The organism is Mesonia phycicola, assembly GCF_900141885.1.
Taxonomy (GTDB): domain Bacteria; phylum Bacteroidota; class Bacteroidia; order Flavobacteriales; family Flavobacteriaceae; genus Mesonia; species Mesonia phycicola.
Map to the genome: position 1 here is coordinate 173015 of NZ_FQYY01000003.1, position 57671 is coordinate 230685.

53 protein-coding genes (2 of these 53 running past the window's edge) are annotated in these 57671 nt (G+C 31.9%); 20 read left to right on the forward strand and 33 right to left on the reverse strand.

All coding sequences use genetic code 11. The features are described from left to right. On the forward strand, nucleotides 1-873 hold the 3' portion of the coding sequence (locus BUC03_RS05400) for an EamA family transporter (protein WP_073149042.1). Its footprint begins 27 nt before the window's first position; 873 of the gene's 900 nt are visible here — the last part of the coding sequence; the start codon falls outside the window, past its left edge; its stop codon occupies nucleotides 871-873. On the opposite strand, the gene BUC03_RS05405 is transcribed toward BUC03_RS05400, so the two are convergent. Genes BUC03_RS05405 through BUC03_RS05420 form a run of 5 tightly spaced genes read right to left on the reverse strand, consistent with a single transcriptional unit; the run spans nucleotide 870 to nucleotide 3570 of the window. Further along, on the reverse strand, nucleotides 870-1265 hold the full coding sequence (locus tag BUC03_RS05405; protein WP_073149044.1) for a hypothetical protein: 396 nt from the start codon (nucleotides 1263-1265) through the stop codon (nucleotides 870-872). The two genes, BUC03_RS05400 and BUC03_RS05405, sit on opposite strands and share 4 nt — an antisense overlap. Before the next feature lie 2 nt (nucleotides 1266-1267). After that, nucleotides 1268-1438 (reverse strand): hypothetical protein, encoded by a 171-nt coding sequence (locus tag BUC03_RS15290; protein ID WP_200799126.1) that lies wholly within the window; start codon nucleotides 1436-1438, stop codon nucleotides 1268-1270. Between the two features lies 1 nt (nucleotide 1439). Next, nucleotides 1440-2462: a phenylalanine--tRNA ligase subunit alpha gene (gene pheS / locus BUC03_RS05410; RefSeq protein ID WP_073149046.1), complete on the reverse strand. Its 1023-nt coding sequence runs from the start codon at nucleotides 2460-2462 to the stop codon at nucleotides 1440-1442. Between the two features lie 46 nt (nucleotides 2463-2508). Then, a complete protein-coding gene (locus tag BUC03_RS05415) occupies nucleotides 2509-3213 on the reverse strand; it encodes a hypothetical protein (protein ID WP_073149047.1) in 705 nt (234 codons plus the stop codon). Next, complete coding sequence (locus BUC03_RS05420) at nucleotides 3214-3570, reverse strand: hypothetical protein (RefSeq protein ID WP_073149049.1); 357 nt, start codon at nucleotides 3568-3570, stop codon at nucleotides 3214-3216. 50 nt (nucleotides 3571-3620) lie between these two features. On the opposite strand from BUC03_RS05420, the gene BUC03_RS05425 reads away from it, so the two are divergent. Further along, nucleotides 3621-4124, forward strand: coding sequence for a CvpA family protein (locus BUC03_RS05425; protein ID WP_073149051.1), 504 nt, complete (start codon nucleotides 3621-3623; stop codon nucleotides 4122-4124). A 36-nt stretch (nucleotides 4125-4160) separates the two neighbouring features. Here the strand turns inward: BUC03_RS05425 and can are convergent, their stop codons facing one another. The 9 genes from can to BUC03_RS05470 all read right to left on the reverse strand — a co-directional run bounded on the left by can (nucleotide 4161) and on the right by BUC03_RS05470 (nucleotide 13917). Beyond that, nucleotides 4161-4799, reverse strand: a complete 639-nt coding sequence (gene can, locus BUC03_RS05430) for a carbonate dehydratase (RefSeq protein WP_073149053.1) — start codon at nucleotides 4797-4799, stop codon at nucleotides 4161-4163. A gap of 107 nt (nucleotides 4800-4906) precedes the next feature. Then, nucleotides 4907-5659, reverse strand: coding sequence for a tetratricopeptide repeat protein (locus BUC03_RS05435; protein ID WP_073149055.1), 753 nt, complete (start codon nucleotides 5657-5659; stop codon nucleotides 4907-4909). A gap of 1 nt (nucleotide 5660) precedes the next feature. Continuing rightward, complete coding sequence (locus BUC03_RS05440) at nucleotides 5661-7430, reverse strand: BatD family protein (RefSeq protein WP_073149057.1); 1770 nt, start codon at nucleotides 7428-7430, stop codon at nucleotides 5661-5663. Beyond that, nucleotides 7430-8299 (reverse strand): tetratricopeptide repeat protein, encoded by an 870-nt coding sequence (locus BUC03_RS05445; protein WP_234971601.1) that lies wholly within the window; start codon nucleotides 8297-8299, stop codon nucleotides 7430-7432. Before BUC03_RS05445 ends, BUC03_RS05440 begins: the two co-directional genes overlap by 1 nt. Further along, entirely contained in the window at nucleotides 8289-9338 is a 1050-nt protein-coding gene (locus BUC03_RS05450; RefSeq protein WP_073149061.1) for a VWA domain-containing protein, read from the reverse strand. The genes BUC03_RS05445 and BUC03_RS05450 overlap by 11 nt, the downstream gene beginning before the upstream one ends. After that, nucleotides 9339-10349 (reverse strand): vWA domain-containing protein, encoded by a 1011-nt coding sequence (locus BUC03_RS05455; protein ID WP_073149063.1) that lies wholly within the window; start codon nucleotides 10347-10349, stop codon nucleotides 9339-9341. Then, nucleotides 10349-11971, reverse strand: coding sequence for a BatD family protein (locus tag BUC03_RS05460; protein ID WP_073149065.1), 1623 nt, complete (start codon nucleotides 11969-11971; stop codon nucleotides 10349-10351). The genes BUC03_RS05455 and BUC03_RS05460 overlap by 1 nt, the downstream gene beginning before the upstream one ends. Nucleotides 11972-11974: 3 nt before the next feature. Further along, on the reverse strand, nucleotides 11975-12841 hold the full coding sequence (locus tag BUC03_RS05465) for a DUF58 domain-containing protein (protein WP_073149067.1): 867 nt from the start codon (nucleotides 12839-12841) through the stop codon (nucleotides 11975-11977). 74 nt (nucleotides 12842-12915) lie between these two features. Further along, nucleotides 12916-13917, reverse strand: coding sequence for an AAA family ATPase (locus tag BUC03_RS05470; RefSeq protein ID WP_073149069.1), 1002 nt, complete (start codon nucleotides 13915-13917; stop codon nucleotides 12916-12918). 291 nt (nucleotides 13918-14208) lie between these two features. Between BUC03_RS05470 and BUC03_RS05475 the strand changes: the two genes are divergently transcribed. The 5 genes from BUC03_RS05475 to BUC03_RS05495 all read left to right on the forward strand — a co-directional run bounded on the left by BUC03_RS05475 (nucleotide 14209) and on the right by BUC03_RS05495 (nucleotide 18260). Next, nucleotides 14209-14961 carry an SDR family NAD(P)-dependent oxidoreductase gene (locus tag BUC03_RS05475; protein WP_073149071.1) on the forward strand — a complete coding sequence of 251 codons (753 nt, stop codon included), beginning with the start codon at nucleotides 14209-14211 and terminating at the stop codon, nucleotides 14959-14961. 1 nt (nucleotide 14962) lies between these two features. After that, nucleotides 14963-16096, forward strand: coding sequence for an ATP-binding protein (locus tag BUC03_RS05480; RefSeq protein WP_073149073.1), 1134 nt, complete (start codon nucleotides 14963-14965; stop codon nucleotides 16094-16096). A 90-nt stretch (nucleotides 16097-16186) separates the two neighbouring features. Then, nucleotides 16187-16912 (forward strand): metallophosphoesterase family protein, encoded by a 726-nt coding sequence (locus BUC03_RS05485; RefSeq protein WP_073149075.1) that lies wholly within the window; start codon nucleotides 16187-16189, stop codon nucleotides 16910-16912. Between the two features lie 9 nt (nucleotides 16913-16921). Beyond that, nucleotides 16922-17473 carry an autotransporter outer membrane beta-barrel domain-containing protein gene (locus BUC03_RS05490; protein WP_073149077.1) on the forward strand — a complete coding sequence of 184 codons (552 nt, stop codon included), beginning with the start codon at nucleotides 16922-16924 and terminating at the stop codon, nucleotides 17471-17473. 202 nt (nucleotides 17474-17675) lie between these two features. Next, complete coding sequence (locus BUC03_RS05495; RefSeq protein ID WP_073149079.1) at nucleotides 17676-18260, forward strand: PhnA domain-containing protein; 585 nt, start codon at nucleotides 17676-17678, stop codon at nucleotides 18258-18260. A 75-nt stretch (nucleotides 18261-18335) separates the two neighbouring features. Here the strand turns inward: BUC03_RS05495 and BUC03_RS05500 are convergent, their stop codons facing one another. The 4 genes from BUC03_RS05500 to BUC03_RS05515 form a co-directional block, all read right to left on the reverse strand. After that, entirely contained in the window at nucleotides 18336-20000 is a 1665-nt protein-coding gene (locus BUC03_RS05500; RefSeq protein ID WP_073149081.1) for an alpha/beta hydrolase, read from the reverse strand. A gap of 77 nt (nucleotides 20001-20077) precedes the next feature. Further along, nucleotides 20078-20917 (reverse strand): helix-turn-helix domain-containing protein, encoded by an 840-nt coding sequence (locus tag BUC03_RS05505; RefSeq protein ID WP_073149082.1) that lies wholly within the window; start codon nucleotides 20915-20917, stop codon nucleotides 20078-20080. Between the two features lie 100 nt (nucleotides 20918-21017). Then, nucleotides 21018-22571, reverse strand: coding sequence for an L-piperidine-6-carboxylate dehydrogenase (gene amaB, locus BUC03_RS05510; protein ID WP_073149084.1), 1554 nt, complete (start codon nucleotides 22569-22571; stop codon nucleotides 21018-21020). A gap of 60 nt (nucleotides 22572-22631) precedes the next feature. After that, a complete protein-coding gene (locus BUC03_RS05515) occupies nucleotides 22632-23174 on the reverse strand; it encodes a 3-hydroxyanthranilate 3,4-dioxygenase (RefSeq protein WP_073149086.1) in 543 nt (180 codons plus the stop codon). 311 nt (nucleotides 23175-23485) lie between these two features. On the opposite strand from BUC03_RS05515, the gene BUC03_RS05520 reads away from it, so the two are divergent. The 6 genes from BUC03_RS05520 (at nucleotide 23486) to BUC03_RS05545 (ending at nucleotide 37862) form a co-directional block, all read left to right on the forward strand. Continuing rightward, a complete protein-coding gene (locus tag BUC03_RS05520) occupies nucleotides 23486-29056 on the forward strand; it encodes an alpha-2-macroglobulin family protein (protein ID WP_073149088.1) in 5571 nt (1856 codons plus the stop codon). Nucleotides 29057-29181: 125 nt separating this feature from the next. Continuing rightward, nucleotides 29182-31527, forward strand: coding sequence for a penicillin-binding protein 1C (pbpC, locus tag BUC03_RS05525; protein WP_073149098.1), 2346 nt, complete (start codon nucleotides 29182-29184; stop codon nucleotides 31525-31527). 150 nt (nucleotides 31528-31677) lie between these two features. Continuing rightward, entirely contained in the window at nucleotides 31678-32154 is a 477-nt protein-coding gene (locus BUC03_RS05530; RefSeq protein ID WP_073149100.1) for a GbsR/MarR family transcriptional regulator, read from the forward strand. 23 nt (nucleotides 32155-32177) lie between these two features. Continuing rightward, a complete protein-coding gene (locus BUC03_RS05535; RefSeq protein WP_073149102.1) occupies nucleotides 32178-33302 on the forward strand; it encodes an efflux RND transporter periplasmic adaptor subunit in 1125 nt (374 codons plus the stop codon). A gap of 13 nt (nucleotides 33303-33315) precedes the next feature. Further along, complete coding sequence (locus BUC03_RS05540; protein WP_073149104.1) at nucleotides 33316-36456, forward strand: efflux RND transporter permease subunit; 3141 nt, start codon at nucleotides 33316-33318, stop codon at nucleotides 36454-36456. Between the two features lie 8 nt (nucleotides 36457-36464). Continuing rightward, nucleotides 36465-37862 carry an efflux transporter outer membrane subunit gene (locus BUC03_RS05545; protein ID WP_073149106.1) on the forward strand — a complete coding sequence of 466 codons (1398 nt, stop codon included), beginning with the start codon at nucleotides 36465-36467 and terminating at the stop codon, nucleotides 37860-37862. An 80-nt stretch (nucleotides 37863-37942) separates the two neighbouring features. Here BUC03_RS05545 and BUC03_RS05550 read toward each other — a convergent pair whose 3' ends face one another. Beyond that, a complete protein-coding gene (locus BUC03_RS05550) occupies nucleotides 37943-38410 on the reverse strand; it encodes a CYTH domain-containing protein (protein ID WP_073149421.1) in 468 nt (155 codons plus the stop codon). A gap of 152 nt (nucleotides 38411-38562) precedes the next feature. On the opposite strand from BUC03_RS05550, the gene BUC03_RS05555 reads away from it, so the two are divergent. After that, nucleotides 38563-40242: a mechanosensitive ion channel family protein gene (locus BUC03_RS05555; RefSeq protein WP_159432698.1), complete on the forward strand. Its 1680-nt coding sequence runs from the start codon at nucleotides 38563-38565 to the stop codon at nucleotides 40240-40242. Between the two features lies 1 nt (nucleotide 40243). Here BUC03_RS05555 and BUC03_RS05560 read toward each other — a convergent pair whose 3' ends face one another. From BUC03_RS05560 to BUC03_RS05575, 4 genes are all read right to left on the reverse strand, one after another. After that, nucleotides 40244-40678, reverse strand: coding sequence for a MarR family winged helix-turn-helix transcriptional regulator (locus tag BUC03_RS05560; protein ID WP_073149110.1), 435 nt, complete (start codon nucleotides 40676-40678; stop codon nucleotides 40244-40246). Between the two features lie 2 nt (nucleotides 40679-40680). Beyond that, entirely contained in the window at nucleotides 40681-41160 is a 480-nt protein-coding gene (locus BUC03_RS05565; protein WP_073149423.1) for a glutathione peroxidase, read from the reverse strand. A gap of 73 nt (nucleotides 41161-41233) precedes the next feature. Further along, nucleotides 41234-41650 (reverse strand): organic hydroperoxide resistance protein, encoded by a 417-nt coding sequence (locus BUC03_RS05570; protein ID WP_073149112.1) that lies wholly within the window; start codon nucleotides 41648-41650, stop codon nucleotides 41234-41236. 101 nt (nucleotides 41651-41751) lie between these two features. After that, nucleotides 41752-42426 carry an NAD(P)H-binding protein gene (locus tag BUC03_RS05575; protein WP_073149114.1) on the reverse strand — a complete coding sequence of 225 codons (675 nt, stop codon included), beginning with the start codon at nucleotides 42424-42426 and terminating at the stop codon, nucleotides 41752-41754. 52 nt (nucleotides 42427-42478) lie between these two features. On the opposite strand from BUC03_RS05575, the gene dinB reads away from it, so the two are divergent. Next, on the forward strand, nucleotides 42479-43570 hold the full coding sequence (dinB, locus tag BUC03_RS05580) for a DNA polymerase IV (protein ID WP_073149116.1): 1092 nt from the start codon (nucleotides 42479-42481) through the stop codon (nucleotides 43568-43570). On the opposite strand, the gene BUC03_RS05585 is transcribed toward dinB, so the two are convergent. After that, nucleotides 43567-44508, reverse strand: a complete 942-nt coding sequence (locus BUC03_RS05585; protein WP_073149118.1) for a hydrogen peroxide-inducible genes activator — start codon at nucleotides 44506-44508, stop codon at nucleotides 43567-43569. The two genes, dinB and BUC03_RS05585, sit on opposite strands and share 4 nt — an antisense overlap. Before the next feature lie 114 nt (nucleotides 44509-44622). Between BUC03_RS05585 and katG the strand changes: the two genes are divergently transcribed. Then, nucleotides 44623-46905 carry a catalase/peroxidase HPI gene (gene katG / locus BUC03_RS05590; protein ID WP_073149120.1) on the forward strand — a complete coding sequence of 761 codons (2283 nt, stop codon included), beginning with the start codon at nucleotides 44623-44625 and terminating at the stop codon, nucleotides 46903-46905. 65 nt (nucleotides 46906-46970) lie between these two features. On the opposite strand, the gene BUC03_RS05595 is transcribed toward katG, so the two are convergent. The 6 genes from BUC03_RS05595 to BUC03_RS05620 all read right to left on the reverse strand — a co-directional run bounded on the left by BUC03_RS05595 (nucleotide 46971) and on the right by BUC03_RS05620 (nucleotide 51799). Then, a complete protein-coding gene (locus BUC03_RS05595; RefSeq protein ID WP_073149122.1) occupies nucleotides 46971-47459 on the reverse strand; it encodes a hypothetical protein in 489 nt (162 codons plus the stop codon). A gap of 90 nt (nucleotides 47460-47549) precedes the next feature. After that, nucleotides 47550-48980 carry a pyruvate kinase gene (pyk, locus tag BUC03_RS05600; protein WP_073149124.1) on the reverse strand — a complete coding sequence of 477 codons (1431 nt, stop codon included), beginning with the start codon at nucleotides 48978-48980 and terminating at the stop codon, nucleotides 47550-47552. After that, the gene (locus BUC03_RS05605) at nucleotides 48980-49462 is read right to left on the reverse strand and encodes an IPExxxVDY family protein (protein ID WP_073149126.1); all 483 of its coding nucleotides are present in this window, start codon (nucleotides 49460-49462) and stop codon (nucleotides 48980-48982) included. Before BUC03_RS05605 ends, pyk begins: the two co-directional genes overlap by 1 nt. Before the next feature lie 89 nt (nucleotides 49463-49551). After that, the gene (gene rnc, locus BUC03_RS05610; protein ID WP_073149128.1) at nucleotides 49552-50289 is read right to left on the reverse strand and encodes a ribonuclease III; all 738 of its coding nucleotides are present in this window, start codon (nucleotides 50287-50289) and stop codon (nucleotides 49552-49554) included. Between the two features lie 7 nt (nucleotides 50290-50296). Next, nucleotides 50297-51550 (reverse strand): beta-ketoacyl-ACP synthase II, encoded by a 1254-nt coding sequence (gene fabF, locus BUC03_RS05615; RefSeq protein ID WP_073149130.1) that lies wholly within the window; start codon nucleotides 51548-51550, stop codon nucleotides 50297-50299. 12 nt (nucleotides 51551-51562) lie between these two features. Then, nucleotides 51563-51799: an acyl carrier protein gene (locus tag BUC03_RS05620; protein ID WP_073149133.1), complete on the reverse strand. Its 237-nt coding sequence runs from the start codon at nucleotides 51797-51799 to the stop codon at nucleotides 51563-51565. 157 nt (nucleotides 51800-51956) lie between these two features. On the opposite strand from BUC03_RS05620, the gene purN reads away from it, so the two are divergent. Both purN and BUC03_RS05630 read left to right on the forward strand, forming a co-directional pair. After that, entirely contained in the window at nucleotides 51957-52547 is a 591-nt protein-coding gene (gene purN, locus BUC03_RS05625) for a phosphoribosylglycinamide formyltransferase (RefSeq protein ID WP_073149135.1), read from the forward strand. Continuing rightward, the gene (locus BUC03_RS05630) at nucleotides 52547-53182 is read left to right on the forward strand and encodes a ribonuclease H1 domain-containing protein (protein WP_073149137.1); all 636 of its coding nucleotides are present in this window, start codon (nucleotides 52547-52549) and stop codon (nucleotides 53180-53182) included. The genes purN and BUC03_RS05630 overlap by 1 nt, the downstream gene beginning before the upstream one ends. Nucleotides 53183-53528: 346 nt before the next feature. On the opposite strand, the gene BUC03_RS05635 is transcribed toward BUC03_RS05630, so the two are convergent. From BUC03_RS05635 to BUC03_RS05645, 3 genes are all read right to left on the reverse strand, one after another. Further along, nucleotides 53529-54434: a CPBP family intramembrane glutamic endopeptidase gene (locus tag BUC03_RS05635; RefSeq protein ID WP_159432699.1), complete on the reverse strand. Its 906-nt coding sequence runs from the start codon at nucleotides 54432-54434 to the stop codon at nucleotides 53529-53531. 80 nt (nucleotides 54435-54514) lie between these two features. After that, nucleotides 54515-54853: a hypothetical protein gene (locus BUC03_RS05640; RefSeq protein ID WP_073149140.1), complete on the reverse strand. Its 339-nt coding sequence runs from the start codon at nucleotides 54851-54853 to the stop codon at nucleotides 54515-54517. Nucleotides 54854-55335: 482 nt separating this feature from the next. After that, nucleotides 55336-55599, reverse strand: a complete 264-nt coding sequence (locus tag BUC03_RS05645; RefSeq protein WP_073149141.1) for a hypothetical protein — start codon at nucleotides 55597-55599, stop codon at nucleotides 55336-55338. A 407-nt stretch (nucleotides 55600-56006) separates the two neighbouring features. Between BUC03_RS05645 and BUC03_RS05650 the strand changes: the two genes are divergently transcribed. Both BUC03_RS05650 and BUC03_RS05655 read left to right on the forward strand, forming a co-directional pair. Then, nucleotides 56007-56930, forward strand: a complete 924-nt coding sequence (locus BUC03_RS05650) for a PfkB family carbohydrate kinase (protein ID WP_073149142.1) — start codon at nucleotides 56007-56009, stop codon at nucleotides 56928-56930. A 51-nt stretch (nucleotides 56931-56981) separates the two neighbouring features. After that, a protein-coding gene (locus tag BUC03_RS05655; RefSeq protein WP_073149144.1) for an amidophosphoribosyltransferase crosses the window boundary here: on the forward strand, nucleotides 56982-57671 show its 5' end (the start). It continues 1209 nt past the right edge of the window; the window shows 690 of its 1899 coding nt (coding positions 1-690); the start codon lies at nucleotides 56982-56984; the stop codon falls past the right edge of the window.

The following is a 57671-nucleotide window of genomic DNA, read 5'->3' on the forward strand; positions in this document are numbered from 1 at the left end:
TTACTAGTAGCATTAGGTGCTGCTAGTTACGGAGTACTTACAACATTTGTAAAATTAGCTTACGAAGAAGGCTATACTGTACAAGAGGTTACATTCTCACAAATGGCACTCGGGTTTTTGTGTTTACTTCTTATAAATTTCTTTTATAAAGGAAAAAAAAGCTCTTCAACTGTAAAAGTCACCTCTACACATATTTTACAATTAGTTACTGCTGGCACTACACTAGGGCTTACTAGCATTTTTTATTATTTGGCAGTAAAATATGTATCTGTCTCTATTGGTATTGTGTTATTAATGCAAAGTGTCTGGATGGGTGTTGTTTTAGATGTTATCCGCTCTAAAGAAAAACCTAGCTTTTTAAAAATTCTGGCTGTTATTATTATACTGTCTGGTACTGTATTAGCTACCAATATTTTATTTAGCGACATTAAAGTTAGCTCTCTAGGTATTTTATACGGCCTTTTGGCTGCTTTATCTTATACTATAACAATTTACACCTCTAACACTGTTGCTAAAGAGTTGCCTTCTATTACCCGAAGCAAATGGATGATGCTAGGAGGGTTAATTATAGTTAGTTGCATTACAGCTCCTGCATTAACAGAAAACTTTAACGTAGCTATATTTTTAAAATGGGGACCAATACTAGCTTTATTTGGCACTGTATTACCACCATTACTTATGACAACAGGAATGCCTAAAATAAATATAGGCTTAGGGGTAATTATCACTTCTATAGAATTACCTACAGCGGTATTTAGCGCTTATTTATTACTAAACGAAACAGTAAGTATTTATCAGTGGTTAGGTATAGCTCTTATTTTAACTTCTATTGTAGTTATGAATTTAAAAAAAGCAGCTCCTAAGAAATTTTAATCTGCTAAAATACCTTTCTCTTGCATTAAAGGAAGTTCTTTTGCTGTGCTATTACTCACCGTATTTTTCTTGAAAATAAAGTTTTTATGAAGCATTTTTCCTTCTGCAAAAAAACTTACAGAAAACTCATTATTTAACTTTAAAAGATCTGGTTGTAGCAATTCTACTTTAGCAAAAGACTTTGCCGCTAAAACCTTTAAACTGTGCCTCATCACAGAAGTCTTATCTTTTTTATCATACCCTTTAGAAACTACTAAAACAGTTTCTAAAGGATAGTTATTTTCATTTATTAAATATGCATACCAGTCATAAACTCTATAATCTTCATTATAAGCATTTACGGCTGCTAAATAAACTCCTTCTACAACAGGTATTTTAATATCTTCTTTCAAGATTAATCGTTTAATAAGTGTTTAATTTTTTGATAGGCGATAGCAAATAAAATTACTGCTATTGCCAAAAGAATTAAGCCAATAGTAATTTTTATTAAAGCAATTACAAAAGTTAGGTAAAGAATTACCCCTACAACCACAATTGCTACTATGAAAAAGCCTATTTTTTTCAAATTATAAAACTGATTTAAATTGATTTAAAAAGCGAACGTCATTTTCGTAAAACATTCTTATATCACTTATTTGGTAAAGTAGCATTGCAATACGCTCTATCCCCATACCAAATGCAAAGCCAGAATATTCATTAGGATCTATATTACAATTTTTAAGTACATTAGGGTCTACCATACCGCAACCCATAATCTCTAACCAACCTGTACCTTTAGTAATTCTATAATCTGTTTCTGTTTCTAATCCCCAATAAATATCTACTTCTGCACTAGGCTCTGTAAATGGGAAATAAGAAGGTCTTAATCTAATTTTAGACTTACCAAACAATTGTTTTGTAAAGTATAATAGAGTCTGCTTTAAATCTGCAAACGAAACTCCCTTATCAATATACAAACCTTCTACTTGATGAAATATACAATGTGATCTAGCAGATATTGCTTCGTTTCTAAACACACGACCTGGAGAAATAGTTCTTATAGGAGGTTGATTATCTTCCATATAACGAACTTGCACACTTGAGGTATGCGTTCTTAATAAAATCTCTTCTGGATCTGTTTGAATAAAGAAGGTGTCTTGCATATCACGTGCTGGGTGATATTCTGGTAAATTTAAGGCAGTAAAGTTATGCCAATCATCTTCCATCTCTGGACCTTCAGAAACATTAAAACCAATATTAGAAAAAATTTCTATAATTTGATTTTTCACAATAGATATAGGGTGACGAGAACCAATTTCTACTGGTTCACCTGGGCGAGTTAAATCTCCATAAACGCCGTTCTCTTCAAGTTTACTTTCTAAAGCTTCACGTAACTCGTTTACTTTATCTTGTGCTGCTGTTTTTAACTCGTTGATTGTTTGCCCAAATTCTTTTTTAGATTCATTGGGTACGTTTTTAAATTCAGCAAAAAACTCTTTTAAGATCCCTTTTTGTCCTAAAAATTTAATTCTGAAGTTCTCTACTTCTTCTTGTGTAGATGCAGTGAATTTTTCTACTTCAGCAATATAATTTTTAATCTTATCTACCATTTTCTTGAACTATTAAGGAGGCAAAGTTAAGAAAATTGAAAACTATTTAAGCGTTTTCATCTTCTATATTTTCAGAAGATAATCTTAAACAGTCTTTATAAATATACCTCATTAAAAAGAATACCGAAATTGCACCAAAGCTATGCCATAACCAATGTGTACCTATTTCTAAAAAATCTGTTCTTTGGTCTAAAATTCTAAAGGTAATTGCTCCGCTAAAAGATAAGAAAGCAAACAAAATATTTTCACCAAATTTGAAGTTTGTTTTTACTAAGTAAATACCCATTGGTAATAATAACCCCAAGGCTGTGCCTATGTACTCTATAGATGCATCTAATTTAAGTGGCCAGTTTATAAACCTAGCTCCAAAAAGCAGTAAAAATACAATAACGAGAAGCCCGTATTTTTGCAGGTTATTTTTTCCATCTTTAAATGTAAAGTATACAGATGCAGAAAGACATAATATAACAATAGGCACCCAATCCATTAACAACCAAATTTCGTGACTTCTAGTGGCATGATAGACAGTACCGCCAAAAAAGCCAATAAATAAAATTGGTAATGCAAATGCTAAAAACAGTTGTTGTTTTACATTTTTATATACTCTTACAGCAAAATAAATAACTATAGCTAAAAATAATAAGTTACTAAACGTATTAAAAGGCTCTACAGGTAATCTTCCTTCTAGAGTTTCTCTATAAATGGGGCCTGTATCGTTAGGAAAACGGATAGCATTTAATAACAAATTCATTTACCCAATATATTTTTTTTCTAAAAAATATTGAACAATAGCTTCTTTCATCATAATAGATTGTTCTCCTGCTTTTAAATTAGGTAATTGCTCTATTACTTTGTAATGAGGCCAACCGTCTTCATCTATATAATCAAACTCATAATAACCATAAGGCTCTAGTAACCTACAAATGGCTATGTGCATTAAATCTAATTTATGATCTTTTTTAAAACGCCTATGTATTTGCCCTAGTTCTTGTACTCCTATTAGGTAAATAATTGCATCTAATTCTAGCGTTTCTCCGTCTGCAAATTGGTTAGAAAGTTTTGTTTGAACTTGCTCCCAATTTCTTTTTAATTCTTCATCTCTTGCCATAACCGCAAAGATAAACAACTTCTAATTGCAAAATAATTATATTTGTGTTTATGAGCACAATTGATATCGTTATTGGAGTTATTTTAATTCTTGGTTTTATAAGAGGTTTTATGCGAGGGCTTATTATAGAAATAGCTTCACTTATAGCACTTGTAGCAGGCATTTATGGTGCTATTCATTTTTCTCATTTTACATTAGAATTTTTAAAAGATTATGTCTCTTGGGAAGATAAATACATAGAGCTTTGTGCTTACGCTGTAACTTTTATTATTATTGTGGTTTCTATTTTACTAATAGGTAAATTATTAACTAAACTAGCTGGCGCTATAGCCTTAGGTATAGTTAATAGAATATGTGGTGGCTTATTTGGTATTTTAAAATTAGCTTTTGTGATAAGCGTTGTAATGATGTTTTTAGGTAATATGAATAATGATTACCAGCTAATAGATGAAGAACATATAGATAAATCTATTTTATACCAACCTGTAAGTCAAATTGCTCCATTAATATTACCACCTTTAATGCAAGAAATAGACAAACAAAAAGAGAGCTAAAATAAGCTCTCTTTGTAAATTGAATATAAAAATATATTAGAAGTTTAGTTTATAAACCTCATCTAGCTCTTCATTGCTTCTAAGATTTACATTTAAGTCGTTCACAATACCTGTACCTACACCGTAAGCCCAACCGTGAACTGTTAATTTTTGGTTGTTTTTCCAAGCATTTTGTACGATAGAAGTTTCTGCCAAATCAAACACTTGCTCTATTACATTTAATTCTACAAATCTATCCCAACGTTCTTTCTCGTCGTTAATTTTTTCTAATTCTACTTGGTGTATTCTGTATACATCTTTAATATGTCTTATCCAGTTATCTATAAGACCAATAGACTGATTTTCCATAGCTGCTTTTACACCACCACAACCGTAATGACCACATACTATAATATGCTCTATTTTTAAAGCATTTACTGCATAATCTAACACGCTAAGCATATTCATATCTGTATGAATTACCATGTTAGCTATATTACGATGTACAAAAACTTCTCCTGGTTCTGCTCCTATAATTTCATTTGCAGGCACTCTACTATCTGCACAACCAATCCATAATAATGGTGGTTTTTGCCCGTTTTCTAACCTTTTAAAGTACTCTGGATCACTGTCTAATTTATTGGTAACCCAACTTTTATTGTTATCTAAAATCTTTTTGTAAAATACGTGTCCCATTTTATAAAATTTTTCAGCAAGATAGTGAATATTCTATCAGGGTGTGCTAAAGCTATCTTAAATCACTATGATAGAAAAAATAATTAACTGAAAATCTTTTAGTTGAATTAAAGTTCTTTTAAATCATTTTCTTTCATCCAACCTTGTCTTCCATCTGTTAGCTCTATTTTGGCAAAACCATTAAAATCGTCTAAGATTTTAATTTTAGTTCCCTCATGTAAAGTAAAAGCATTAGATGAGCTAGAGTTAGGCTCTGCCAATACATCTGTTTCTTCTGCAAAAACAATAGCAAATTGTTTTTTCTCTTGTATATCAAATTGCAAGTAAGCAAATATTACTGAAGATATCATTACCAATAAACCTACTACAAAGCCTGAAAAGAACACTCTTTTTTTTGTTGCTCTATTAGCAAAGTGATAAAGTAAAAAGAAAGCAACTAATATAAATGAAGCTACAACAGCTATCCAAGCCCAGCCATTAAAACTAAGCTTAGAAATAATACCATTTACTATTTTAGACAAGCTACTTTTAGGCAGATTATCTATAGCATCTAACGTCATATTTTGAGCAAATACTAAGTTGTTTTTTGCGTCTTGATGGTTTGGCTCTAATAATAAAGCTTTCTCATAACTATAAATACTTGGTGCTATATGGTTTAGCTTATAGTGTGCATTTGCTAAATTATAATACAAATTAGCAGACACCTCTCCGTTTGCTAAAATTTGTTCATATTTATTAATAGCATCACTGTAATTACCGTTTGCGTAATCTTGAGAGGCTTGGTTAAAAAGACTGTCGTTATCTTGCGCCAGAATTGAAACGCTTAAAGCTAAAAATAAAATTAATATCCAATTTTTCATTTTACAATTGCTTATCTAATTCTGAAATTATTTTAACTGACTTATCATAATCTTGCTGCATTTCTACTTTAGAACTTGGCGTATAACGTGCCAGCTCACAACTTTCTAAAAGTTTTATAAAACCTGCAGTAGCTTGTGCATCAATACCCTTTTGCTCTAGCAAATCTTTAATTTTATCTTTACTCATCTCTCCCGTTTGGATAGATAGCTTTGCCTTTAAGTAATTATGTAATGCTCGTTCTAAAGCGATATAAAAACTTTTTTGTTCTCCTAAATTCTTTTTTGCTTCAGATAAATATTTTTTAGCAAGTTTATTTGCTTTTTTAGATTTATTACCTTCTACATTACCTGCTAAAGCTTTTCTTTTTTTCCCTGTAAAAATACCAATAGGTATTAACAATAACGGAGAAATTAAAGCTGTCCAGAAACCAATGCTTTTAAAAAACATCTGTTGGTTGGCAGGTTGTAAATTTGCATCTAATTGAATATACCTAAACTGGCTTGGTGCAGATGCTACTGCTTGTTTGTTTACCTCTCCTGAAGCTGAAGTAGTTACAGGATTAGTATTATTTACCGGTCCGTTTTCTACATTAAGTAAAATTTCTTCAGAAGTAAGCATTTTATATGTTTCTGATCTTGGATCGAAATAAGAAAAATTCAACTCATTTATTGGGTATTTACCTTTTAACTGAGGCACTACCGTGTATGTATCTGAAATATTACCATACATACCACTTAAATTAGTATTTACATTTTCTTGATGTTCTGGCTCATAAACTTCTAAAGAAGCTGGAACTTTTAACTTAGGTAATTGAAATAATTTTAAATTTCCTTTACCAGAAACCTGCAGCTTTATTTGTAAAGACTCTGTAGCATCTAGCACATCTTTACTGCTAGTTGCCTTAAAATTAAAGCTACCTACCGCCCCTGTAAAATTAGCAGGCCTTCCTGCTGTTGGTAATGCTTTTACATCTATAGTTTGCGTATTAGAGGCTACTGTTCTCTCTACAGTTTCATACAGTCTTCTACCAAAAATATCTCTACGGTCTGAAGGTACATTTACAGGTATTGTTAATGTTAACGGTTCTATTTTTAATTCTCCTGTTTTTTGCGGATATAATACCGTTTCTCTTATTACTACATATTGGTAGGGGTCTCCTTTATAAAGATCTTCTTTTACACTTAATTGTGGTATATCTATATTTTGACTCCAAAAATCTGCATACTTAGGATTATCTTTTGGGTACCATTGCCTTACGTTTACCTTAGGACTAAAATAAAGCTTGTACCTCACCGAAATCCCTTCATTTAAATAAGGGTTTCTATTAGATATTTCTGCAACTAAATGAATATTATCTGCCGCTATAATTTCTGGATTAGTTCCTTCTGTTGGTGTATTTACTGCCGCAGTAACCTCTATATCTACATAAGGTGTTTTATAAGTTTGCCCTTCAATTTCTATAGTTGCCTGTCCTATTTTAAATTTACCTCTTCCGTTAGGTTGAAGAAAATAGCTGTATTTTTTCTGAAAAGACATTTTACCATTTACATAACTCTGGCTAATAGATTGATTAGGACCACCTATTACTTTAAAGCCTTTAAAATCTGGAGGATTAAAATTATCTCCATCTTGGTTTACGCTAAAGTCTACTCTTAGACGCTCATTAACGCCCATTTTTTCTTTACTCGCTTCGGCTTCAAATTTTACTTGAGCTAAGCCTGTAAAAGACACAAATAATACGATATATAAAATAACCTGTTTCAATTTCATTACCAATCTTTATCTGTCGTTTTTTGTTGACCTTTTGCTCTACGAGCATTAATTTTATCTTGTATTTCTTTCTCTTGATTCTCCATAGCCTCTAACAAATTTTTCATTTGTTGTGGTGACATTTGTCCTTTTACTGGCTGTTGGCTTTGTTCTTTTCCTTTATCTCCCTCGTCTTTTTGTTGCTGCTGATCTGGCTGCTCCTTTTCTTGATCTCCTTCTCCTTCTTTCTTTTCTTGTTTTTGCTGATCGTCCCCTTTTTCTTGATCTTTACCTTGGTCTCCCTCTTGGTCTTTATTTTTTTCTTCGTTCTTTTCTTTATCTTCTTTATTATCTCCTTTTTCGTCTTTATTCTCTTGGTCTTCTTTTTCTTCTTGGTCTTTGTCTTTTTCTTTCTCTTGGTCTTGTTGCTGTTGTTTAGCTTTTTCTTTAGCTACCGCCAAATTGTACCTGGTTTCATCATCTGTAGGATCATTTCTTAAGGCATTTTTATAAGCCTCTACAGCCTCTCCATACTTTTCTTCTTTCATAAAAGCATTCCCTTGGTTATGAAAAGATTTGTGTTTGGTAGATTTACTTTCTGCTATTTTGGCAGATTGATTTAATCTACTAACAGACTCTTGGTTTTTTTCTTTATTGAAATAAACTGTACCTAAATTATACTTTAGTTCTGCATTGTCTGGATCTTTAGAGATAGCTTCTCTATACTTCGCCTCTGCTTTTTCAAACTCATTATTAGCCATTGCATTTTGCGCTTCTACTGCAAATGCTTTTGCTTCTGTTCTTCTTAACTGAGCTTCTTTGTCTTCTTGTGCTTGTAACTTTAGTGTACTTACAAAAACTAGTAATAATATAAATATCTTAAGCTTCATCTTCTTTCTTTTCATTAAATAAATTAAGACTTCTAATCCAAGCTGTTTTTCTCTCTAAAACCAATACATCTAATAATATAAAAAGTATGCCAAACCCTAAAAACCATTGAAATTGATCTTTGTAATCTGCAAATTGAGTGCTTTCAAATTCTGTTTTTTCGATATTTGCTAAAATATCTTTTACTTTATCTACCACCGCTTTTGTATTGCTTCCTGTAATAAACTCTCCATTGGTGGCACTAGATATTTCTTCTAAGGTAGATTGATCTAAACGGGTAATTACGGTTTCTCCTGCTCTATCTTTTTTATAAGATTGAATTACATTGTTTCTTTTAATAGGTATAGGTCCTCCTTTTGGGGTACCCACACCAATTGTATAGATTCTAATTCCTTTTTCTGCAGCTTGTGCTGCAATGTCATTAATATTACCTCCGTGATCTTCTCCGTCACTAATTAAAAACAGAATTCTACTCGTTTCTGTTTCATCATTGTAATAAGTTTGTGCTAACTCTATAGCCTCATTAATTGCAGTACCTTGACTAGATACCATATCTGTATTCATGGCTTGCAAAAAAAGTTTTGCAGAACCATAATCTGTAGTAATAGGTAGCTGTGGAAAAGCAGAACCTGCGTAAGCTACAATACCTACACGATCACTGGTTAGGTTATTAATAATTTGAGTTACTAGTTGCTTTGATTTTTCTAAACGATTAGGTGCAATATCTTCTGCCAACATACTTTTACTAACATCTATAGCAAAAACAATATCTACCCCTTCTCGTTTTATGGTTTCCATTTTTGAACCTATTTTAGGGTTCACTAATGCCATTACCAAACAAGCAATACCTAAACTCCAGAATAAAACTTTTAAAGCAGGTTTGTATTTAGATTTATTAGGGCTTAGTTTTTCTAATGCTTCTATTGAAGCAAATTTTCTTTGCGCTTTTTTCTTCCAATATAGCTGAAGAAAGAACACTAAAACTACTACTAGAATAGCTAGTAAAAACCAAAAATATATTTTCTCTTCTAAAACTACCATTTATACAAAACTTCTAAAGACTGTGTTTCTTAAAATAATTTCTACTAAAAATAATAAGCCAGCTAATATTACTAGCGGTCTGTATTTTTCTTCGTAATTATAATACTTAGATTCTTCTACCTCTGTTTTTTCTAACTTATTAATTTCTTCATAAATAGCTTCTAGCTTTTCATTATTTGTAGCTCTAAAGTATTGACCTTTGGTTTGCTCTGCTATTTGCGTCATTAACTCTTCGTCTATTTCTACTTTAGTTGGCCCGTATCTTAACTGCCCACTAGCATCTATACCTATTGGCCCCATTGCAGTACCATTAGAACCTAAGCCAATAGTGTACACCTTTATATCATACTCTACCGCTAACTCTGTTGCTATTTTAGGATCTATAAATCCTGAGTTGTTAACTCCATCAGAAAGCAAAATAATTACTTTACTTTTGGCTTTACTATCTTTTAATCTATTTACAGAGGTTGCTAACCCCATACCTATGGCGGTACCGTTGTCTAATAAATCACTATAATTAATATCTCTTAAGGCACTTTGCACAATTGCTTTATCACTGGTAATAGGCGTTTTGGTAAAACTTTCTCCTGCGTAAACTACTAGCCCTATTCTATCATTTGGTCTACCATCTATAAATTCTGACGCTACAGATTTTAAGGCCTCTAATCTATTAGGTTTTAAATCTCTTGCGAGCATACTTGGCGAGACATCTATTGCCATAATAATATCTATCCCTTGTGTTTTTTTAGTTTTAGAAGTTACATCTACCGTTCTAGGTCTAGCCATCCCTGTAATTAATAAGGCTAAACAAATAAGACGTAATACAAATAATAAAGGTCTTAGTCTAGGTAGTAAACTTTGTTTTACTTTAAAACCTTTAATACTTGATATTTTAACCTCTGGTGTTTGTAAGTTTCTTTTCCAGATGTACCAAGCAATTAGAATTGGAAAAAATAGAAACAACCAAAACCATTGCGGATTTTCAAAAGTGATGTTATTAAAATCAAACATTAGTTTTCTCTGTTAAATTCTATAGAATTAATAATTCTATTTGTTATTTCTTCAAACCCTTCATCTCCATCTTCTACAGATACTAAAATTTCAATTTTACTACCTTGTTCTGATGCAAAATAAAGATGAACATAGCTTTTCTTTTCTTTTTGTTTTGTTACCTCATTTTCTATCACAAAACTTCCGTAAACTTTGACCCCTGTGCTACCATCTGCAGTGGTGAATTCATCTGTTTTAACAAGAATATTTTTTGCCCCTCTCGTAGCAAGTTCATTTGCTTCTTGTTCTCCTACGTTTTCTTTAGGCTCTTCTCCACTATTGGTTTTTTGAGTGTTTTCTGTAAGAATATTTACATAAAGTTCTCCGTCAATTTTACCGTAAGTAAAACTTTCTGTACTAGGTGTTACACTTGCAACATCACGGATTAGTACTTCTGGAGTAATAATATAAACTGGTGGGTTACCGTACTCACTTGCTACCCAATCTTGTTCTAACAACTCATCTGCAGAGTTATAGATAATTAAATCTTTAAGATAGATAAGTCCTTTATTTTCAAAAAGAGCAAAATTTGCAATAGTAATTATGGTAAGTACACCAACTACAATTGCTATAATTTTTGTGCGTTTTTCTTTTTTCTTTTTAGCTTCTCGGTAAGCTTCATCTTTTAGTAATTCTTCTTCTGTAGGTTCTGGTATAGTATCTTTTATACTGTTAATATCTTCTTCTACTAACTTACGGTCTGATCTAGCTGTAAGCTTGTCCATACCGCCACCTGCAAATTTTACTAAATCTGCACGTTTCAGAATCTCTTGTAGATCTGTAATGACTTTATTGTCTAAATCAAACCCTTTGTTTTCTTTAAGCTCGTTTAGTCTTACAATCAACTCTTCTGTAGTACTTTCTAAAGCACGCTCGTCTACCTTCTCGTCTATATATCTTTTTATAGCAAGGGTTAAAACGGAGTAATATTCTTTTATTTGTCCTTTTTCTAAAGTTTGACTTTCATCTAGCTTTTTAAGTGTATCTATTGCTTTCTCATAAGGAGGTATATTCTGTTCTCTTTCTAATTTTTTCTTTCTCAACATTAAAAAAAGAAAAACTAGACCCGCCACACCAATTATTACTAATAGTAACCACAAAATCCACATAGGAAAAACAGAAGGCTTCTTTATTTCTATGGTTGGCTTAATGGGAAAAATATCTTGATTTACCGTGTCTACCACTACATTAGCCACTTCCACCCTTAAAGAATCTGTTAAAAAATTACGGTCTTTAATTAAAACTTTTTGTTGCGGTATGGTATAACTACCAGAATCAAACTGTGTTAAAGCATAGGTTCTAGATAATTTGTAATTATTTTCACTAGAAAGTTTTGTAGTATCTATAGCATAGGCTTCTACCATTTCTAAAGGTAAAAATGTTTGGCCCTCAGGAAAAACAACTTGAGTTCCATTATCTGCTTTAACTTCTATACGGTATTTAATCTGCTCTCCTATTTTTATTTGAGTAGTATCTATAGAAGTGGTTACTTCTTGCGCAAATAAAATATTTACACTACATAAAAACAGAGTGCATACCAAGAAAGATTTTATAAAAGATATATGGTTTTTAATTTGTTTCATTTTTTAACCTCTTCTTTTAAAATAACCTAATAATTTTTTTACATAGCTCTCATCTGTTCTTGCACTTAAATGCCCCGCTCCACTAACATTGAAGCTATTTTGAAAGTAAGCTGCCCTTTCATTAAAAAATTTGGCATAACTCGTTCTTACAGATTTAGAGCTAGTATTTACCCAAATAAGTTCTCCCGTCTCTTCATCTTGCATTTGTACCATACCAACAGCTGGCATATTTTCTTCTAATTTATCATAAACTCTAATACCGGTAACGTCGTGTTTATTACCCATAATTTTTAGAGAATGTTGGTAATCGTCTGTCAAGAAATCTGAAAGGATAAAAACAATGGCTTTTTTCTTCATCATATTTTGAAGATACTTTAAAGCCATAGTAATATCTGTCTTTTTACTTGTAGGTTGAAATTCTAATAATTCACGAATAATTCTTAATACATGGGAGCGTCCTTTTTTTGGCGGAATGTATAGCTCTACTTGATCTGAAAAAAGTAACAACCCAATCTTATCATTGTTTTGTGTAGCAGAAAAAGCTAAAGTGGCAGATATCTCTGTAATTATATCTTTTTTAAAGGTAGAAGTAGAACCAAAAAATTCTGATCCAGAAACATCTACTACCAACATCATGGTAAGTTCTCGCTCTTCTTCAAAAACCTTTATGTAAGGTTCATTATAACGGGCAGTAACATTCCAATCTATACTTCTTACATCATCTCCAAATTGATATTGACGTACTTCACTAAAAGTCATTCCGCGACCTTTAAAAGTAGAATGGTATTCTCCCCCAAACACGTGGTTACTTAACCTTCGTGTTTTAATTTCTATTTTTCTTACTTTTTTTAGTAACTCCTTCGTATTCATTTATCCATTTTAAGATTTACATTTCAAGAAAAAGAAAATTCACTCCTTATTTCTATGTATTGAAATTAAAAATCCTATGGCACTTCAATTTCATTCACGATTTTACCTACAATATCTTCAGAAGTAACATTTTCTGCTTCTGCTTCATAAGTAATACCTACTCTATGTCTTAATACATCTAACACTACTGCTCTAACATCTTCTGGTATTACGTAGCCTCTTCTTTTAATAAATGCGTGGCATTTTGCAGCGGTAGCTAGGTTAATACTACCCCTTGGTGATGCCCCAAAAGAAATTAATGGTTTTAAAGATTCTAATTTATATCTCTCTGGGTAACGTGTTGCAAAAATAATGTCTAAGATATATTTTTCAATTTTCTCATCCATATAAACTTCTCTTACCGCTTTTTGTGCAGTTAAAATTTGTTGCACAGAAATTACTGGATTTACTTTTTCAAAAGTTCCTCTTAAATTAGCTCTAACCACTAATTGCTCATCTTCTAGTTTAGGATAATCAATTACTGTTTTTAGCATAAAACGGTCTACTTGTGCTTCTGGAAGTGGGTAAGTACCTTCTTGCTCCACTGGGTTTTGTGTAGCCATTACCAAGAAAGGTTTGTCTAACACAAAGGTTTCTTCTCCAATAGTTACTTGCTTTTCTTGCATTGCTTCTAATAATGCAGACTGTACTTTTGCAGGAGCACGGTTAATTTCATCTGCTAATACAAAATTTGCAAAGATGGGTCCCTTTTTAATACTAAAGTCATTGTCTTTCATATTATAAATCATTGTCCCCACGACATCTGCCGGCAATAAATCTGGCGTAAACTGTATTCTACTAAAGCTTCCTTGCACAGCTTTAGAGAGTGTATTAATAGCTAAGGTTTTTGCCAAACCTGGCACCCCTTCTAATAAAATATGACCTTGACCAAGCAAGCCAATCAACAACCTTTCAATCATATGCTTTTGACCCACAATTACTTTGTTCATTTCGTTGGTCAACAAATCTACAAAGGCGCTTTCTCTTTGTATTTTTTCATTTAAGCTCGCAATATCTACTGAAATGTTTTCTTCCATCTTAAATTTAAATTTTAAACTTCTATTCTCCTTAACTAAGACTGAGCAAATTCAAAAAATATTCATGCAATTTTGTTAATATTTGGTTAAAATAACAAAGGGAAGCTTATATTTTTTAATTCTGCTTTTCAACAAGTCTTAATTTATCTCATCAATAGACGAAGAGCGCGAGTAATTGTTGCAAAAAAATTCAATAAAAAAACGTTCATTTAAAATTTTAAAACACAAATAACTTCAACTCTTCACCATAATATTTATAATTAGATTATTTTTAAGCAAAAGAAAATTTTAATGAATAAAACTGCCCTTATTACTGGAGCAACAAGTGGTATAGGAAAAGCCACTGCAATAGAGCTTGCTAAAGAAAACTTTAACTTAATTCTCTGCGGAAGAAGAAAAAGCCGACTAGAAGATTTAAAAACACAACTTTCTAAATTTACCTCTGTACATATTTTAAGTTTTGATGTGAGAAACAAAAATGAAGTACAAGATGCTATTACCTCTTTACCAGAAAAATTTCAGCAAATAGATATTCTAATTAATAATGCGGGGAACGCTCACGGTTTAGATGCCATACAGAATGGAAATATAGACGATTGGGACGCGATGATTGACATTAATGTAAAAGGATTATTGTATGTGAGTAAGCAAATTATACCACAAATGGTAAAACGTGGTAACGGACATATTATTAACATTGGTTCTACCGCAGGAAAAGAAGTTTACCCAAATGGCAATGTATATTGTGCTAGTAAACACGCTGTAGATGCTATAAATCAAGGTATGCGAATTGACCTTAACGGAACCGGCGTAAAAGTTGGCGGCATTAATCCTGGATTGGTAGAAACAGAGTTTAGCGAAGTGAGATTTAAAGGAGATAGCCAAAAAGCAGCCAAAGTATATCAAGGATTTGAACCTCTAAAACCAGAAGATATTGCAGACATTATACGTTTTGTAATTACAAGACCTTACCATGTAAATATTGCCGATTTAATGGTAATGTGTACTGCGCAAGCATCATCCACCATTGTAGATAAAAAATGATATGATTAACAAGCGCCTACTCATAAAAAATCTTCTTGCTCATAATGATGAGAACAGTTTTTATGATAAAAAGCGCAAATTAAATTTAGGCGAAAAAGAAGGAAAAGCTAAGTTTTTAAAACACGTTTGCGCACTTTCTAACAGTAATCCATTTAACAACAGTTACATTGTAGTAGGAGTAGAAGATCGTGACAATAGTATTGTAGGTGTAGACTTTTTTGATGATAGTAAAATTCAGAATTTAGTAAATGCATACCTTAAAAACCCTCCTAAAATTACTTATGAAAATATTCTTTTTCCACATTTACCCAACGACAAAGTAGTTGGCTTAGTAATTATTAGAGCCAACCACGGAAAAATTTGTAGCCTACGGAAAAATATTTGGAAATATTACGGTGGTGCTGTTTTTTCTAGAGAAGGTAGTATAAGTATGCCACAAGATTTTGGAGTAGATTTAACAGATCGAAATTCTAAACTTGTCGCGTCTATAGAAAGTCATTCACAAAACACCATTGAGTACACACTTGATGGTGTTTTTGATTTTATGCACAAAAACAGAGACTATCACCCTAGTTATAAAGTATTTCAAGAATATTTTGTAGTCTGTTGGGCAGGAAAAGAAAAAGTAGTGAAAAATCAAAAATATTACAGTCGAGTAAATATTGAATTAATAAATGAACAGGTAAAACTCTTTTATTCAGATTTAGATGAAATCAGCATTTTTTTTGCTCCAGACGAGTTTAAAATTATTGAATACGTTTATCTAGGTTTGTACGAAAATTACCAATATTACCCATTAGAAGAGGTTAAAATTAGCTTTAAGAGTAATATGAGTTATGAAATAGAAAGTAAAATACTTTTTGAGCCTCCGCAATTTTCTAAAAAAACCTTGTATCATATATACAACAGCAACACCATTCTTATTAATAAAATTTCTAAAAACCAGTCTATAACTGCTGCTGAAGAAAAAGACATTAAACGCTTACCAGACACTCTACTTTTATGTTACCTTAACGGCATAGAAAATGCTTTTGATAAATTAATAGAGGCTAAAAGCATATTAAAATTATACCCAAACACTTATCAACGAATAAAAGACAACCTTCGTATTTTACGAAAAATTAGATATAGCTAAACTTAAACAGGCATAAAAAATAAATTTAAAGCTTTATTAACCTGAAAAGCTATACAATTTGGTAAGTTTACATATTGTAACTTTACCCTTATGAGAAAATTTGCAATAGGAGATATTCACGGTGGCTTAAAAGCCTTAAAACAAATTTTAGAAAGAGCACAAATTACCCCACAAGATCAATTAATTTTTTTAGGAGATTATGTAGATGGTTGGAGTGATTCTGCCAATGTAGTTTCATTTTTACTAGAACTTAAGCAAACTCATAATTGTATTTTTATTAGAGGTAATCATGATGATTTAGTACATAAATGGCTAAAAACAGGAGATTTAAATGAAAACTGGCTTAAGCACGGTGGCCAATCTAGTAAAGATGCTTATGAAAAATTAGCCCCTTCTGCTCTAGAAAAACATAAAAATTTTTACCACGATTTAGAGAACTATTATATTGATAAAGAAAATAACCTATTTTTGCATGCAGGTTTTGCAAACATGCACGGACCGCAAAATGAATATGAACCCTACATGGTGTATTGGGATAGAACTTTATGGGAAACAGCTTTAGCTTTAGATAAAAATTTAAAGCCAGAAGATTTATTTTACCCTAAAAGATTTAAACTTTTTAAAGAAATATTTATTGGTCACACTCCCGTTACCAGAATTAACCAAACAAAACCTGTAAATGCTGCAAATATTTGGAATGTAGATACTGGTGCAGCTTTTAAAGGTCCGTTAAGTATTATAAATATTGAAACTAAAGAAGTTATACAAAGTGACCCTGTCTATCAACTTTACCCTAACGAATCTGGAAGAAATTAAACACTTATTATGAAGAAAACATACTTAATTTTATCATTATTACTAGTTACTGCATTTGCAAAAGCGCAAACAGAAGAATACCCTCAAAACGAGGTTAAATTAAATATTGCTAACACTATAGCAATTGCTTCTGTAGAATTTGGTTATGAGCGTTTTATAGGTTTTAATCAATCTGTAGAAATTATAGGACTTATAAACGATCGTATCAACTATCATAGCGAGAGCGGATCTAGAAAGTTTAACACCAATAGCATTAAAGTAGGTTATAACTATTATTTTGATAAAGAGAGTGCTGGTGCAGGAATTTATGCCAACCCATTTGTAAAATATCGTTTTGGTGACTTTACACAAGACACTACTATTGGAGATCAAATTATAGAAGTAGAAACAGATATGGATACTTTTATGGTAGGATTAGGAGCTGGTTATAAATGGAATTTTGGAGATAAGTTTGTATTAGGTCCATTTATTAACGTAGCTAGAAACTTTAGTGAAGAAGTAAAAGATCGTTTTTCTGCTATAGAATTTAATGCAGGATTTAATGTAGGATATAGATTTTAAAACATAAATCATTTCAACAAAAAACCCTTCTATTTTTAATAAAATGGAAGGGTTTTTATTTTATTAAATCTTCAAGACAACACATTTTAAAAAACTTAATTCTTATTAAATAATTAATCTTTTCTCTAAATCGTTGAAAATAATAGTAAGTATTTACGTTATCATTTCTTAAAAATATTATTTTTGCAAAAAATTAACAGAAATGAGCGTACTTGAAAAAAGATTAATAGATAGAAGTGGTAACAAATGTGAACTTTGTGGTTATGAACATGATTTACAAATTTACCAAGTACCTCCAACCTCTGAAGAAACTGTAGACGATTCTATTTTAGCATGTAAAAATTGTGTATCACAATTAGAAGATCCAGAAAAAGTAGATGCAAATCACTGGCGTTGTTTAAATGATAGTATGTGGAGTGAGCATTTACCGGTACAAATTACAGCTTGGAGAATGCTTCACAGATTGCGTGCAGAAGGTTGGCCACAAGATTTATTAGGAATGATGTATCTAGATGAAGAAGCTTTAGCTTGGGCAAAATCTACAGAAGACACCGAAGATGAATCTGAAAAAATAATTCATAAAGACAGTAATGGGAATATTCTTGCAGACGGAGACTCTGTAGTACTTATTAAAGATTTAGATGTAAAAGGAGCTAATTTCACCGCAAAACGTGGAGCTGCAGTACATAGAATTTCTTTAGTTTGGGATAATGCCGAACAAATTGAAGGTCGAGTAGACGGGCAACATATTGTAATTTTAACACAATATGTAAAGAAAACTAAATAGAATATAAAACCCCTACTTTAAACAAGTAGGGGTTTTTATATTATTACCGTAAGTGGAAGTTATTAATTTTAAAAGTTATAATTTCAATTTAATTTCATTTACCCAGAGTGTTTTACGATCATAATAATCCATAAAATTTGCTAGTATAAAATCTTTATTATAGCGAATTCTTTTATTATAAACTTGCTCTCCGTTTACAAATACAGAAATAGGCTTTTTCATATTTACCATTTCTGGAGAGATATAAATAGTTAACTCCTCTACTCTAGATGTTTCTAAATCAAATCTATTATTGTGAAAACTTGCTTTTACAGCTCCAGACTTTCTAGGGAAATAAAATGCTTTTTCTAACACCTTTTTTACAACTAAAGAATCTTCCTTATTATACATCAGTTTTTCATGAATATTGAAATTCACTTTTTGGTGCCATTTTTTTTGTTGCTGAAGTGTATCTAATTCAGTAATGGACAACCAATCAACTTTTCCGTAATTTACATCATCACATTCCCAATAAATTTCAGCAGGATAAGGGTTTCTTTTCTTGGTAATTAAATCTTTAAAAATTCTCTTGATAGCAACTTCTGAAGTATCAAATTGCGGAAACCAATGCGGAAAACCATTATAACGATTATCTTGATAATTAAGTTGAAGATTTTTTGTTAGAGACATTAAGGTGTCATTGGCTTTTGGCGGAAAATAATAATCTTGATCTGTTGAAATATTATAAAAAGAACGATTACTTAGGTTTTTTAAAAACGTACCTCCAGTATATACTTTAGGTTGAGTATTCATTCCGTAAAAACCTGCAAACTTATTTGGGTTTTTCATTGCATAATTAAAAGAACCGGTTGCGCCGTTAGAATGACCTGTAACATAAACTTGATTATCGTCTATGTTTACAAACTTCTTAAGCTCTCGCAAAACTTTTGGCACAATTGCAAAGCCTTTATCACCCAACATCCAATTATATTGCTTGTTGCAATTGGGGTACACCATTATTACATTATACTTTTCTGCATAAATTTTATAAAATCGTTGCCAATTTTCTTCAAGTTCTGCAGTGGGGTAGGTAGGTATCTCTTGATAGCGCACTGCTCCATTTAAAAAGAAAAGTACTTTTGAAGGTATTTTGGGGTTATAAGCAGAGGGTATTCTTGCAAAAAAATTATCTTCAATACTATCCAACTGAATGTATCCAAAAACTTCTGAAGGTATTTCTGGGTAACTATTAAAAGCTCCTATTTTTTTGTAAAGAGATTTGGCTTTTTTAGCTTTTAGCTGATTAATATTACCTAAACCACTTTGTATAAAGTGCTGCTGATTATTTTTAATTTCAGCAATATAATCACTTACTTTAATAGATACTTCTCGCTCAAAAACACTCCATTCTGGCAATTCTATTAGATTATAAAAGTCACTTTTAGCATCTTCATCTATTAAATAATTGGCATCTTTTTCTTTATAATGTTCTAGAGCTTTTCTTAACCAATAAAAGCCTTTTTCTTCATCTTTAAATTTATTAGCTGCATAAGCCAAATCGTACAAATACCAAAACGTCATCTGCTCTGGCACTTCTTTATATAACTCTTTATAAAGCTGATAACCTTTTTTTGCGTTGGCAATAGAGTCTGTGCTTGCATATACCAAACTATCTGCTACATAAAATTTCTCTTCATAACTCTGTGCAAATACAGCTGTACCAACTACCAAAAACAAACAACAAAGTATATTTTTTATCATTAAAAATTTATTAGAACAAAATACCGAATGCAAAACTACACTGTTATTTAAAATTATAATTGTAGAATTGAGACAGGCTAATTTTTAAAATTCCAGTAGGTATCTTCATTACCTAACTTACTCACAGCAACCATAAATTTCTTTGGAGGAAGATTGGTTAACTTTTTAAATTGTCTAATAAAATCTGACTGATCATAATAACGTGCTGTAGAAATTTCTGTTAGATTTACATTTTTTTCTTGTTGAATTTTATCTAATGCAAAACGAAACCTCACTAAGTTTTTGTATCCTTCTACAGAACAATCTAGATGTCTCTTAAATAACCTGAGTAAAGTTTTACGATGAATAGTTAATTGTGATGCCACTTTAGAAACCGTTATTAGACCTTCATATTTTATTATTAGAGTTGCAGCATCTATAATTCTATCTTCTTTGAGCCCTACAAACTGATTTTGAAAAAACTGATTTAGAAAACTTGCCTTTTTATTATTAGATGAAATAGAAAAAACTTCAAGTAACACTTCGTTATAAGCCTCCCCAAAACAATTAGTAATATTCACATTTTCTGGAAAAACCTCATTATAATTATGTTTAATAAAGTGCTGAATACCTAAAGGCTGAAACACAACCCCTATTTTTGAAAATACCCCTTTTAAATTTACCTTACCAATATCATCATACATTTTAGAATAGATAGTGGTTAAAGTTTTATTAGCTTCAGAAGAAATTTGAGCAAAAGAATCTTTTAATATTTTATAGTCTACATCTTTATAAGAAGTAAGTGCATTTTTATAATGGGGGTAATAAGTAAAAGATTTTTGATATGCTTCATCATTGGATTGGTGGAAGTAATAATATGCAATATACGGCAACAATTCTGCAGAAGGTTTGTAGGTTATAAAATTGTCTTTTGCCATAATTATTATTACATAACGAATATAAAAAGCTTCTAATAATAGAAAAACCCCTGCTTAAAAAACAGGGGTTTTTAATATTATCTTACAGAAATTTTAATTTCTACAAATCAAATTTTATACCCTGTGCAAGAGGAAGCTCTGTAGTATAATTAATAGTATTGGTTTGTCTACGCATATAAACCTTCCAAGCATCACTACCACTTTCACGGCCGCCACCAGTCTCTTTTTCTCCACCAAAAGCACCACCAATCTCAGCTCCAGAAGTACCAATATTTACATTTGCAATGCCACAATCAGATCCTTCTACCGATAAGAAACGCTCTGCTTCTCGTAAATTATTAGTCATAATCGCCGATGAAAGTCCCTGTCGAACGCCGTTTTGTAGTTCTAGCGCATTACTAACATCTCCTTTATACTTCATAATATAAAGTACCGGTGCAAAGGTTTCGTGCTGTACGATTTCAAAATGATTTTCTGCTTCTGCAATTGCGGGTTTTACATAGCAGCCACTTTCGTAACCTTCACCTTCTAAAACGCCACCTTCAACCAAAATATTTCCGCCTTCTTCCACTACTTTTTTCATGGCATGTTGGTAATTTTTTACTGCATCTTTATCTATAAGTGGACCAACGTGGTTATTTTCATCTAACGGATTACCAATGCGTAATTGCGCATATGCTTTTACAATTGCTTCTTTCACTTTATCATATACATCTTCATGAATAATTAATCTACGTGTAGAAGTACAACGTTGGCCACAAGTACCAACTGCTCCAAAAACAGCCCCTATTACCGTGTTTTTAATATCTGCATCTGGCGTTACAATAATAGCATTATTACCACCAAGTTCTAATAATGTTTTCCCTAAACGACCTGCTACTTCTTTGGCTACAATTTTTCCCATTCTAGTAGAACCTGTAGCAGAAATTAGCGGAATTCGCTCATCTTTTGTCATCATTTCTCCTACGGTATAATCTCCCGTAATTAAACAAGAAATACCCTCTGGCACTCCGTTTTCTGCAAATACACGAGCGGCAATATTTTGACAAGCTACCGAGGTTAATGGTGTTTTTTCTGATCCTTTCCAAACACAAGCATCTCCACAAACCCAAGCCAATGCAGTGTTCCAAGACCAAACCGCCACAGGAAAGTTAAAAGCAGAGATTACACCAACTACACCAAGCGGGTGGTATTGCTCGTACATTCTATGTCCTGGTCTTTCAGAATGCATCGTTAAACCGTGCAATTGTCTAGAAAGTCCCACCGCAAAATCGCAGATATCAATCATTTCTTGCACTTCGCCTAAACCTTCTTGGTAAGATTTTCCCATTTCGTAAGAAACAAGTTTGCCAAGTGGTTCTTTTAAGCGTCTTAGTTCATCATTAAATTTTCTTACTATTTCACCTCGTTGTGGTGCAGGTAGAGTTCTCCATTGCGCAAATCCCTTTTCTGCAGTAGTTATTACTTTTTCATAATCTTCTTGCGTAGTGGCTTTTACTTTACCAATTAAAGCACCATCTACTGGTGAGTAAGATTCTATAATTTCTCCGTTAGAAAAAAAATCTTTCCCTGTAGAGGTTCCATTATTTATATCCTGAAGTCCTAATTGCACAAGCGCTTTATCAATTCCGAAATTTTTAGCGATTTTACTCATTAATTTTGCGGTTTTTTAAATTTATCGATTAGTTTCTACTAAAATAGCAAAAATTAAACGTTATTCCTCTTCAGCAACAAAACGTTTATCTACTGGCATTACTTCGCCACAATTATTGCACGTGCGTAACTCTTCATTTCCATAAAAATGCTTAAAATGTTTTAAAAAGTCTTTTTCTATATCTTCTAACGGAAAGTATACTTCGTGTAATTTATGATTACAATTATTACAAAACCACAGCAAGCCATCTTCGCCTACTAAATCTTTTCGTTTTCGTTCTATTACCAAACCAATAGAGCCTGCTTTTCTTACAGGAGAATGTGGTATTTTAGCAGGGTGCAAATACATATCACCTGCACTTAACTTCATGGTCTTTTTTTCACCATCTTCTTGAATATGCACTTCTATTTCACCTTCTAGCTGATAAAATAACTCTTCTGTTTCATTATAATGATAATCTTTTCTTGCATTGGGCCCTGCAACTATCATTACAATATAATCTCCCGCATCTTTATATAAATTTTTATTACCTACCGGCGGTTTCAAAGAATCTCTATTTTCTTCTACCCATTGGTTTAGGTTAAAGGGTTTTCTAATTGCCATACTATTTTGTTTTACAACTAATAAATTTAAACATTTATAAACTATTCATTATTCTTTTTAGAAGCTTTTTTGGGCGTAACCCTTTGGGTCGCGCTATCGGCAGTCGCTTTTTTATTTTTATTCATACTTCCTAAAAACAAAAAGAGCTCCCACAAAGCCTCTATCGCTTACGCAAGTACTTTCTTGTTTTATCATTTTAAATCACGGTTTACCGTGACAATTTGTCAAATTACAATCTTTAATTTTGCTTTAAGAAAAAGATAGTTTATTAACTATTTCTCTTAACTTTAAAGACCAATAAATTTCTATTCATGAAAAATTATTACCGAGTAATAGCTGTATTGTTTATATGCATTTTTTCAGCTTGTAAAGAGGGTTCGTCTTCTAAAGAAAGTACAGACAATTTATTCAAATTTAAAGAGTATATCTCTTTTCATACTCAAGGTAGATCTTCTATTGCAGAGCCTATACGTATAGATTTAGCCAAACCACTAGAACAATATGAGCTTTCTCAAGAAATACCTTCTTCTTACCTAGATATTTCTCCTAAAACAAAAGGTAAATTACTTATAGAAAACAGTAGCACATTAATATTTCAACCGGATAGCTATTTAAAACCAGATACAGAATATTTTGTAAAACTAAGTCTAGATGAATTGTATGAAGATATACAAAGTGAACTAAAGTCTTATAAATTCAGTTTTAAAACATTTAAGCCTAATTTCAAAATTAATCTTAATAATTTACAATCTTATTCTAAAAAATGGCAATATGTAAAAGGTACTATAGAAGCATCTGACATTCTTGATTTTAAAAATGCCCAAAAAATAATTACGGCACAACAAGACGGAAAAAAATTATCTATAAAATGGTTAGATGGTACTAAAGATGCAAATTACTTCAACTTTACCATAGATAGCATTCAACGTAAAATAGAAGACTCTCAAATTGAAATTTCTTGGGATGGTAGTGTTGTTTCTGCAGAAAACAAAGGGGAAAATACCTTTGCTATTCCTGGGCAAAATAATTTTAAAGTAATAGATATAAAAACATCTCAGGGAGAGCAAAGTTCTCTTTCTATTAATTTTTCTGATCCGCTAGAAAAAAATCAAGATTTCACCGGGTTAGTAAATATTGTTGACCAAGACCAGCTACGCTTTGAAGTAGATGGTAATATTCTATTAGTTTACCTTTCTAAAAGGGTGAAAGAACGTTCTTACATAAACATCTATAAAGGCATAAAAAACAGTTACGGTTTTAGCTTAAAAGAAGATATTTCAGAAACTATTTCTTTTCAGCAATTAAAGCCAGCAGTTAGGTTAATCTCTAAAGGCGTAATTTTACCTAATTCTCAAAAAACTCCTATTTATTTTGAAAGCGTAAATCTTTCTGCAGTTGATGTTCGTGTAATTAAAATTTATGAAGATAACATGCTTCAGTTTTTACAAAACGCTAATTTAAATGAAAGAAACTCTTACCATATTCGTCGTGTAGGAAGAAGAGTTGCTAAAAAAACCATTACCTTAAAAACAAAAAATGATTTTGAATTAACTAATTGGAAAGCACACGCCATTAATATATCGGAGTTTATTAAAGCAGACCCTGGTGCAATGTATCAAGTAGAAATTAGCTTTAAAAAAGAATACAGTACTTTTAATTGCGAAAATGAAGCTACAGATAATTCGTCTCCAAATGAATATGATGATGGTGAAGATAGTTATTATAACAATAACTCTATAACTGATGAAGAAGAGCGAGAAGAAAAGTATTGGAATAATGAAATTTACCAATGGAGAACTACCAACTATAATTGGAGAGAAAGAGAAAACCCTTGTAATTCTGCTTACTATCGTGACGAGCAATTTTTAATTACAAATGTTTTAGGCTCAGACCTTGGTTTAATTGTAAAAGAAAGCAACAATCACGCTTACCATTTTGTAACTACTAATTTAGTAAATGCTACACCAGAAGCTGGTGCTACCGTAGATCTTTATAACTATCAACAACAGCTAATTTCTTCTGTAAAAACAAATAAAGGTGGTTTTGCTATAATAGATAGTGATATAAAAGCTGCTTTTGCCGTAGCTCATAAAGGTAAAAATTACGCTTATGCAAAATTAGAAGACGGTAACGCTCTCTCTTTAAGTAAATTTGATATTTCTGGTAAAATTTTAGAGAAAGGTTTAAAAGGCTTTATTTATACAGAAAGAGGGGTTCACCGCCCTGGAGATACTATTCATTTAACCTTTGCTTTAAACGATCAAACCAATCCGTTGCCTAGAAATCATCCAATTAAATTAGAAGTAAAAGATGCTCGTGGTAAGTTGGTAAAACAAGAAATTTTAACCGAAAATAATACTAAACGAGCTAAAAACGGATTTTATTACTTCCCTATTCCAACACAAGCCACAGACCCAACAGGAAATTGGAATGCTACTATTCAAGTAGGAGGCGTTAATTTTTCTAAAAGTTTAAAAATTGCTACAGTAAAACCTAACCGATTAAAAATTAAACTAGATTTTGAAGATAAAATTCTAGATGCTAATAAACCTATAGTTGGTAATTTAAGCTCTACTTGGTTACACGGTGCACCTGCTAGAAATTTAAGAGCAGAAACAGAAGTTACTCTTACTTCTACTAAAAATGTTTTTAATAATTTTTCAAAATACATTTTTACAGATCCTGTAAGGGTTTTTAATAAAATTGAAATGCCTTTACTAGACACCAATTTATCTGCAGAGGGAGAAGTTGACTTTAGCAAGAAAATAGACTTAAACAAAAAAGCTCCTGGTATGCTTAAAGCTACCTTTTTAACCAAGGTATATGAAGGTGGTGGTGATTTTTCTATAGATGTTTTTTCTAAAAACTTAGCACCATACAATTATTTTGTTGGTCTTCTAGCACCAAAACCTCATCGTTACGGTTCTTACCACACAGATAAAAATACTGATTTTGAGGTAGTAAGTGTAAATACCCAAGGAGAAACAGCTGGTAACCGAGAGCTAGATATTAAAGTGTTTAGAATTGAATGGCGCTGGTGGTGGAGCCGAGGTAACGATAACCTTTCTCGTTATGAAAACACCAACATTTACCAACCGGTTAAAGATTTTACAATTACTACCGCTAACAATGGTAAAGGTAAATTCACTGTTAATATTCCAGAAGATGAAGGTGGCCGTTACTTAATTAGAGTAATAGACAAAGCCTCTGGTCACGCTACTGGTAAAACGGTTTATTTTTATCAAAATTGGAGTAAACGTCCTTCAGATGGAGATGCAGAAAGTGCTAAAATGTTGGTTTTCTCTGCAGATAAAGAAAAATACCAAGTGGGAGAAGATGCGGTAATCACGTTCCCATCAAGTAGTAAGGCTAGAGCCCTAATTAGTATAGAGAATGGCACAGAAGTACTCTCTAAACAATGGGTAGAAACTAAAAAAGGAGAAACGCAAGTAAGCATTCCATTAACTAAAGAAATGGCTCCAAATGTGTACATCCATATCTCTTTATTACAACCGCACAATCAAACTAAAAATGATTTACCTATACGTCTTTACGGAGTAATACCACTACTAGTTGAAAATCCAGCAACTATACTTAATCCAAAAATTGAGTTACCAACTAGTTTAACTCCAGAAGAAAAATATACTGTAAAAATTTCTGAAGAAAATAATTTACCTATTACCTATACCCTTGCCGTAGTAGATGAAGGTTTATTAGATTTAACTAGGTTTACTACCCCTAATATTCATGGTGCTTTTTATACAAGAGAAGCATTAGGCGTAAAAACCTTTGATATTTTTGATGATGTGATTGGCGCTTATTCTGGAAGTGTAAATAATATTTATGAAATTGGTGGTGGTGATGCTGCTGCTGGAGCTAAAAACAGAAAAGCAGATCGTTTTAAACCGGTAGTCACCTATTTGGGTCCTTTTACACTAAAAGCAGGAGAAACTAAATCTCATAATTTATACATGCCAAATTATGTTGGCTCTGTAAAAACGATGGTAATTGCAGGAAGCTCTAAAACCTCTGCATATGGGAATGCTGAAAAAGTAACCCCAGTAAAAAAACCTTTAATGGTATTAGCATCACTCCCTAGAAAACTTTCACCAGGAGAAAAAGTTACGCTACCAGTTACCGTATTTGCTATGGAAAAACAAGTGAAAAATGTTACCGTAAGTGTAAAAGCAGACGAAGCATTTATTCCTGTAGGGAAAACATCTAAAAACATTTCATTTAACCAAATTGGAGAACAAATTGTAAATTTTGAGTTTGAAGTAAAACCTACACAACAACCACAAACATTTCAAATTTATGCTAGCGGAAACGGAGAAAAAGCAAAAACATTAGTAGAGATTGATGTAGAAAACCCAAATCCAATTTCTCAAAAATCTACCACCTATACTTTAGAGAATAATCAAAGTCAGAAAATAGAATTTACAACTTTTGGAGTAGATGGCAGCAATGCCGCTTCTGTAGAGTTTTCTACATTACCTCCTATGGACTTTAGTAAACGTATGGAGTATTTAATTAGATACCCACACGGTTGTGTAGAGCAAACTACTTCTGGAGCATTTCCGCAGTTATTTATGGGAGATATTTTTGATCTTTCTTTCCATAAAAAACAAAAAATAGAAAAAAACATTAAGCACGCCATTAATCGTTTAAATAATTTTCAAACTAGCAGCGGTGGTTTGAGTTATTGGCCAGGTAATACGGAAGCAGATGAATGGGGTACAAATTACGCAGGGCACTTTATGCTAGAAGCTAAGAAAAAAGGATACGCCCTACCTATTACATTTTTAAGTAATTGGATTAAGTACCAACAAAACCAAGCTAGACAATGGAGAAATTCTAGAACCCAATATAATTCTAGCTTTATACAAGCATACAGATTGTATACCTTGGCATTAGCAGGACAACCAGAATTAGCTGCAATGAATCGCTTAAGAGAGTCTGGAGAAATGAGCAACGATGCCAAATGGCGTCTTGCTGGCGCTTATGCCTTAGTGGGTAAAGCAAGTGTAGCTAAAGAAATTTCTGCCACTGCAAATATCAATTTTCAGTCACAAAAATATAATCGATATACGTATGGTTCTCCATTTAGAAATAAAGCGATGGCTCTAGAAACAATGGTTATTTTAAAAGACAATCAACAACGAGAATTAGCTATTTCTCTAGCTAAAAACCTTTCTTCTTCTAGTTGGTATAGTACACAAGAAACTTCTTATGCTTTATTAGCTTTAGCTAAAATGGCAAACCAAAATGGAGGAAAAGAAATAGAAGTAAATTATAGCATCAATGGAGATAAAGAAACAATTAAAACTGCCAAAACACTTGCCGAAAGAAGTTTAACAATTAAAACTGGCACCAATAAACTAAGTATAGAAAATCAAAAAGAAAGTATTTTATATGTAACTGTTTCGCAAAGCGGAAAACTTCCTTTAGGGGAAGAACTAACAGAACAAAATAAACTTTCTGTAAAAACACAATTTTTTGATGCAACAGGAAGCACTTTAGATGTTTCTAATCTACGTCAAGGTACAGAAGTGATTGCAAAAGTAACCGTAACCAACACCTCTATGAATAATGTAGATAATATTGCTTTGTCTCAAATTTTCCCGAGTGGTTGGGAGGTGGTAAATACTAGCTTTACAGATCTTGGTGGTGGCGCAGATGGAAATGCAGATTATAAAGATATTAGAGATGACCGAGTAAATTTTTATTTTGATTTAAATCAGAAAAAAACAAAAGTATTTACCGTGAAACTTAACGCCTCTTATTTAGGCACTTACTATTTACCAGGTACGCAAGCAGAAGCAATGTATGACAATACCTATTTTGCTAGAACTCAAGGAAAATGGATTAAAGTGGTACAGTAATTTTAAACTAGAAAGTAATAAAAAACGTCACCCTGAACTTGTTTCAGGGTATCATTATCCTAATTATTTTAAAAAAAAGACCTCTCGACTCTGCTCGAGGTGACAAATTTAGAATTAAATAAAAAATGTTTCACTTTCTAAAAAGACATCCTATCAAAATAGGTTTGCTATTCATTGTAGGATTGGTGTGGCTTTTTTGTTTACCCAAAACTTTATTTCAAGAACCTATTTCTACCGTATTAAAAAGTAGAGAAGGTTTAATGCTAGGGGCTAGAATTGCCAACGATGGACAGTGGAGATTTCCTCAGCAAGACAGCGTACCTTATAGGTTTGAACAATGTATTCTAAATTTTGAAGATGAGTATTTTTATGCTCATCCTGGTTTTAATCCAATTTCTATTAGCAAAGCTCTTTGGGAAAATTTATCTACTAAAAATAGACGCGGAGGAAGCACCATTACTCAGCAAGTAATTAGATTATCCCGTAAAAACCAAAAGCGTACTTATGCAGAAAAAATTATTGAAATTTTTAAAGCTACTCGACTAGAATTACGAGCTAGTAAAGAAGAAATTCTTAACCTATACGCCACTTATGCTCCTTTTGGTGGTAATGTAGTAGGATTAGAAACTGCTGCTTGGCGTTATTTTGGCACCTCAGCACAAGATTTAAGCTGGGGCCAAACGGCTGCTTTAGCTGTTTTACCCAATGCACCTGCACTTATTTTTCCGGGGAAAAATGAAATAATTTTTAAAGAAAAAAGAGACCGATTGCTGTTAAAGCTTTTTACAAATGATGTAATTGATAAAACCACATATGAGTTAGCTATAGCTGAAAAACTGCCTAGTAAACCTTTAAAACTGCCAGAAATAGCTCCGCATCTTACCGAAAAATTAAGAAATGATTTTAAAGGGAAACAGCTAACCTCTACCATTCAATATTCTCTTCAACAACAAGTGAATGAGATTGCACGTAAAAATTATGAAGTTTTACGTCAAAATGAAATTCATAATCTAGCTATTTTAATTCTAGATGTAAATACAAAAGAAGTTTTGGCTTACGTTGGCAACTCACCTACCACCAAAGCACACAGCAATTATGTAGATATAATTCAGCGTTCTAGAAGCACAGGAAGTATTTTAAAACCATTTCTATATGCTGCAATGCTAGATGAAGGAGTTTTGCTCCCACATACTTTAGTGGCAGATATCCCTACCTCTGTAAATGGGTATAGCCCACAAAATTTTGATAAAGAATTTAGCGGTGCCGTACCAGCAAGCATTGCCTTAGCAAAATCTTTAAATATTCCTGCAGTAAGAATGCTTCAACAATATGGGTTACAAAAATTTTATCATCAGCTAGAAAAACTTCAGCTTAAAAATATTAATAAATCTGCAGATTATTATGGTCTTTCATTAATTTTAGGAGGCGCAGAAAGCTCTCTATGGGATATTACCAATGCTTACGCGGGTATGGCTTCTACCTTAAATCACTTTACCTCATCTTCTAGTGAGTATAAACCTAATGAATTTTCAGAACCAATTTATACACTTAACCAACAAGTAAATTTTGGTAAAAATCAATTTCAGCCAGAAGTATTTAATGCTGGAGCTATTTATCACACTTTAAAAACTTTAGAAGAAGTAAACCGACCTATGGGGGAAGAGAATTGGAACTTTTTCTCTAACTCTCAAACTATTTCTTGGAAAACAGGGACCAGCTATGGGTTTAAAGATGCTTGGGCTGTTGGGGTAAATTCTAACTTTGCCGTTGGTGTATGGGTGGGAAATGCCGACGGAGAAGGTCGACCAGGATTAACTGGTTTACAAGCTGCTGCTCCTATTTTATTTGAAAGCTTTGATAAATTACCAAACGCAGAAGATTTTAAAATTCCGTTTGATGACCTTGTTGAAATTGAAGTATGTAAAAAAAGTGGACATTTAGCAGGTTTACATTGTGAGAATACAGAACAACAATGGTTACCCAAAAAAGGAATACGTACAGAGCCTTGTAATTATCATCAACAAGTTTTTTTAGATGAAACAGAACAGTTTCAAGTAAACTCCTCTTGTTATGAGTTAACTGCAATGAAAAGAAAAAGCTGGTTTTCTCTCCCTCCAATTATGGAGTATTATTATGCGCCAAAACATCCTGAATACAAAGAGTTACCTCCTTTTAAAGATAACTGTTTAAAAGAAGGAGAAAAAATAATGCAATTTATTTATCCTAAAAAAAATGAAACTATTTTACTGCCAAAAAATTTTAAAGAACAAACTAATCCGGTAGTTTTAAAAATTGCTCATAGAAACCCTGAAACCCTATTATATTGGTATATAGATAAAGAATTTATAAAAAGCACACAGACTTTTCATGAAATTTCTTACCTCCCAACGCAAGGAAAACATACGTTAACAGTTGTAGACCAAGAAGGTAATTCTATCACTCAAAGTTTAAAAATTGAAGTTAATTTTTAAAAATACTCTCTTTTACAATTAAACCATTTCTGTTCTCCTCTGTCCAAACCCTATAAAATTTTAGTTGAAATTTTTTAACAAGAATTTAAGTTTGTATAGTTCGGTAACTTCCGAACCAATTATATATTTGCAAACTTAAATTTGAATTATATGTTTTGTGCTGAAAAGAAAAAATTAATTGAAGAGGTGGGGCTGCATTTTGAGCAGGAGAAACAAATGTCTCCATTAGCAGCTAGAATCTATGCAATCATGATTTTATCACCCTACGATGGTAATTCTTTTGAAGAAATTGTAGAAATGACGTGTGCCAGTAAAAGTTCTGTTTCTACTCAACTTAACTTATTACTTCAACTAAAAAAAGTAGAATACTTTACTAAACCTGGAGACAGAAAAAGATATTTTAGATCTAGTAAGAGCTACTTAATTAACTCTATGCAAGAAGAGCTAGATTATATTACAGAAGAAATAAAAATAGTAAATAAAATAACAGATTATAATAGCAACCATAATAAACACAAGTTTCAAAAAAGTGGAGGAGTTTCATTTCTGTTTAAAGAATATCTAATTAATCAGCAAAAAAATATAAAAGACACAATAGAGAAAATGTCTCAATTAACCGATCAATAAATTTTAACCTACATATATAAAAAATGAAAAAAGTAATTAAAAATATAGGCTTAATCGCCGGGATTTTCTTTTTAATTTCCTGTGGAGAAGAAACCCAATCACCAGCTCAAGCCTCTCAACCAGCTCCATTTCCAGTAATTAGTGTACCTACTAAAGATGTTACAGGTTACAAATCTTACCCAACAAGTATAGAGGGTGTAGTAAGTAGTGGTGTACGCGCAAAGGTACAAGGTTACATTCAAGAGGTATTAGTTGACGAAGGGCAGAAAGTAAAAAAAGGCCAAAGTCTTTTTAGATTAGAGACACAAAGTCTAACTCAAGATGCTGCTGCCTCTAAAGCTAATGTAAATGCTGCTCAAGTAGAAGTAGATAAATTAAAACCATTGGTAGAAAAAAACATTATTAGTAATGTTCAATTAGAAACTGCAAAAGCAAAGTTAGAACAAGCCAAAAGTAGTTACCAAAGTATTGCTGCTAATATTGGTTACGCTACTGTAAAAAGCCCAGTAGATGGTTATGTGGGTGCTATTAATTACAGAGAAGGATCTTTAATTAGCCCAACAGATGCAACCCCATTAACTACCGTGTCTGATATTAAGCAAGTGTATGCATTCTTTTCTATGAATGAAAGTGATTATCTAGATTTTATTCAGAAAGCAGAAGGAAAAACAATTCAAGAAAAAGTAAATAACTTCCCTCCTATATTACTTCAACTAGCAAATGGTGAGATTTATAGTGAAAAAGGAAAAATACAAACAGTAACCGGGCAAATTAATAAAAGTACAGGTACTGTAAGCTTTAGAGCAATGTTTGAGAACCCGAACCAAATTTTAACTAATGGTAATAGCGGGATTGTAAAAATACCTACCCTTTACAAAGACGCTCTAGTGCTTCCTAAAACATCTACTTTTGAACAGCAAGGTAGCGTATTAGTCTATAAACTAAATAGCGAAAATAAAGCTACCTCATCTGTAGTAACAATTCAAGATGAAATAGACAACTTATATGTTATCAAAGAAGGAGTCTCTAAAGGAGAGAAAATTATTGCTAAAGGAGTAGGTAAATTAAGAGAAAATACGCCTATTACTCCTCAAGAAATTCCTTTTGACAGTATAGCGAAGCCTATTAAAGTATTATTTAGAAACTAGAAACTTATAAATCATGTTAAAAACATTTATTGAAAGACCCGTTCTTTCAACGGTAATATCTATTATCATCGTTATTCTTGGTATTATAAGTATTACCGGTTTACCAATTGAAGAATATCCAGATATTGCCCCTCCAACTATTAAAGTTTCTGCAACCTATACAGGTGCAAACGCAGAAACAGTTTTAGAGAGTGTAATTATTCCTATAGAAGAACAAATTAATGGAGTAGAAGGTATGACATACATTACTTCTACTGCATCTAACAACGGTACTGCAGAAATCACCGTCTATTTTGATCAAGAAATGGATGCAGATATTGCTGCAGTAAACGTACAAAACCGTGTAGCTAGGGCTGCTCCATTACTACCAACAGAAGTTACACAAACTGGGGTTACTACTCAAAAACAAGAAACTAGTGCATTGATGTTCATTTCTATGTATTCTGAAAGTGAAGATTACGATGCTACTTTTATTCAGAACTATTTAAAAATAAACGTAATCCCTGCTATGCAACGTATTAGCGGTGTTGGAGATGTAAGTGTATTCTCTCAACAAGATTACGCAATGAGAATTTGGCTAAAACCAGAAAAATTAGCTGCTTATAGTTTAATACCATCTGATATTAGTGCCGTTTTAGCTGAGCAAAACTTAGAAGCTGCAGCCGGTTCATTAGGAGAAAACAACGGAGAAGCTTTTTCTTATGTATTAACTTATCAAGGTAGATTTAAAGAAGAAACCCAATATGAAGATATTGTAGTTAAGGCCTTAGGTGATGGCGAGTTTTTAAAACTAAGTGACGTAGCAACAATAGAATTAGATGCACAATCTTACTCATCTAATGCAATGAGTTTAGGTAACCCTGCAGTTTTTATGGGGATATTTCAAACGAAAGGATCTAATGCAAAAGAAATTATTGAGAACATAAAAACTACTTTAACTACTGTAGAAAAAGATTTACCAAATGGATTAAAGATTTTTGTACCGTATGATACAAGTTTGTTTTTAAATGCTTCTATAGAAAAAGTAATTCATACCTTAATAGAGGCCTTTATTTTAGTATTTATTGTAGTTTTTATTTTCTTACAAGATTTTAGATCTACGCTAATTCCTGCTATTGCGGTACCCGTATCTATTATAGGTACATTTTTCTTCCTTGGTATTTTTGGGTATTCCATTAACCTTTTAACCCTATTTGCATTAGTTCTGGCCATTGGTATTGTGGTAGATGATGCTATTGTTGTGGTAGAAGCCGTACACGCAAAAATGGATGATGGAGAAAAAAGCCCTAAGAAGGCTACACTAACTGCAATGAACGAGATATCTGGAGCTATTATTTCTATTACTCTAGTGATGGCTGCTGTATTTATACCAGTAACTTTTATTACCGGTCCAACAGGTGTTTTTTATGAGCAATTTGGAGTTACATTAATTATCTCTATTTTAATTTCTGCTGTTAACGCACTAACTTTAAGTCCTGCCTTATGTGCTTTACTACTTAAAGAACATCATGATGATGAAACAAAAAAGAAAAGCCCTATTCAACGTTTCTATGCTGGATTTAACCGCGGGTTTAATGCTACTATAGATAGATATGGAAAAGCGCTTCACTTTTTTAATAAGAAAAGATTTATACCTATACTATTATTAATAATAGCTACTGCTGGTATTTATTATGCAGCAAACACCACTCCTACAGGTTTTGTACCTAATGAAGATAGAGGGATTATTTTTGCAAATATAGAATTACCTGCAGGTGCATCTCTAGACAGAACAGATGCGGTTGCAAAAGATTTATATGGCAAAATTAAAGGCATTGAAGGTATTAACGGAGTTAACTTTGTTAAAGGTAGAAGTTTAATAAATGGTTCTGGTAGTAACTATGGCTTTGGTATTATTAAATTAAATAATTGGGATGAACGTGAAGATGAATCACAATCTGTAACCGCAATTACTGGGAAACTTTTTGGCATTGCTGCACAAATACCAGAAGCTAATATTATTTTCTTCTCTCCACCTAGTATACGTGGATTTGGTAACTCGGCTGGTTTTGAGGTAAACCTATTAGATAAATTCGGGGGTGAATTTGCAGATTTAGATAAAGCTAATCAAGATTTTGCTGCTGCACTAATGAAGCATCCAGAAGTTAAATATGCTCAGTCTTCATTTAATACTAAATACCCACAGTATGAAATGGAAGTTAACGTTCCGCTAGCTAAAGAAAAGGGAGTATCTGTTAGTAGCATTTTCTCTACTTTACAAGGTTATATTGGAGGTGTTTATGCTTCAGATTTTTCTAGATTTGGAAAACAATTTAGAGTATATATCCAGTCTTTACCAGAAGATAGAGCTACCCCAAGTTCACTAAATAGCATGTTTGTAAGAACAGATACAGGTGAAATGTCACCTATCTCTCAATTTGTAAAATTAAAACGAGTATATGGGCCACAATCTGTAACTAGGTTTAACTTATTTAACTCTACAACTCTTACTGGTGCTACCAATGAAGGTTATAGTACAGGTGATGCTATTAGAGTAATAGAAGAAGAAGCGGCAAAATTACCTAATAATTACACTATTGCTTATTCTGGTTTAACGCGTGAAGAAGTAAATGCAGGTAACCAAACCACCTTTATATTTATTCTAAGTATAGTTTTTGTGTACTTTTTACTATGTGCACAGTATGAAAGTTATTTATTACCATTTGCCGTAATTTTATCACTACCATTTGGGGTATTTGGAGCGTATATAAGTACTAAATTTTTAGGTTTAGAAAACAACATTTACTTCCAAATTGCCTTAATTATGCTTATTGGTTTGTTAGCTAAAAATGCAATTCTAATTGTTGAAATTGCTCTTCAAAAACGTAAAGCTGGCGAGCCTATTATAGAAGCTGCTATTGATGGAGCTAAATCTCGATTAAGACCAATTTTAATGACATCTTTCGCGTTTATTTTAGGATTAATGCCGCTTGTATTAGCAAAAGGTGTAGGTTCTGAAGGAAACAGATCTATTGGTACAGGTGCCGTAGGTGGGTTATTAATAGGTACTATTATTGGGGTATTTGTAATCCCTATTCTTTTTGTAGTATTTCAATGGCTACAAGAAAAAGTAAGTAATAAACCTGAGGCAATTGTTGTAAATAATCAAGAATAAAAATTATTATGAAAATATTATATAAATATAAGTTTGTAATTCTGCCATTAGTTGTGCTCAGCTTACAAAGTTGTTTTGTAGCAAAAGATTATGAGCAACCAGAAATTATAAATGAAGAGAATTTTAGAACAGACAATTTACCACAAGATAGCATCACTATGGCAGATGTATCTTGGAGAGAAATGTTTACAGACCCTATTTTACAACAACATATTGATGAGGCTTTAAAAAACAATATTGATATTAGAGTAGCATTGCAGCAAATACTTGCTGCAAATGCCTACCTAAAACAAGGGAAAGCTGGTTACCTACCATCACTAACAGGGAATGCATCTGTTACACACAATGAGTTGTCTTCTAATAGTCAATTTGGTTCTTTGTTTTCTTCTTTAGATCAATATGAAGTTAGTGCAGATCTTTCTTGGGAAGCTGATATTTGGGGAAAAATAAGAAGCAATAAAAGAGCTTATGAAGCTACTTATTTACAAACTGTAGCTGCTCATCAAGCAGTAAAAACTGCTTTAATTTCTAGTGTAGCTTCTAGTTACTATCAACTACTTTCTTTAGATGAACAAAAGAAAGTAACCGAAGAAACTATTAAGAATAGAGAAAAAAGTCTAGAAACCAACAAAGCATTAAAGGTTGCTGGAAGTATTACAGAAGTTGGAGTAAAACAAACAGAAGCCCAACTATATACTGCTCAAGCAATTTTAATAGACCTAAACAACCAAATTAGATTACTAGAAAACACCATGTCTATTTTGTTAGGTAAAGAGCCAACATCTATTAACAGAGCTACATTAAAAGAGCAAGAAATTAATACAGAGCTTAAAACAGGTGTGCCTGCACAATTGCTTAGAAACAGACCAGATGTGATAAATGCCGAATATGCTTTGGTTAATGCTTTTGAATTAACAAACGTAGCAAGAGCTAATTTTTATCCTTCTCTTACTTTAACAGCAACGGGAGGTTTTCAATCTTTAGATTTAGGAAATCTTTTTGATACTAACTCTTTATTTGCAACTATAATTGGAGGTTTAACACAGCCTATCTTTAATAAAAGACAAATAAAAACACAGTTTGAAGTAGCTGAAGTACAGCAAGAACAAGCTCGCCTTCAATTTAGAAAAGCGTTTTTAAATGCTACTAAAGAGGTTTCTGATGCTTTATATAATTATGAAGCTTCTACCGATAAAATTGAGGTGAAGCAAAAAGAATTTGACGCATATGATACTGCTACCAATTTCTCTCAAGAATTATTGAATAATGGATTAGCTAATTATTTAGAAGTATTAACTGCAAGAGAAAATGCTTTAAACTCAAAATTAGACCTGATTACTGCAAAATACAGTCAATTAAACTCTATTGTTTCTCTTTATGAAGCCTTAGGTGGTGGTTGGCAATAAACTTAGTAGTTCGTTTATATATTTAGTTGCAAAAACGCCTTACAGAAATTAATTTCTGTAAGGCGTTTTTATTTTGTTGCTTACCAATCTTTGTAAGGTAAATTAATTAATGAAGAGTTATAATATTTTGCATCACCTGTTACTTCTTTATGTAACCAATTTGGTAATAATACTTCATCATTTTTTTCTGTCATCTCTACTTCTGCAATAACTAAACCTTGATTATCTCCGTAAAATTCGTCTATTTCAAAAGTGTGAGAGCCAGATTTCACTAAAAATCGTGTCTTCTCTATTTTACCTGGTTCACATAAATTTAATAAAGCCTCAGCATCACTTACGTTAATTTCTTTTTCCCACTCAAAACGCATTAATCCATCTTCAGAAGATTTTCCTTTCACTGTGATATATGCCTGATTATCTTTCACCCTAACCCTTGTAGTTCGCTCTGGGTGAGAGTTTAAATATCCTTGTTTTATTTTAAAAGATTTATAAGCTTCTTGTTGGTAAGAGTTATTTTTTACTAAAAATTTACGTTCAATTTCTACCATTATTTTTTCTTTCAAAAATAAGGTTTTCTACGTATTTATAATTTAAAACACGTATAACTAAATGCTTAAAAATAATTCTTTAGAATATTTTATTTATTTTTAGCTTAGTCGCATAGTAATACCTAACATCTGTATTACAATAATTAATGTTTATGCATACTTTTTTTAAGATTGCCCTTGGGTTTATATGGGTGTTGTTTACTTTCTCTCAAAATGTTTTTGCCTACTCTACAAGCAAACCTGTACTTGTTATACAAGGTTCTACCCTAGAGAAAAGTACTTTAAATAATACTAATGGTTTTCCTGTAATTGGTAAAGATGGTGTAGAGCTGTTTTTTATCAACTCTAAATCTGGTGATTTGTTGCCAGCAGAGAGAGCGATGATAATTTCAAATAGAATTCAAAAAATTGATAGCCATACCTTTAATAAAGACTCTTTAATTACTTTAAATAATGCTTCTTCTACAGAAATTTATTATAGAGATCAAATTATTTTGAGTATTAATAATCTAGATACACTTAACACGAATAAAAGTAAAATAGAATTAGCCCAAACCTACAATTCACTTATTAGTAATAATTTAGAATTAGCAGAGAGCAAGTATATCCCACAAAATATATTTTTAAAAGTAGCATTTGTTACTCTTATACTTATAGGCTTATGGCTCACTCTTAAACTTATAGCGTTTTTACATACAAAAACAATTAAGTTTATAGAAAAAAATAAAGATAAATGGCTAAAAAGCCTTACTTACAACAACTATACTTTTATTACACCAGAACAAGAGTTAAGTGTAATTTTATTACTTGTTAAAATTGTAAACTGGTTTTTAATTCTACTAATTGTTTATATATTTTTCCCGTTAATATTTAGTGTTTTTGAGTTTACTAGAGGCTGGTCTAATTATTTGTTTGATTTAATTTGGTCTTCATTTGGGCAGATTTTTATTTCTATCTGGCACTACCTTCCTAATCTTATAAAAATAGCAGCTATCATTTTAGTAATGAAGTATTTTGTAAGATTTGTAAAGTACATTTTCTCTGAAATAAAAGACGAAAAATTAGAAATTTCTGGGTTTCATCCAGATTGGGCTATCCCAACTTTTACTATTATTAGATTTCTGCTTTTTGCGTTTATGTTTATTTTAATATTTCCGTTGTTACCAGGTTCAGACTCTAATATATTTAAAGGAGTTTCTGTTTTTTTAGGGGTTTTACTTTCTTTAGGTTCATCTTCTGCAATTGCTAATATGGTTGCAGGACTTGTAATAACCTATATGAGGCCATTTAAAATTGGAGATCGTATAAATATAGGAAACACTACAGGAAATGTAGTTGAAAAAACCTTGTTGGTTACCCGCCTTAAAACTATTAAAAATGAAGAGATTACCATACCTAATTCTGCTGTCTTAAATGGTAATACTGTAAATTACTCTTCTTACTCAAAAAATGAAGGTTTAATTATAAATACAACTGTAACATTAGGCTACGATGTACCTTACAATCTAGTTTACAAAGCATTATTAGAAGCTGCAACAAGAACAAATCACATTCAAAAAAACCCGAAGCCTTTTGTTTTACAAACTAGTTTAGAAGATTTTTATGTCTCTTATCAATTAAACGCATATACGCAAGAAGCTAATAAGCAAGCACTTATTTATTCTGAATTGCATCAACATATACAAGATACTTGTAACGAAAATGGAATAGAAATTTTATCTCCTCACTATCGTGCGCAAAGAGATGGGAATATGACCACTATACCTCAAGACTATTTAGATAAAGATTATAAAGCTCCTAGTTTTCAAGTAAAAACAACAAAGGCTGAATAAATTATTCTATACCTTCTATTAATTTGTTTAATAGCTGATAAAATTGATTTGTTTCTTCTGCAGAAAGCGGAACTTTATTAGCTAATAAAGAAGGTATTTCACAAGCTTTGTCTTTTAGCTTTTTACCTTCTTGCGTGAGAGTAATAACAATATTTCTTTCGTCTACTGCAGATCGTTTTCTTTCTAGCAATCCGCGTTTTTCTAGGCGCTTTAAAAGAGGGGTTAACGTATTAGATTTTAGCTGAAGTTTCTCTGCTATAGTACTCAAATTTATTTCATCTTTTTCCCAGAGTACTAACAATACTAAATACTGAGGGTATGTAATGTCTAGCTCTTTAAGCATAGGTTGGTATGCTTGTGTTATTAACCTAGAAGCAGTGTACAAAGGGAAACACAATTGATTATCTAACTTTAAAGATTCATTTTTATCTATCATTGTTACAATAGTTTTATAAGATCCTTCTCTATAGCTTCTGGTTTTGTTATTGGTGCATAACGCTTAATTACATTACCTTCTCTATCTACTAAAAACTTAGTAAAATTCCATTTAATTTTAGAACCTAAGAAACCACCTTGCTCTTTTTTTAAATACTTAAAAATGGGATGTGTATTCTCTCCATTTACGTCACATTTTTCGGTAAGTTGAAATGTAACTCCGTGATTTATTTGGCAAGCCTCTGTAATGGTTTCATTTGTTTCTGGCTCTTGCCCTGCAAATTGATTACAAGGGAAACCTAATACCACCAATCCTTCATCTTTATAGTTTTGGTGTAACTTCTCTAAACCTTCAAATTGCGGAGTTAAGCCACATTTGGTTGCAGTATTCACTATTAATACCATTTTCCCTTGGTAGGTTTTCATAGAAATTTCTTTCCCTTGTGGTGTTTTAGCTACTAATTGATAAAATTTTGATTCCATTTTTATTTCTTTTTCATTATAAAAAGCCACTCTACCCTTGATCTTGAGTAGAGTGACCTGCTTTCTAAAAATATTAAACCAATTGTAACTCTACAACTATATTACCTCTAGTTGCATTAGAATAAGGACAAACTTGGTGTGCTTGTTCTAATAATTTCTGAGCTGTTTCTTGCTCTACTCCAGGAATTTCTACTGCTAATTTTGCTTCTAACTGAAACCCTCCTTCTGCATTTGGCCCTATTCCCACAGTGGCACTAACAATAGTTTCACTAGTTGGTTTTACCTTAGCTTTTCCCATTACTAGATTTAAAGCACTATCAAAACAAGCAGCATACCCAGCTGCAAATAATTGCTCCGGATTGGTTGCTCCTCCGTTTCCGCCTAGTTCTTTTGGCATTCTTACATCTAACTCTAAAATTGAATCTTCACTTTTTACGTGACCGTTTCTTCCTCCTGTCGCTGTAACAGTTGTTTGATATTGTGTTTTCATAATTTATTTTTTAATCGCAAACAATTAAGTCGTTCACGATACAAATATATTTATTTTTTATACTATCAAATGTTAAAGTCAATTTAAATTTTTTTACTGCGTTAGACTCTTTTATTTTTAGCTGAAATAGTTTTAATCTCTTCAGACTCTATAATAGAATTAGGGTATTTATGTTTGGCAAGAAAATGCATAGAGTTAGCAATAGTTTTTGCTTGTATAGATCGGTATTTTTTTAAAGGCCCAATCATTAAAAAATTAGCAACTTTCATTACTTTCTTCCAAGCAAATTCAAAAGGTCTATTTTCATTACGAGTACCGTCAATTAATGAAGGTTGTAAAATATAAGTCTCTTCTAGTTGTTGATTTACAACAACTTCTTCCATCTGTCCTTTCGTTTTATTATAAAAAAACTTGCTGTTTTTATCTGCTCCTAAAGCAGAAACAACAATCATTTTCTTTATATTATTTTGCTTCGCTAATCTTGCAGCAGCTGTAGGAATACCAAAATCTACTTTCTTATAAATTTCTTTATCAGGTGTTTTCTTTTGTGTACTCCCTACACAACAAAAAACTACATCCCCTTTAAATTGTGAAGAATGTTTTTCTAACTGAAATAAATCTATTAAATGTTCTTCTATTTTAGGATGTTTTAGAGAAACAGTACTTCTAGAAAAAAGAATTACTTTATCAAAATAATCATCATTTACTAATTGCTGCAACAACAAACCTCCTGTTAATCCTGTTGCTCCTAATAAAATTGCTGTTTTACCTTTCATAAGAGAAAGTTATAAAATAAGTCACAATAATAAGATTCATTAACTTTGTATTGTGAAACCTCAACGTAAAATAATACATATAGACATGGATGCTTTTTATGCATCTGTAGAGCAGTTAGACAATCCTGAATTGCGAGGAAAAGCTATTGCTGTTGGTGGTGGATCTAAACGTGGTGTGGTAAGCGCCGCTAGTTATGAGGCTAGAAAATTTGGTGTTAGAAGTGCTATGAGTGGTGCAATGGCAAAAAAACTTTGTCCGCATTTAATTTTTGTAAAATCTAATTTTGATAGATACAGAGAACTATCTCAACGAATTAGAGATATTTTTTTTGAATATACAGATTTAGTTGAGCCTCTTTCTTTAGATGAAGCATATTTAGATGTAACTACCAATAAAAAAGGAAACCCCAGCGCCACTTTAATAGCAAAAGAAATAAGGCAAAAAATTAAAGATAAAACAGGTTTAAATGCTTCTGCAGGCATATCTATTAATAAATTTATAGCTAAAATTGCTAGTGATTATAATAAGCCCAACGGCCAAAAAACCGTTTTACCAAATGAGGTCGAAGAGTTTCTAGAAAAATTAGAAATAAGAAAATTTCACGGAGTAGGTAAAGTTACTGCAGAGAAAATGTATCAATTAGGGATTTTTACTGGTAAAGACTTAAAAACAAAATCTGAAGAATTTTTAGCTGAAAAATTCGGAAAAAGTGGGCCTTACTATTACCACGTAGTTAGGGGCATACATTTAAGTGAAGTAAAACCTAACCGAATAAGAAAATCGTTAGGTGCAGAGCGTACGTTTTTAGAAAATATAACTTCAGAAATATTTATGCTAGAGCGTTTAGAGCATATTGCAGAAGAAATTGAACGCAGACTAGCCAAAAGTAAAGTAGCAGGAAAAACAATTACTCTTAAAATAAAATACAGTGATTTCACTTTACAAACCCGCAGTAAAACCATCTCTTATTATATTTCTACTAAAGAGTTAATTTTAGAGGTTGCCAAAGAGTTATTGTACCAAGAACGAATGAAAGATTCTGTAAGATTATTAGGGATTTCTCTTTCTAATTTAAACACAGATAAAAAAGATAAACCCCTTGCTAAAGAAGAGGTTTATGTACAATTAAAGCTTGATCTTTAATTAACTAAAGGCTTTATAGATTTTTGTTCTTGTATTTCGGGTATTAACCCATCTACCGCCATATTTATCAAGTTTTTTAACTCTATTAGCAGCTTCTTTTTTACAAAAAATTTATTGGTTACTAAACCAACTTGACGTACTGGTACAGGGTTTTTAAATTCTATAAGGCGTTGTAACTCTTCTTCATTTAAATCTAACGTAGCTAGATGCGGGATTATAGTGATTCCTTTTCTAATTTTTGTAATTTTCAACAAGCTATCCATCGAGCCAGATTCTATTTCAAAATTAACATCTTGTGTAGTTAACTTAGCAGAAAGCTCACATATTTCTTGCACTTGCGTACGTAAACAATGCCCTTCTTGCAGCAAACAAATTTTAGCGTAATTAAGGCTATCTAGAGATACTTTTTTTGCTCTCTTCTCTTCGGTACAATCATATACCAAAAAAGGCTCACTAAACAGCTCTATTTCATCTAATTCTTTATCTGCTAATGGCAATGCTAAAATACCTATATCTAAATCTCTAATTTTTAAAGCATCTTGTATATGAGCAGTAGTCATTTCTTTTACAATTATTTTGACTTGCTTAAATTTATTTGCAAAATCATTTAAAAATAGTGGTAACAAATAAGGGGCAAGAGTAGGTATAATTCCTATTTTAATTTCTCCTGTCATTTCTCCTTTCAGTTCCTGAATTACATTTTTTAAAGCATCTATTTCACTATTAATAATTCTAAACCTTTGTATAAGCTGCTCTCCTTCTGCGGTGATAGACACAGGTTTTGTTTTTCTGTTAAAAATTTTTATTCCTATTTCATTCTCTAGTTTGTTAATCATAGTACTTAACGTAGATTGAGTAACAAAGCATTTTTCTGCAGCAGCCTCAAAGTTTTTTAAATCTACTACAGCTTGTACGTATTTAAATTGTTGTATCGTCATAGTTACAAAAGTAATAAAATATCTACACCGTCAATATATGTATCTAAAATATAGTTTTTATTAATATTAAAATCGTTGCATATTTGTACTGTAAAACAAAAACATCACAAGAATATGAAACTTTTAAGCTCAGCACTATTATTTCTTTTTGCTTCAATTTCTAAATCAGACAAAAAAGAAAATACCGAAAAAAAATCAGGTGGTTGCCCATTTGGTTTTGATAAATTAAGTTCTAGTACAGGACAAAATATTAAAAATGTAGATAGAGGAACCACAAATAATGAGTGGTGGCCAAATCAATTAAACATGAGTATACTTAGACAAAATTCTGAAATGTCTAATCCAATGAACCCAGACTTTGTGTATGCTGAAGAATTTAAAAAATTAGATTACCAAGCATTAAAACAAGATTTGGAAGCTTTAATGACAGATTCTCAAGATTGGTGGCCTGCAGATTTTGGACACTACGGACCGTTTTTTATTAGAATGGCTTGGCATAGTGCTGGTACTTACCGTACAGGCGATGGTCGTGGTGGTTCTCGTGCTGGTCAACAACGTTTTGCCCCTTTAAATAGCTGGCCAGATAACGGAAATTTAGATAAAGCAAGAAGATTGTTATGGCCTATTAAACAAAAATATGGAGATCAAATTTCTTGGGCAGATTTAATGATTCTTACAGGAAATGTTGCGTTAGAGTCTATGGGCTTTGAAACTATAGGTTTTGCTGCTGGACGTGAAGATGTTTGGGAACCTGAAAGCAATGTATATTGGGGTTCTGAAAAAGAATGGTTAAGTAGAGAAAATCGTTATTCAAAAGACGGAGAGTTAGAAGAAACTCTTGCCGCATCACAATTAGGATTAATTTATGTAAACCCAGAAGGCCCAAATGGTGTACCAGACCCTTTACTTGCTGCAAAAGCTATTAGAGATACTTTTGGAAGAATGGGAATGAATGATGAAGAAACGGTGGCTCTTATTGCAGGCGGACATACTTTTGGTAAAACTCACGGTCAAGCAAGTGATGAGCATTTAGGTGCTGCTCCAGAAGGGGGCGCTATAGAAGACCAAGGTCTTGGCTGGAAAAGCTCGTACAAATCTGGTAAAGGAAAAGATGCTATTACCTCTGGACTAGAAGTAACTTGGACAGAAACACCTACTCAATGGAGTCAAGGTTTTTTTAACAGCTTATTTCAATACGAGTGGGAACTTACAAAAAGCCCAGGAGGTGCACACCAATGGCAAGCAATTAATGCAAAAAACACATATCCAGATGCTTTTGATGATGCAGTAAAGCATAAACCTACTATGCTTACTACAGATTTAGCGTTGAGAGAAGATCCTATTTATGAAAAAATTTCTAGAAGATTTTATGAAAATCCAGATGAGTTTAAAGATGCTTTTGCTCGTGCTTGGTTTAAATTGACTCACAGAGATATGGGACCTAAAACCACTTATATTGGTTCTGAAATTCCTACAGAAGAATTTATATGGCAAGACCCAATTCCAGCAGTAAACCACGAATTGGTAGATAACGCAGATATTGAAAACCTAAAACAAGAAATTTTAAGTTCAGGTTTAACTAGCAATCAATTAATTTCAACTGCGTGGGCTTCTGCTTCAACGTACAGACAATCTGATAGAAGAGGTGGTGCAAATGGAGCGCATATTCAATTAGAGCCACAAGTAAATTGGGAAGCCAACAACCCTGCAGAATTAAAAAGAGTACTTGCTGTTTACAAAAAAATTCAAGAGAATTTTAACCAAAACAATACAAGTAAAAAAGTATCTATGGCAGATTTAATTGTATTAGGAGGTAATGTTGCAGTAGAAAATGGCGTTAAAAATGCAGGTTTTGATATTAATGTACCTTTTAACCCAGGAAGAATGGATGCCTTACAAGAGCAAACAGATATTGATGGAATGAAATATTTAAAACCTGCTGCAGATGGTTTTAGAAACTATCAATCTAATAAATTCACTATTTCTACAGAAGAATTATTACTAGATAGAGCTCAACTATTATCGTTAACTGCTCCAGAAATGACAGTGCTTGTAGGAGGCTTACGTGTATTAGACGGAAATTATGCTGGTTCTAATTACGGAGTGTTAACGCACAACAAAGGAGTTTTAACTAATGATTTTTTTAAGAATTTATTGAGTATGGATACCGTATGGAAATCTGTAAACGAAGAAGAGTTAGTTTTTGAAGGTAGAGATAGAACTACTAACGATTTAAAATGGAAAGCTACAAGAGCAGACCTTGTTTTTGGATCAAATTCTGAATTAAGAGCTATAGCAGAAGTTTATGCCAGTGATAATGCTAAAGAGAAATTTGCCAAAGATTTTGTTGCCGCTTGGCACAAAGTGATGAATTTAGATCGTTTTGATTTAAATTAATAAATTGAGTTTTTGTTGTGTTTTTAAAGCAGCTTAAGGTATTAAACTTTAAGCTGCTTTTATATTTATGAGGTCAATACTAAATTAGAGTTTTGACGTTCATCTTCTAACTTATCTAAAATAGCTTGTGCATTTTTTGTAACAAAACTGGTTTTAAAATGTGTAAAATGAAAAGTAATTTGGTTATTACTTACCACAATATCCCTTACATCTAACAATGAATAAACCTTACTTTGATTTTGAAATGTTGAAATGACGTGCTTATTGGTTACTTTTAAATTACTTTTTTGTAGATAAGTAACACTAAAAATTTTCACTTCTTCATCTATTAAAATTTGTTCATTTTCTTCTAGTTTATAAATATTAGGTTTCTTTAAATAAGATATTAGTTTGTAAAATATTGGCAGTCCAAAAAAGTAAATTAAACTATATAATAGCGCTTGTAATATGGCACTTTTTAAACTATTACTAAATAAAAAATAACTCATACAAAAGTATACTCCACCAATAAACAAAATCTGAATAGCATAATTTGTAAATAATTTTGTTCTCATTTTGTAAAACTTTTAGTGCTAGCAAAAATAATGAATAAAAAAAGGCTTACTTAAAAGTAAACCTTTTTTTAATTTTTATGAGAAAACTATTTATTCTATTTCAGAAACACGTAGTGTGTTTACCATACCTTTATTACCAATTGGCATAGCAGCAAGGTTTACTACAAAATCTCCTTTTTTAACTACGTTTTTATCTAGTGCTATTTTATTTACATCTTCTACGGTGTCATCTGTACTTACAAACTTATCATAGTAAAAAGCATTAACTCCCCAAAGTAAACTTAATTGAGTTAAAATTCTTTTGTTAGAAGTAAAGGCTAAAATTTGAGAATCTGGCCTCCAAGCAGAAATTTGAAATGCTGTATACCCACTATTAGTTAAAGTACAAATTGCTTTAGCATCAATCTCATTTGCCATTAAAGCAGCGTGATAACATACAGATTTAGTAATATACCTTTTTGTTTTAATATGTGGTGGATCGTGAGGTACAGAAATTAATTTAGAGTGCTCTACACTTTGTATAATTTGAGACATTTTTTGAATTACTTCTACTGGGTATTTCCCTACAGAAGTTTCACCACTTAACATTACAGCATCTGCTCCATCCATTACAGAGTTAGCTACATCATTCACCTCTGCTCTTGTAGGTGTAAGACTGCTAATCATAGTTTCCATCATTTGAGTAGCAATAATTACAGGAATACGAGCTTTCTTAGCTTTTAGCACTAATTCTTTCTGAATTAATGGAACTTCATGAGCAGGAACTTCTACACCTAAATCTCCACGAGCTACCATTAACCCATCACAAGCCTGTACAATTTCGTCAATATTTTTAACCCCTTCTGGCTTTTCTATTTTAGCAACAATAGGAATTTTATGACTACTATGTTTATTAATAATATCTTGAAGTTCTTTTATATCTTGTGCATGTCTTACAAAAGAAAGAGCTATCCAATCTACTTCTTTTTTAATAGCAAATTCTGCATCTTTTACATCTTTCTCTGTTAATGCAGGTAAAGATATATTTGTATTTGGTAGGTTAACTCCTTTTCTAGAACGTAAAGGTCCACCTTGTACAACAACAGCTTCTACCTCATCTTTTCCATTAGTTTTAACTACTTCAAAAATAAGTTTACCATCATCTAATAAAATTCTTTCTTTAGCTTTTACATCTTTAGGAAATTGACTGTAGTTCATGTAAACACGCTCTGCAGTACCTTGAAATTCTTTTCCTGTAGCAAATGTAATTTTGTCTCCTTTAGAAACAATTACCTCTTCCTTCATTACTCCAACACGAAGTTTAGGGCCCTGCAAATCACCTAAAATACCAGCGTTAAAGCCGTATTCTTTATTGAGTTCCCTAATCATTTGAATGCGTTCTTCTACATCATCATAATTGGCGTGGGAAAAATTAATTCTAAAAATGTTTACCCCACTCTCTAACATTGATTTTAAAACTTCTTTAGAGCTTGTAGCAGGGCCTAGAGTAGCTACAATTTTGGTATTCTTTGATTTATGCATTAGCTAAATATTAAATTTTCTATTGATTTTATTTGCGTAACCTCTATTTGATAAGCGGTTACTATTTCTTTTATTTTATTTATATCTTGTAGTAACTCTTTAGTTATTACTACTTGATTGGTATTTTCTATTTTTAAAAAGCAATCTACATTTTTAAACTCAGGGACAAGGTTGGTTATTCTTTTAGTTTCATTTTTAAATAAAGAACCGTTGCTCTGTAAATGAAGTGCTTTTACTTTACATTTATTTGATACTATATAATAATCACAACCCTCACTTTGATTGTAGTATTTATATAGCTCATAAAAAGCTAAACCTTCTGGGTAGTTATAATCTACGTCTGTTGGTTCTCTTTTTAAGCTCAAGCCCAGAAGTTTATTAATATTAAATACAACCTTATAAACTTCTGCAGAACAATGAATAGCTATAAGTGTAAAATCATCTTCTACTAAACTATCGAGCACAAGTTTGTTTACTGCCATACTATTCTAATTTATAAAATTATAATAAGTTTACAACTTTTAAGAGGGTATAACGTTAAATAATCTTCAAGATTAACTAACTAGCTGTATTATTTAGCGTTAATTTTAGCTTGAAAAGCATAATAAGCTCTTTTAGACGCTTTTTCTTCTGCTTTCTTCTTAGAAGTCGCTCTTGCTTTAGCCACTACTTTATTATTTATCCAAAGTTTTACTGCAAAATGTTTGAGTTCATCTTTGCCAGTATCTTCATAGACTTCATAATTAAATTTATGCTTTTGTTTTTGGCACCATTCAATTAAAAGACTTTTATAACTAATTACTTTCCCTTCTAGTTGCTCTATATCAACATAAGGTTTTATTACTCTTTGCTCAATAAATTTTTCACAATACTTATAACCTCTATCTAGGTAAATTGCTCCTACAAGAGCCTCAAATAAATTACCGTGAATATTTTGCCCAAAATGAGATTTTGGAACATTAGATTCTACATAATTTATTAACCCTAAATCTCTACCTAACTCATTAAGGTGTTTTCTACTTACCACCTTAGATCTCATTTTAGTTAGATAACCTTCATCACCACCTGGTACTTCATTGTACAAATATGCAGCAATGATAGAACTAAGCATAGCATCTCCCAGAAATTCTAGTCTTTCATAGTTTAAATCGTTACCAATAGCATCTTTTCTATTAAGAGAACGATGTGTAAATGCTATTTTATAATGCTTAATTACTTTAGGCTTAAAACCTATAATTAATTGAATAGCATCAAAAAAATTCCCGTCCTTGTTAGAACGGGAACTTAGTATGTTGCGTATAACGTTCATTAAACGTTTACTCAGTTATCTTTTTAAATAAAACACAAGCATTGTGACCACCAAACCCAAAGGTGTTACTCATAGCCACATTAACTTCTCTTTCTTGAGCTTTATTTAATGTTAAATTTAATTCTGGATCAATATTTTCATCTGCCGTTTCATGGTTAATGGTTGGCGGCACCAAGCTATGTTTCATCGCTAATATAGAAGCAATAGCCTCAATAGCTCCAGCTGCCCCTAAAAGGTGGCCAGTCATAGATTTGGTTGAATTGATATTGATAGATTTTGCATGCTCTCCAAAAACTTTGGTAATAGCTTTAAGCTCTGCAACGTCCCCTAATGGAGTTGATGTACCGTGTGTATTAATTGCATCTACGTCTTCTGGTTTTAAACCTGCATTACGTAAACAATTTTCCATTACGGCTATTACACCAATACCTTCTGGGTGAGGAGCTGTCATGTGATAAGCATCAGAAGACATACCGCCCCCTAATACTTCTGCATAAATTTTAGCTCCACGTGCTTTTGCGTGCTCATACTCTTCTAGTATTAATGCTCCTGCTCCTTCTCCCAATACAAAACCATCACGGTTAGCATCAAAAGGTCTAGAAGCTTTTTGCGGATCATCATTTCTAGTAGAAAGTGCGTGCATTGCATTAAAACCACCCATACCTGCTTGTGTAACTGCAGCTTCACTACCACCCGTTACAAAAACATCACAGTAACCTAACCTGATGTAATTAAGGGCATCTATTAAAGCATTGGCAGAAGATGCACAAGCAGATACTGTAGTATAATTTGGTCCCATAAACCCATGCTTGATAGAAATATTACCAGGGGCAATATCTGCAATCATTTTTGGGATAAAGAATGGATTAAAACGAGGTGTGCCATCGCCGTTTGCAAAATTTTTCACTTCTTCCTGAAAAGTTTCTAAACCGCCAATTCCCGCTCCCCAAATTACACCAACACGATATTTATCTACTGTATTTAGATCTATACCAGAGTCTTTTATAGCTTCATCTGAAGCTACCATTGCGTATTGAGCAAATTTATCTAATCTACGGATTTCTTTACGGTCAAAATATTCATTAAAAGGGAAGTTTTTGATCTCGCAAGCAAACTTTGTTTTAAATTTTTCAGTATCAAAATAAGTAATAGGTGCGCTTCCGCTTCTCCCGTTTACCAAGGCATCCCAATATTCTTCAATATTGTTACCAATTGGTGTTAGGGCACCTAAACCTGTTACTACTACTCGCTTTAACTCCATATTTATGGCTTCTTATTTTTTTGCTTCTTCAATGTAAGAAATCGCTTGACCTACTGTTGCAATGTTTTCAGCTTGGTCATCTGGAATTTGAATATCAAATTCTTTTTCGAATTCCATAATTAATTCTACGGTATCTAAAGAATCCGCACCTAAATCGTTAGTGAAGCTTGCGTCTGTTACAACTTCATTTTCGTCAACTCCTAATTTATCAACGATTATTGCTTTTACTCTTGATGCAATGTCTGACATAATTTTATCTTTTTAAAATTTTAATAAGTGGCAAAAATAAAAAACTTTATTTTAAAACAAGTTTTACATTAAAAAATGTGGCGTCAATTTACATATTTTTAAAGTAAGTAACTATTTTTATGCTTTAATAATTTGTGAAAAAACACTTCTTTTAGCTATGAACTCTCCCAAAACAACAAAAAAAATTATCATCTTCGCTTCTGGCCAAGGCTCTAACGCTAAGAACATTATACATTATTTTAGAGACAGAAATGATGTTGAAATTTCTCATGTACTCTCTAATAACATAAAAGCAAATGTACTAAAAATGGCGCACGATCATGAGATTAATGCGTTGCATTTTGATAGGTCTGCACTCTATAATTCTAACGAAGTATTGCATATTTTGAAAGATACAGACCCAGATCTTATCGTTTTGGCAGGTTTTTTATGGATCATGCCGACAGAAATCATCCAAGAATTCGAAAATAAAATCATAAATATTCATCCTGCGCTTTTACCAAAATATGGAGGAAAAGGGATGTACGGAAATTATGTGCACCAAGCAGTTTTAGAAAATAAAGAAAAAGAATCTGGTATTACTATTCATTTTGTAAATGAAAAGTATGACGAAGGAAAAACGATTAGTCAATTTAGTACCGAGGTTGCCCCTAACGAAACTATAGAAAGCTTAAAAGAAAAAATACACCAATTAGAGCACAAACATTTCCCAGAAGTGATTGATCAATTATTGTCTGCAGAAAAATAATGAGTAAAAAATCTAAATTTTACGTGGTTTGGCAAGGCAAACAAGCGGGTATCTTTTCTAGCTGGGCAGAATGCAAAGCATCTATTACTGGTTACAAAGGTGCGCAATACAAATCTTTCAAGACTTTTGAAGAGGCAAAACAAGCATTTAATAAATCTTATTTTGAATTTAAAGAGAATAATAAAAACTCGTCTACCCCAATTCATCAATTAGAGAAAAGAGCTAAAGAAGTAAATTTTGACTCTATTAATGTAGATGCGGCTTCTAGCGGAAATCCCGGCAAAATGGAATACCGCGGCGTTTATACCAAAACAGGTAAAGAAATTTTTAAACAAGGTCCCTTCCTGCAAGGGACTAATAATATAGGTGAGTTTTTAGCATTGGTACACGGCTTGGCTTTTCTTCAGCAAAAAAATAGCAACCTACCTATTTATTCAGACTCTAGAATTGCCATTGGTTGGGTAAAAAAGAAAAAATGCAATACTAAACTGCAACCCAATGCAAAAAATGCAGATGTTTTTCAACTTATTAAAAGAGCAGAAGCTTGGTTACATAATAATACTTACACCAATCCTATTTTAAAATGGGAAACTAAAGATTGGGGAGAAATTCCTGCTGATTTTGGGAGGAAATAAAATGCTGTAAAAATAAAATGCTTTCTTATAAACTACCCATTGCTGCGCAAAAAAACATTTTACACTAAATTGCTTTATTTAACCTACGAAATCTCAATATAAATATCAGCAAGATAAGCGCCTCAAAAAAGTGACTTATATATGTTTCAAAGTTTATTACTCTAAATGCTAACAAACCTATAAACAGTAGTAATGGTATTGAAATACTATTAATAATTATTTGTATTTTATTATTCATTTTTAATAATCTATAGTATTATTAATTTAACTTTTTATTGATCAACAGTTGCAAATTAACACAAAAAACTAGAAAGAAATTGCTGTAAATTTTGGGAGAAAGTAAGTTTTATTTTACTCTTACCATTAATTTTTCTTTTTCTAGAAAATCTAAAATTTCTTGTAATCTAATTTTGCAAGAATCTTTTTTCTGAATATCTACTTGGTAAACTCTAAATTGCTTTTTCTGACTATAATTATCTAACACAGAATCTAAATTAGCTTCGTTATCAAAAAAATTAACATCGAAATTATTGACATAAACCGCTTCTTCTAACCCTGTTTTTAAATTTAGTGTTTTCCATTTTAAATTTTTATAATCAATACTAAAATGAGCTATATTATCAAAATTGCCAGACTCTGCAACTTCAATAGTGTAGCAATCTGACTGAAATGAAATTGGGGTTTTATCTATATTTTCAGAATAAAATGAAAAAGATAATACTATGGCGTTTGTTGTAAAATGAAAAAGGATAGCCCATATTAAACCATAATTTACTCTTAAATAAGATAGCAAAAAACCAGAACCCATAAAAAATAAAATAAAACTAAAACCTGCTATTGAAGGATTTAAAAAAAAAGACAATGGCCCGCCATGGCTAAAACTAAAAGCAATAGATGTAATTATAATCTGGATTGACAGTCTTCTATTTAATTTAAGCCTTTTTTCCTTTAAAAAAATTAAACTTATACTTACTAATAGAGAAAATACAACTAAAAAATTAATAATAGATTGAAATGGATTAAAAAACAAGACAACTAAAACCGCACTTATAGAAGTTATAAAAATATTTCTTTTTTTAGTGTTTTTTGAAGTGATGTGCCAACGGAACATTAATTCTTCTAAAGCAGGCTGTAAAAAAATCACAAATAAAATAAGATAAATATTACTTGTGAACGCCAAAGACTCTGGCACATTATTTACATCTTGTGCAAATTTTATATTCTGTAATGGATTTGCAAAAATTAAAGCCAAAATAAATATTTGGACCTCTAATAAGAGGCCCAATATTAAAATAATGTTTAGCTTATTTTTCTTTAAGTGATTTATTATTCTCATTTATTATACAAATTACCATTATCTTCATAACCATATTCTCTACCAGTTTTTGGAGGGCAAGGAGAATTAGCTGCAGATTTAGATTGAGCAATATGCTCTACAGATTTAGATATTTCACCAACCGTCGGACCAACTCTTGTACCTATAGACTTTATGGTATCTAATGCTCTGCTTACCCAGCCGTCCAAGTCACAACAAGAGTCTGTACCTACACTCGGTAATTCTGGCAATTCAACATTTCCAATTATTTCAAGATCTCTAATAGTCTCTCCTTCTTCATTCAAAACGTCAAACTTAAAAGATTTCTTATCTTCAGAAAGACAGATATTATACATTATTATTTCCGAATCGTTAGACATATTTCGTAAAGAGACAGCCTCATCCAGAATATCTGTATTATTGATTTCAAAATCAGAAGAAACTAAAAATTCCTCTTGAAATTCTCCGTTATTATAGAATTGAAGATTATCCTCTCCGCCATAATACTCAAAATTACCAAATTTTAAATAATACGAAGAATCTTCATCGGCTGTAGATTATGTACTATTTTCAAACTCATCTTGTCCTATTAATTCTTCTTGAACGCCATCCTTACTACACCCCACCAAAATTAAACTTGCTACCAACATAGCTAATGGTATTCTAAATAAATTTTTCGTTTTTTAAATAAGTTGTTAAAAATAAATTGAAGCTTAGTTGCATAACAATTTTTATAAAAACCAGATTTTAAAATGAGAAACTAAAGATTTGGGAGGAATTGCTACTGATTTTGGAAGAAAGTAAGAAACTCAGCAAATAAATTACGGAGTTTTAAAAATTAAAAAATATCAAGAAAATACAAGAGAAAAAAAGCGACACCAACAAATAGTATCAACACATCATATTTATCTTTATTAAACAAAATCGGTTTACCCTTTTTATAAAGTAATATCTCCATTAAAAGTACAGCTCCCAATAAAAATAAAGAAATCAGCAAATAATACTTATTAAAAGTATCATTATTTAAAAATGTCAATACTGTAACAAACACCAGTAAAACAAAAATAATTTTTCTATAGATTCTAATATTAGTAATTTTCATAACTTTTTATTTTGAACAATTCTTATAACAAGAAAGACCATTTCTAACACACCCCACCAAAATTAAACTTGCTACCAACATAGCAAAAGCTATTCTAAATAAATTTTTCGTTTTTTAAATAAGTTGTTAAATCAATTATTAGTTATTGTTGATTAACGGCTGCAAATCAAAAAAAACAAACCACATAAAACAACTATTTAGCAGGTTTAATTTGTTAAAATTTTCAATTAAACCGACAATAGCACACTTAAACACTAAAAAGTATTTAAAGTCAAAAATCTACAATTTTATTTAATACAGTTATTTTTATAAAAAAACGGATTATTTGTTTTTTCTTATTAAAACCGCATAGTTTTAAAATTTCTTGAGAAACGCCTTATATTTGCACCAAATTCTAAGCAAACAATATGAGCAAATTAGTTGTAGTTGGTACAGTAGCCTTCGATAAGATTGAAACTCCTTTTGGTAAAACCGATAAAATTTTAGGTGGAGCAGGTACTTATATAGGTCTTGCCGCTAAAAAATTTGGCGTAGATACCGCAATTGTATCGGTAATTGGTGGCGATTTTCCTGAAGAGTATATCAACATTTTTAAAGAGAGAGATATTAATATCGACGGTTTAAAAATGGTAGAAGATGGTAAAACCTTCTTTTGGAGTGGTAAATACCATAACGATATGAATTCTCGTGACACCTTAGACACACAACTTAATGTATTAGCAGATTTTGAACCTATTGTTCCTGCAGCTTACAAAGACTCAAAAATTGTAATGCTTGGTAACCTTCATCCATTAGTTCAGTTAAGTGTGATAGAACAAATGGATGATCCAGAATTAGTAGTGTTAGATACTATGAATTTTTGGATGGATAATGCTTTAGAAGATTTAAAGAAAGTAATTGCTAAAGTAGATGTAATTACTATTAATGATGAAGAAGCAAGACAACTTTCTGGAGAATACTCTTTAGTAAAAGCTGCTCGTGAGATTGAAAAAATGGGTCCTAAATATGTAGTTATCAAAAAAGGAGAGCACGGTGCTTTACTTTTTCATAACAACGAAATGTTTTTTGCTCCAGCATTACCATTAGAAGAAGTTTTTGACCCAACTGGCGCAGGAGATACTTTTGCTGGTGGTTTTGTAGGTTACATTGCTAAAACAGAAGATACTTCTTTTAAAAACATGAAAAACGCCATTATTTATGGCTCCAACTTAGCTTCTTTTTGTGTAGAAAAATTTGGAACTGAAAGGATGCTAAATTTAACCGACCAAGAGATTGACGAAAGATTAAAAACTTTTAAAGAGTTAACGCAATTTAAAATTAGCTTAGACTAAGCAATTTAGATATACAACACAACAAACCCCTAAAGCTCTCAACAACGCAATATGAGTGATGCTATTAAACACGAGTGCGGTATTGCACTAGTAAGGTTACTAAAACCTTTAGAATTTTACAAAGAAAAATACGGTACTTCTTTTTACGGTTTAAACAAGATGTATTTAATGATGGAAAAACAGCATAACCGTGGCCAAGATGGTGCCGGTTTAGCAAGCATCAAATTAGATACATTACCAGGTGAAAGGTATATAAGTAGAGTAAGATCTAATCAACCTCAACCTATTCAAGATATTTTTGCACAAATTAACGATCGTATTAATGATGAGTTACAAAGACATCCTGAATATGCAGAAGATGTTGCTGCACAAAAAAAGAACTTACCTTATATAGGCGAATTATTTTTAGGTCATGTTCGTTACGGTACATTTGGTAAAAACAGTATCGAGAGCGTTCATCCATTTTTACGTCAAAACAACTGGATGCACCGTAACCTTATTGTTGCAGGTAACTTTAATATGACTAACGTATTTAAGCTTTTCAACAATTTAGTTGATCTTGGGCAACACCCAAAAGAAAAAGCAGATACCGTTACTGTAATGGAAAAAATTGGGCATTTCTTAGATTCTGAAGTGCAAAAAGTTTACAAAAAACTTAAAAAAGAAGGTTTTAGTAAAAAAGACGCTTCACCACATATTGCAGACAGAATAAATGTAGCCAAAATTTTACGTAAATCTTCT

What these genes read in the sequence shown, in the direction of transcription:
- pheS (WP_073149046.1), bottom strand. Translation starts at nt 2,462, where the DNA reads ATGGTAGATAAGATTAAAAATTATATTGCTGAAGTAGAAAAATTCACT.
- BUC03_RS05415 (WP_073149047.1), bottom strand. Translation starts at nt 3,213, where the DNA reads ATGAATTTGTTATTAAATGCTATCCGTTTTCCTAACGATACAGGCCCC.
- BUC03_RS05420 (WP_073149049.1), bottom strand. Translation starts at nt 3,570, where the DNA reads ATGGCAAGAGATGAAGAATTAAAAAGAAATTGGGAGCAAGTTCAAACA.
- BUC03_RS05425 (WP_073149051.1), top strand. Translation starts at nt 3,621, where the DNA reads ATGAGCACAATTGATATCGTTATTGGAGTTATTTTAATTCTTGGTTTT.
- can (WP_073149053.1), bottom strand. Translation starts at nt 4,799, where the DNA reads ATGGGACACGTATTTTACAAAAAGATTTTAGATAACAATAAAAGTTGG.
- BUC03_RS05435 (WP_073149055.1), bottom strand. Translation starts at nt 5,659, where the DNA reads ATGAAAAATTGGATATTAATTTTATTTTTAGCTTTAAGCGTTTCAATT.
- BUC03_RS05440 (WP_073149057.1), bottom strand. Translation starts at nt 7,430, where the DNA reads ATGAAATTGAAACAGGTTATTTTATATATCGTATTATTTGTGTCTTTT.
- BUC03_RS05445 (WP_234971601.1), bottom strand. Translation starts at nt 8,299, where the DNA reads ATGAAGCTTAAGATATTTATATTATTACTAGTTTTTGTAAGTACACTA.
- BUC03_RS05450 (WP_073149061.1), bottom strand. Translation starts at nt 9,338, where the DNA reads ATGGTAGTTTTAGAAGAGAAAATATATTTTTGGTTTTTACTAGCTATT.
- BUC03_RS05455 (WP_073149063.1), bottom strand. Translation starts at nt 10,349, where the DNA reads ATGTTTGATTTTAATAACATCACTTTTGAAAATCCGCAATGGTTTTGG.
- BUC03_RS05460 (WP_073149065.1), bottom strand. Translation starts at nt 11,971, where the DNA reads ATGAAACAAATTAAAAACCATATATCTTTTATAAAATCTTTCTTGGTA.
- BUC03_RS05465 (WP_073149067.1), bottom strand. Translation starts at nt 12,841, where the DNA reads ATGAATACGAAGGAGTTACTAAAAAAAGTAAGAAAAATAGAAATTAAA.
- BUC03_RS05470 (WP_073149069.1), bottom strand. Translation starts at nt 13,917, where the DNA reads ATGGAAGAAAACATTTCAGTAGATATTGCGAGCTTAAATGAAAAAATA.
- BUC03_RS05475 (WP_073149071.1), top strand. Translation starts at nt 14,209, where the DNA reads ATGAATAAAACTGCCCTTATTACTGGAGCAACAAGTGGTATAGGAAAA.
- BUC03_RS05480 (WP_073149073.1), top strand. Translation starts at nt 14,963, where the DNA reads ATGATTAACAAGCGCCTACTCATAAAAAATCTTCTTGCTCATAATGAT.
- BUC03_RS05485 (WP_073149075.1), top strand. Translation starts at nt 16,187, where the DNA reads ATGAGAAAATTTGCAATAGGAGATATTCACGGTGGCTTAAAAGCCTTA.
- BUC03_RS05490 (WP_073149077.1), top strand. Translation starts at nt 16,922, where the DNA reads ATGAAGAAAACATACTTAATTTTATCATTATTACTAGTTACTGCATTT.
- BUC03_RS05495 (WP_073149079.1), top strand. Translation starts at nt 17,676, where the DNA reads ATGAGCGTACTTGAAAAAAGATTAATAGATAGAAGTGGTAACAAATGT.
- BUC03_RS05500 (WP_073149081.1), bottom strand. Translation starts at nt 20,000, where the DNA reads ATGATAAAAAATATACTTTGTTGTTTGTTTTTGGTAGTTGGTACAGCT.
- BUC03_RS05505 (WP_073149082.1), bottom strand. Translation starts at nt 20,917, where the DNA reads ATGGCAAAAGACAATTTTATAACCTACAAACCTTCTGCAGAATTGTTG.
- amaB (WP_073149084.1), bottom strand. Translation starts at nt 22,571, where the DNA reads ATGAGTAAAATCGCTAAAAATTTCGGAATTGATAAAGCGCTTGTGCAA.
- BUC03_RS05515 (WP_073149086.1), bottom strand. Translation starts at nt 23,174, where the DNA reads ATGGCAATTAGAAAACCCTTTAACCTAAACCAATGGGTAGAAGAAAAT.
- BUC03_RS05520 (WP_073149088.1), top strand. Translation starts at nt 23,486, where the DNA reads ATGAAAAATTATTACCGAGTAATAGCTGTATTGTTTATATGCATTTTT.
- pbpC (WP_073149098.1), top strand. Translation starts at nt 29,182, where the DNA reads ATGTTTCACTTTCTAAAAAGACATCCTATCAAAATAGGTTTGCTATTC.
- BUC03_RS05530 (WP_073149100.1), top strand. Translation starts at nt 31,678, where the DNA reads ATGTTTTGTGCTGAAAAGAAAAAATTAATTGAAGAGGTGGGGCTGCAT.
- BUC03_RS05535 (WP_073149102.1), top strand. Translation starts at nt 32,178, where the DNA reads ATGAAAAAAGTAATTAAAAATATAGGCTTAATCGCCGGGATTTTCTTT.
- BUC03_RS05540 (WP_073149104.1), top strand. Translation starts at nt 33,316, where the DNA reads ATGTTAAAAACATTTATTGAAAGACCCGTTCTTTCAACGGTAATATCT.
- BUC03_RS05545 (WP_073149106.1), top strand. Translation starts at nt 36,465, where the DNA reads ATGAAAATATTATATAAATATAAGTTTGTAATTCTGCCATTAGTTGTG.
- BUC03_RS05550 (WP_073149421.1), bottom strand. Translation starts at nt 38,410, where the DNA reads ATGGTAGAAATTGAACGTAAATTTTTAGTAAAAAATAACTCTTACCAA.
- BUC03_RS05555 (WP_159432698.1), top strand. Translation starts at nt 38,563, where the DNA reads ATGCATACTTTTTTTAAGATTGCCCTTGGGTTTATATGGGTGTTGTTT.
- BUC03_RS05560 (WP_073149110.1), bottom strand. Translation starts at nt 40,678, where the DNA reads ATGATAGATAAAAATGAATCTTTAAAGTTAGATAATCAATTGTGTTTC.
- BUC03_RS05565 (WP_073149423.1), bottom strand. Translation starts at nt 41,160, where the DNA reads ATGGAATCAAAATTTTATCAATTAGTAGCTAAAACACCACAAGGGAAA.
- BUC03_RS05570 (WP_073149112.1), bottom strand. Translation starts at nt 41,650, where the DNA reads ATGAAAACACAATATCAAACAACTGTTACAGCGACAGGAGGAAGAAAC.
- BUC03_RS05575 (WP_073149114.1), bottom strand. Translation starts at nt 42,426, where the DNA reads ATGAAAGGTAAAACAGCAATTTTATTAGGAGCAACAGGATTAACAGGA.
- BUC03_RS05585 (WP_073149118.1), bottom strand. Translation starts at nt 44,508, where the DNA reads ATGACGATACAACAATTTAAATACGTACAAGCTGTAGTAGATTTAAAA.
- katG (WP_073149120.1), top strand. Translation starts at nt 44,623, where the DNA reads ATGAAACTTTTAAGCTCAGCACTATTATTTCTTTTTGCTTCAATTTCT.
- BUC03_RS05595 (WP_073149122.1), bottom strand. Translation starts at nt 47,459, where the DNA reads ATGAGAACAAAATTATTTACAAATTATGCTATTCAGATTTTGTTTATT.
- pyk (WP_073149124.1), bottom strand. Translation starts at nt 48,980, where the DNA reads ATGCATAAATCAAAGAATACCAAAATTGTAGCTACTCTAGGCCCTGCT.
- BUC03_RS05605 (WP_073149126.1), bottom strand. Translation starts at nt 49,462, where the DNA reads ATGGCAGTAAACAAACTTGTGCTCGATAGTTTAGTAGAAGATGATTTT.
- rnc (WP_073149128.1), bottom strand. Translation starts at nt 50,289, where the DNA reads ATGAACGTTATACGCAACATACTAAGTTCCCGTTCTAACAAGGACGGG.
- fabF (WP_073149130.1), bottom strand. Translation starts at nt 51,550, where the DNA reads ATGGAGTTAAAGCGAGTAGTAGTAACAGGTTTAGGTGCCCTAACACCA.
- BUC03_RS05620 (WP_073149133.1), bottom strand. Translation starts at nt 51,799, where the DNA reads ATGTCAGACATTGCATCAAGAGTAAAAGCAATAATCGTTGATAAATTA.
- purN (WP_073149135.1), top strand. Translation starts at nt 51,957, where the DNA reads ATGAACTCTCCCAAAACAACAAAAAAAATTATCATCTTCGCTTCTGGC.
- BUC03_RS05630 (WP_073149137.1), top strand. Translation starts at nt 52,547, where the DNA reads ATGAGTAAAAAATCTAAATTTTACGTGGTTTGGCAAGGCAAACAAGCG.
- BUC03_RS05640 (WP_073149140.1), bottom strand. Translation starts at nt 54,853, where the DNA reads ATGTATAATATCTGTCTTTCTGAAGATAAGAAATCTTTTAAGTTTGAC.
- BUC03_RS05645 (WP_073149141.1), bottom strand. Translation starts at nt 55,599, where the DNA reads ATGAAAATTACTAATATTAGAATCTATAGAAAAATTATTTTTGTTTTA.
- BUC03_RS05650 (WP_073149142.1), top strand. Translation starts at nt 56,007, where the DNA reads ATGAGCAAATTAGTTGTAGTTGGTACAGTAGCCTTCGATAAGATTGAA.